The sequence below is a fragment of the Streptomyces sp. NPDC047085 genome (genome assembly GCF_040643735.1).
Taxonomy (GTDB): domain Bacteria; phylum Actinomycetota; class Actinomycetes; order Streptomycetales; family Streptomycetaceae; genus Streptomyces.
Window position 1 is genome coordinate 112,310 of sequence record NZ_JBEYUW010000002.1, and the last position, 54,906, is coordinate 167,215.

The 54,906-nt window shown below is 70.5% G+C and carries 55 protein-coding genes and 3 pseudogenes (2 of these 58 only partly in view); 15 read left to right on the top strand and 43 right to left on the bottom strand.

The genetic code is table 11. The annotated features are described in order from the left end of the window. A protein-coding gene (locus ABZ865_RS06205; protein ID WP_361224721.1) for an amidase family protein crosses the window boundary here: on the top strand, window positions 1–1,234 show its 3' portion. Its footprint begins 119 nt before the window's first position; only the last 1,234 of its 1,353 coding nucleotides appear in the window; its start codon lies off the left edge, out of view; it ends in the stop codon at window positions 1,232–1,234. Window positions 1,235–1,426: 192 nt separating this feature from the next. On the opposite strand, the gene ABZ865_RS06210 is transcribed toward ABZ865_RS06205, so the two are convergent. Continuing rightward, window positions 1,427–1,912, bottom strand: a complete 486-nt coding sequence (locus tag ABZ865_RS06210; RefSeq protein ID WP_361224724.1) for a GNAT family N-acetyltransferase — start codon at window positions 1,910–1,912, stop codon at window positions 1,427–1,429. Between the two features lie 56 nt (window positions 1,913–1,968). Then, a complete protein-coding gene (locus ABZ865_RS06215) occupies window positions 1,969–2,142 on the bottom strand; it encodes a hypothetical protein (RefSeq protein WP_361224727.1) in 174 nt (57 codons plus the stop codon). A 494-nt stretch (window positions 2,143–2,636) separates the two neighbouring features. Between ABZ865_RS06215 and ABZ865_RS06220 the strand changes: the two genes are divergently transcribed. Beyond that, the gene (locus ABZ865_RS06220; RefSeq protein WP_361224730.1) at window positions 2,637–3,032 is read left to right on the top strand and encodes a hypothetical protein; all 396 of its coding nucleotides are present in this window, start codon (window positions 2,637–2,639) and stop codon (window positions 3,030–3,032) included. A gap of 31 nt (window positions 3,033–3,063) precedes the next feature. Here the strand turns inward: ABZ865_RS06220 and ABZ865_RS06225 are convergent, their stop codons facing one another. The 6 genes from ABZ865_RS06225 to ABZ865_RS06250 form a co-directional block, all read right to left on the bottom strand. Then, a complete protein-coding gene (locus tag ABZ865_RS06225; protein ID WP_361224733.1) occupies window positions 3,064–4,557 on the bottom strand; it encodes an SDR family NAD(P)-dependent oxidoreductase in 1,494 nt (497 codons plus the stop codon). 200 nt (window positions 4,558–4,757) lie between these two features. Continuing rightward, on the bottom strand, window positions 4,758–6,089 hold the full coding sequence (locus ABZ865_RS06230) for a wax ester/triacylglycerol synthase family O-acyltransferase (protein ID WP_361224736.1): 1,332 nt from the start codon (window positions 6,087–6,089) through the stop codon (window positions 4,758–4,760). 148 nt (window positions 6,090–6,237) lie between these two features. Further along, entirely contained in the window at window positions 6,238–8,559 is a 2,322-nt protein-coding gene (locus ABZ865_RS06235) for a GH92 family glycosyl hydrolase (protein WP_361224739.1), read from the bottom strand. Between the two features lie 135 nt (window positions 8,560–8,694). Further along, on the bottom strand, window positions 8,695–9,915 hold the full coding sequence (glgC, locus tag ABZ865_RS06240) for a glucose-1-phosphate adenylyltransferase (protein ID WP_361224744.1): 1,221 nt from the start codon (window positions 9,913–9,915) through the stop codon (window positions 8,695–8,697). A 50-nt stretch (window positions 9,916–9,965) separates the two neighbouring features. Continuing rightward, window positions 9,966–11,111 carry a glycogen synthase gene (gene glgA, locus ABZ865_RS06245; protein WP_361227156.1) on the bottom strand — a complete coding sequence of 382 codons (1,146 nt, stop codon included), beginning with the start codon at window positions 11,109–11,111 and terminating at the stop codon, window positions 9,966–9,968. A gap of 46 nt (window positions 11,112–11,157) precedes the next feature. Beyond that, window positions 11,158–11,907, bottom strand: coding sequence for a (2Fe-2S)-binding protein (locus ABZ865_RS06250; RefSeq protein ID WP_361227159.1), 750 nt, complete (start codon window positions 11,905–11,907; stop codon window positions 11,158–11,160). A gap of 228 nt (window positions 11,908–12,135) precedes the next feature. On the opposite strand from ABZ865_RS06250, the gene ABZ865_RS06255 reads away from it, so the two are divergent. Then, complete coding sequence (locus tag ABZ865_RS06255; RefSeq protein WP_361224747.1) at window positions 12,136–13,464, top strand: DMT family transporter; 1,329 nt, start codon at window positions 12,136–12,138, stop codon at window positions 13,462–13,464. Here the strand turns inward: ABZ865_RS06255 and ABZ865_RS06260 are convergent. Then, window positions 13,434–14,738, bottom strand: coding sequence for a transglycosylase family protein (locus ABZ865_RS06260; RefSeq protein WP_361224750.1), 1,305 nt, complete (start codon window positions 14,736–14,738; stop codon window positions 13,434–13,436). The genes ABZ865_RS06255 and ABZ865_RS06260 overlap by 31 nt on opposite strands. A gap of 316 nt (window positions 14,739–15,054) precedes the next feature. Here ABZ865_RS06260 and gndA point away from each other — a divergent pair, with 316 nt between their 5' ends. Next, window positions 15,055–16,494: an NADP-dependent phosphogluconate dehydrogenase gene (gene gndA, locus ABZ865_RS06265; RefSeq protein ID WP_361224753.1), complete on the top strand. Its 1,440-nt coding sequence runs from the start codon at window positions 15,055–15,057 to the stop codon at window positions 16,492–16,494. 595 nt (window positions 16,495–17,089) lie between these two features. Here the strand turns inward: gndA and ABZ865_RS06270 are convergent. The 5 genes from ABZ865_RS06270 to ABZ865_RS06290 form a co-directional block, all read right to left on the bottom strand. After that, a complete protein-coding gene (locus ABZ865_RS06270) occupies window positions 17,090–17,725 on the bottom strand; it encodes an aspartate/glutamate racemase family protein (protein ID WP_361227162.1) in 636 nt (211 codons plus the stop codon). Window positions 17,726–17,749: 24 nt separating this feature from the next. Further along, window positions 17,750–18,094, bottom strand: coding sequence for a GNAT family N-acetyltransferase (locus tag ABZ865_RS06275; protein ID WP_361224756.1), 345 nt, complete (start codon window positions 18,092–18,094; stop codon window positions 17,750–17,752). Between the two features lie 32 nt (window positions 18,095–18,126). Then, window positions 18,127–18,546, bottom strand: a complete 420-nt coding sequence (gene panD / locus ABZ865_RS06280) for an aspartate 1-decarboxylase (protein WP_361224759.1) — start codon at window positions 18,544–18,546, stop codon at window positions 18,127–18,129. 643 nt (window positions 18,547–19,189) lie between these two features. Next, entirely contained in the window at window positions 19,190–19,366 is a 177-nt protein-coding gene (locus ABZ865_RS06285; RefSeq protein ID WP_361224763.1) for a hypothetical protein, read from the bottom strand. A 330-nt stretch (window positions 19,367–19,696) separates the two neighbouring features. Beyond that, window positions 19,697–20,191, bottom strand: a complete 495-nt coding sequence (locus tag ABZ865_RS06290; RefSeq protein WP_361224766.1) for a hypothetical protein — start codon at window positions 20,189–20,191, stop codon at window positions 19,697–19,699. A 520-nt stretch (window positions 20,192–20,711) separates the two neighbouring features. Between ABZ865_RS06290 and ABZ865_RS06295 the strand changes: the two genes are divergently transcribed. After that, window positions 20,712–21,047 carry a hypothetical protein gene (locus ABZ865_RS06295; RefSeq protein ID WP_361224769.1) on the top strand — a complete coding sequence of 112 codons (336 nt, stop codon included), beginning with the start codon at window positions 20,712–20,714 and terminating at the stop codon, window positions 21,045–21,047. A 372-nt stretch (window positions 21,048–21,419) separates the two neighbouring features. On the opposite strand, the pseudogene ABZ865_RS06300 reads toward ABZ865_RS06295, so the two are convergent. Beyond that, window positions 21,420–21,488: pseudogene (locus ABZ865_RS06300) on the bottom strand (transcriptional regulator); the annotation flags it as partial. A gap of 414 nt (window positions 21,489–21,902) precedes the next feature. On the opposite strand from ABZ865_RS06300, the gene ABZ865_RS06305 reads away from it, so the two are divergent. Beyond that, entirely contained in the window at window positions 21,903–23,477 is a 1,575-nt protein-coding gene (locus ABZ865_RS06305; RefSeq protein WP_361224772.1) for a S8 family peptidase, read from the top strand. Window positions 23,478–23,802: 325 nt separating this feature from the next. On the opposite strand, the gene ABZ865_RS06310 is transcribed toward ABZ865_RS06305, so the two are convergent. Next, entirely contained in the window at window positions 23,803–24,165 is a 363-nt protein-coding gene (locus ABZ865_RS06310) for a metalloregulator ArsR/SmtB family transcription factor (RefSeq protein WP_361224775.1), read from the bottom strand. A gap of 43 nt (window positions 24,166–24,208) precedes the next feature. Between ABZ865_RS06310 and rpmF the strand changes: the two genes are divergently transcribed. Next, window positions 24,209–24,379 carry a 50S ribosomal protein L32 gene (gene rpmF, locus ABZ865_RS06315; RefSeq protein WP_055709034.1) on the top strand — a complete coding sequence of 57 codons (171 nt, stop codon included), beginning with the start codon at window positions 24,209–24,211 and terminating at the stop codon, window positions 24,377–24,379. Between the two features lie 6 nt (window positions 24,380–24,385). Continuing rightward, on the top strand, window positions 24,386–25,567 hold the full coding sequence (locus tag ABZ865_RS06320) for a GTP-binding protein (protein WP_361224779.1): 1,182 nt from the start codon (window positions 24,386–24,388) through the stop codon (window positions 25,565–25,567). Between the two features lie 183 nt (window positions 25,568–25,750). Here the strand turns inward: ABZ865_RS06320 and rpsR are convergent, their stop codons facing one another. The 4 genes from rpsR to rpmG are packed head-to-tail and all read right to left on the bottom strand — an operon-like array spanning window position 25,751 to window position 27,607. Then, entirely contained in the window at window positions 25,751–25,993 is a 243-nt protein-coding gene (gene rpsR / locus ABZ865_RS06325; protein ID WP_361224782.1) for a 30S ribosomal protein S18, read from the bottom strand. A 20-nt stretch (window positions 25,994–26,013) separates the two neighbouring features. Then, window positions 26,014–27,183, bottom strand: coding sequence for a GTP-binding protein (locus tag ABZ865_RS06330; protein ID WP_361224785.1), 1,170 nt, complete (start codon window positions 27,181–27,183; stop codon window positions 26,014–26,016). Further along, complete coding sequence (locus ABZ865_RS06335; RefSeq protein ID WP_330337050.1) at window positions 27,180–27,437, bottom strand: type B 50S ribosomal protein L31; 258 nt, start codon at window positions 27,435–27,437, stop codon at window positions 27,180–27,182. Before ABZ865_RS06335 ends, ABZ865_RS06330 begins: the two co-directional genes overlap by 4 nt. 5 nt (window positions 27,438–27,442) lie before the next feature. Beyond that, the gene (gene rpmG, locus ABZ865_RS06340) at window positions 27,443–27,607 is read right to left on the bottom strand and encodes a 50S ribosomal protein L33 (protein ID WP_014150502.1); all 165 of its coding nucleotides are present in this window, start codon (window positions 27,605–27,607) and stop codon (window positions 27,443–27,445) included. 80 nt (window positions 27,608–27,687) lie between these two features. Between rpmG and rpmB the strand changes: the two genes are divergently transcribed. Together rpmB and rpsN are read left to right on the top strand one after the other, a co-directional pair. Then, on the top strand, window positions 27,688–27,924 hold the full coding sequence (rpmB, locus tag ABZ865_RS06345; RefSeq protein ID WP_361224790.1) for a 50S ribosomal protein L28: 237 nt from the start codon (window positions 27,688–27,690) through the stop codon (window positions 27,922–27,924). Further along, window positions 27,924–28,229: a 30S ribosomal protein S14 gene (gene rpsN, locus ABZ865_RS06350; RefSeq protein ID WP_361224794.1), complete on the top strand. Its 306-nt coding sequence runs from the start codon at window positions 27,924–27,926 to the stop codon at window positions 28,227–28,229. The genes rpmB and rpsN overlap by 1 nt, the downstream gene beginning before the upstream one ends. 204 nt (window positions 28,230–28,433) lie before the next feature. Here the strand turns inward: rpsN and ABZ865_RS06355 are convergent. Continuing rightward, window positions 28,434–28,661 (bottom strand): annotated as a pseudogene (locus ABZ865_RS06355) (hypothetical protein); the annotation flags it as partial. Window positions 28,662–29,071: 410 nt separating this feature from the next. On the opposite strand from ABZ865_RS06355, the gene ABZ865_RS06360 reads away from it, so the two are divergent. After that, window positions 29,072–30,517, top strand: a complete 1,446-nt coding sequence (locus ABZ865_RS06360; protein WP_361227165.1) for a YibE/F family protein — start codon at window positions 29,072–29,074, stop codon at window positions 30,515–30,517. Window positions 30,518–30,916: 399 nt separating this feature from the next. On the opposite strand, the gene ABZ865_RS06365 is transcribed toward ABZ865_RS06360, so the two are convergent. From ABZ865_RS06365 to ABZ865_RS06395, 7 genes are all read right to left on the bottom strand, one after another. Next, entirely contained in the window at window positions 30,917–31,375 is a 459-nt protein-coding gene (locus ABZ865_RS06365) for an Rrf2 family transcriptional regulator (protein ID WP_361224797.1), read from the bottom strand. 53 nt (window positions 31,376–31,428) lie between these two features. Then, complete coding sequence (locus ABZ865_RS06370; protein WP_361224800.1) at window positions 31,429–32,652, bottom strand: acyl-CoA dehydrogenase family protein; 1,224 nt, start codon at window positions 32,650–32,652, stop codon at window positions 31,429–31,431. 530 nt (window positions 32,653–33,182) lie between these two features. Further along, window positions 33,183–34,343 carry an LLM class flavin-dependent oxidoreductase gene (locus ABZ865_RS06375; protein WP_361224803.1) on the bottom strand — a complete coding sequence of 387 codons (1,161 nt, stop codon included), beginning with the start codon at window positions 34,341–34,343 and terminating at the stop codon, window positions 33,183–33,185. Window positions 34,344–34,376: 33 nt separating this feature from the next. Beyond that, window positions 34,377–35,573 (bottom strand): SfnB family sulfur acquisition oxidoreductase, encoded by a 1,197-nt coding sequence (locus ABZ865_RS06380; RefSeq protein WP_361224806.1) that lies wholly within the window; start codon window positions 35,571–35,573, stop codon window positions 34,377–34,379. Next, window positions 35,570–36,127 carry an NADPH-dependent FMN reductase gene (gene ssuE, locus ABZ865_RS06385; RefSeq protein ID WP_361224809.1) on the bottom strand — a complete coding sequence of 186 codons (558 nt, stop codon included), beginning with the start codon at window positions 36,125–36,127 and terminating at the stop codon, window positions 35,570–35,572. Before ssuE ends, ABZ865_RS06380 begins: the two co-directional genes overlap by 4 nt. A gap of 41 nt (window positions 36,128–36,168) precedes the next feature. Continuing rightward, a complete protein-coding gene (gene sfnG, locus ABZ865_RS06390; protein WP_361224812.1) occupies window positions 36,169–37,305 on the bottom strand; it encodes a dimethylsulfone monooxygenase SfnG in 1,137 nt (378 codons plus the stop codon). 175 nt (window positions 37,306–37,480) lie between these two features. Next, a complete protein-coding gene (locus ABZ865_RS06395) occupies window positions 37,481–37,561 on the bottom strand; it encodes a putative leader peptide (RefSeq protein ID WP_361227168.1) in 81 nt (26 codons plus the stop codon). A gap of 137 nt (window positions 37,562–37,698) precedes the next feature. Here ABZ865_RS06395 and ABZ865_RS06400 point away from each other — a divergent pair, with 137 nt between their 5' ends. Together ABZ865_RS06400 and ABZ865_RS06405 are read left to right on the top strand one after the other, a co-directional pair. Next, entirely contained in the window at window positions 37,699–38,625 is a 927-nt protein-coding gene (locus ABZ865_RS06400; protein WP_361224814.1) for a LysR family transcriptional regulator, read from the top strand. 4 nt (window positions 38,626–38,629) lie between these two features. Continuing rightward, a pseudogene (locus ABZ865_RS06405) lies at window positions 38,630–38,938 on the top strand (AAA family ATPase). Between the two features lie 76 nt (window positions 38,939–39,014). Here the strand turns inward: ABZ865_RS06405 and ABZ865_RS06410 are convergent. The 15 genes from ABZ865_RS06410 to ABZ865_RS06480 form a co-directional block, all read right to left on the bottom strand. After that, window positions 39,015–40,163: an LLM class flavin-dependent oxidoreductase gene (locus tag ABZ865_RS06410; RefSeq protein WP_361224817.1), complete on the bottom strand. Its 1,149-nt coding sequence runs from the start codon at window positions 40,161–40,163 to the stop codon at window positions 39,015–39,017. Then, complete coding sequence (locus tag ABZ865_RS06415; RefSeq protein WP_361224820.1) at window positions 40,156–41,247, bottom strand: LLM class flavin-dependent oxidoreductase; 1,092 nt, start codon at window positions 41,245–41,247, stop codon at window positions 40,156–40,158. Before ABZ865_RS06415 ends, ABZ865_RS06410 begins: the two co-directional genes overlap by 8 nt. Further along, on the bottom strand, window positions 41,244–42,617 hold the full coding sequence (locus ABZ865_RS06420; RefSeq protein ID WP_361224823.1) for an NtaA/DmoA family FMN-dependent monooxygenase: 1,374 nt from the start codon (window positions 42,615–42,617) through the stop codon (window positions 41,244–41,246). The genes ABZ865_RS06415 and ABZ865_RS06420 overlap by 4 nt, the downstream gene beginning before the upstream one ends. 20 nt (window positions 42,618–42,637) lie before the next feature. Continuing rightward, on the bottom strand, window positions 42,638–43,852 hold the full coding sequence (locus ABZ865_RS06425) for an LLM class flavin-dependent oxidoreductase (RefSeq protein ID WP_361224826.1): 1,215 nt from the start codon (window positions 43,850–43,852) through the stop codon (window positions 42,638–42,640). 119 nt (window positions 43,853–43,971) lie between these two features. Continuing rightward, on the bottom strand, window positions 43,972–44,067 hold the full coding sequence (locus ABZ865_RS06430) for a putative leader peptide (RefSeq protein WP_361224829.1): 96 nt from the start codon (window positions 44,065–44,067) through the stop codon (window positions 43,972–43,974). A 37-nt stretch (window positions 44,068–44,104) separates the two neighbouring features. Then, on the bottom strand, window positions 44,105–44,830 hold the full coding sequence (locus ABZ865_RS06435) for a GNAT family N-acetyltransferase (RefSeq protein ID WP_361224833.1): 726 nt from the start codon (window positions 44,828–44,830) through the stop codon (window positions 44,105–44,107). Window positions 44,831–44,919: 89 nt separating this feature from the next. Further along, the gene (locus tag ABZ865_RS06440) at window positions 44,920–45,945 is read right to left on the bottom strand and encodes an ABC transporter substrate-binding protein (protein WP_361224837.1); all 1,026 of its coding nucleotides are present in this window, start codon (window positions 45,943–45,945) and stop codon (window positions 44,920–44,922) included. 64 nt (window positions 45,946–46,009) lie between these two features. Continuing rightward, the gene (locus ABZ865_RS06445; RefSeq protein ID WP_361224840.1) at window positions 46,010–46,807 is read right to left on the bottom strand and encodes an amino acid ABC transporter ATP-binding protein; all 798 of its coding nucleotides are present in this window, start codon (window positions 46,805–46,807) and stop codon (window positions 46,010–46,012) included. Then, window positions 46,804–47,784, bottom strand: coding sequence for an amino acid ABC transporter permease (locus ABZ865_RS06450; RefSeq protein WP_361224843.1), 981 nt, complete (start codon window positions 47,782–47,784; stop codon window positions 46,804–46,806). The genes ABZ865_RS06445 and ABZ865_RS06450 overlap by 4 nt, the downstream gene beginning before the upstream one ends. 144 nt (window positions 47,785–47,928) lie before the next feature. Then, on the bottom strand, window positions 47,929–48,375 hold the full coding sequence (locus tag ABZ865_RS06455; RefSeq protein WP_361224846.1) for a hypothetical protein: 447 nt from the start codon (window positions 48,373–48,375) through the stop codon (window positions 47,929–47,931). Further along, window positions 48,368–49,693 (bottom strand): LLM class flavin-dependent oxidoreductase, encoded by a 1,326-nt coding sequence (locus tag ABZ865_RS06460; RefSeq protein ID WP_361224848.1) that lies wholly within the window; start codon window positions 49,691–49,693, stop codon window positions 48,368–48,370. The genes ABZ865_RS06455 and ABZ865_RS06460 overlap by 8 nt, the downstream gene beginning before the upstream one ends. Then, entirely contained in the window at window positions 49,690–50,748 is a 1,059-nt protein-coding gene (locus ABZ865_RS06465; RefSeq protein WP_361224851.1) for an aliphatic sulfonate ABC transporter substrate-binding protein, read from the bottom strand. Before ABZ865_RS06465 ends, ABZ865_RS06460 begins: the two co-directional genes overlap by 4 nt. Window positions 50,749–50,790: 42 nt before the next feature. Next, the gene (locus tag ABZ865_RS06470; protein ID WP_361224854.1) at window positions 50,791–51,522 is read right to left on the bottom strand and encodes an ABC transporter ATP-binding protein; all 732 of its coding nucleotides are present in this window, start codon (window positions 51,520–51,522) and stop codon (window positions 50,791–50,793) included. Further along, on the bottom strand, window positions 51,519–52,412 hold the full coding sequence (locus ABZ865_RS06475; RefSeq protein WP_361224857.1) for an ABC transporter permease: 894 nt from the start codon (window positions 52,410–52,412) through the stop codon (window positions 51,519–51,521). The genes ABZ865_RS06470 and ABZ865_RS06475 overlap by 4 nt, the downstream gene beginning before the upstream one ends. Next, entirely contained in the window at window positions 52,409–53,305 is an 897-nt protein-coding gene (locus tag ABZ865_RS06480; protein ID WP_361224860.1) for a TauD/TfdA family dioxygenase, read from the bottom strand. Before ABZ865_RS06480 ends, ABZ865_RS06475 begins: the two co-directional genes overlap by 4 nt. Window positions 53,306–54,162: 857 nt before the next feature. On the opposite strand from ABZ865_RS06480, the gene ABZ865_RS06485 reads away from it, so the two are divergent. Both ABZ865_RS06485 and ABZ865_RS06490 read left to right on the top strand, forming a co-directional pair. Continuing rightward, window positions 54,163–54,366, top strand: a complete 204-nt coding sequence (locus ABZ865_RS06485) for a helix-turn-helix domain-containing protein (RefSeq protein WP_361224863.1) — start codon at window positions 54,163–54,165, stop codon at window positions 54,364–54,366. Window positions 54,367–54,701: 335 nt separating this feature from the next. Further along, a protein-coding gene (locus ABZ865_RS06490) for an FKBP-type peptidyl-prolyl cis-trans isomerase (protein ID WP_094221596.1) crosses the window boundary here: on the top strand, window positions 54,702–54,906 show its 5' portion. 200 nt of this gene lie beyond the right edge of the window; only the first 205 of its 405 coding nucleotides appear in the window; the start codon lies at window positions 54,702–54,704; its stop codon lies beyond the right edge, outside the window.

The window sequence follows — 54,906 nt, forward strand, 5'->3', positions numbered from 1 at the left end:
GCTGGGGGCGTTCCGTACGGTCCGGGCCGAGGCCGCGCTCGCCGAGGCGGACGCGGTCGGGGCCAGGAGCGACCTGGCCGAACTGCCCCTCGCGGGCGTGCCGTTGGCGGTGAAGGACAACGTGGCGGTGCGCGGGGAGTCGCTGCGCATCGGCTCGGCCGCGACCCCGGACACCCCGGCGGGCGAGGACCACGTGACGGTAGCCCGGCTGCGGGCGGCCGGTGCGGTGGTCGTGGGCCTGACGAACGTGCCCGAGCTGTGCGTCTTCGGGACCACCGAGGGCGTCCACGGCACCGCCCGCAATCCGTGGGACACCTCCCGGACGGCGGGCGGCTCGTCCGGCGGCAGCGCGGCGGCGGTGGCGGCCGGCCTGGTGCCGCTGGCGCTCGGCAACGACGGCATGGGCTCGCTGCGCATCCCGGCGGCCAACTGCGGACTGGTCACCCTGAAGCCCGGGCACGGGGTGGTGCCGGCGGGGATCGGCAACGGCGACTGGTTCGGCATGGCGGAGAACGGCCCGCTGGCCACGACGGTCGAGGATCTGCGGCTGATGCTCTCGGTCCTCGCGGACTCCGCGTTCGTGGAGCGCAAGGAGCGGACCTCGCGGAAGATCGCCGTCGCCCTGCGCAGCCCGCTCGCCGGGGTGAGCGTCAGCAGGCCGTATACGACCGCGGTCCGGGAGGCGGCCGGGGTGCTGGCCGGTGCGGGACATCAGGTGCGGCGGGCCGAGCCGCCGTATCCCCTCTCCCTGGGCGTGACCGCGCTCCAGTACTGGACGGCGGGCACGGCGGTGGACGCGGTGGGTCTCGATCCGGCGCGGCTGGCCCGGCGCACCCGGGTGCACGCGGCCGTGGGCCGCCGGTTCCTGCGCTCCGTACGCACCGGCGACGGTCGCGAGCGGTTGCGCGCCCGGCTGACCCCGTTCTTCACCGAGCACGACGTGCTGCTCACCCCGGCCCTCGCCCGCCGCTCCCCCCAGGCCGGGCCCTGGCACGAGCGGGGCTGGGTGCGCAACGTCGCGGCGAACACGGCCTATTCGCCGTTCACCCCACCGTGGAACCTGACGGGCTGGCCCGCGATGGCGGTCCCCTTCGGCACCCTGCCGTCCGGCGCCCCCTGCGCCGTCCAGCTGGTGGGCCGCCCGGGCAGTGAGGCGGACCTGCTGGACCTGGCGGAGGAACTGGCGGAACTGCGCCCGTGGCGGCGGACGGCACCCCTGGCGGACCGGGACTGACCAGCGGGACCGGGGCCGACCGGACGGCCGGACCGGGACTGACCGGCGGAACCGGGACCGACCGGACGCCCGGACCGGGACTGACCGGCGGGACCGGGCCGGACGGGCCGACCAGGCCGGACTGCGCCGAGCTGGACGGGCCGACCGGGCCGGACTGCGCCGAGCTGGACGGGCCGACCGGGCCGACCGGGACTAGTCGAGTGACTTGTACATGATGTGCAGGCCCACCCTGCCGTGCCGGGGATGGTCGTAGGCGTCCGGGACCGTGCCGAGGATCGTGAAGCCGAGGGAGGTCCAGAGCCGGACGGCGGGATTGGTCTCGACGACGGCATTGAAGACCATCGCGTGGAACCCGTGCGCCGTGGCCTCGGCGAGGAGGTGTTCGGCGAGGGCGCGGCCGATGCCCTGGCCGGCGTGGTCCGGGTCGACCATGAAGCCGGCGTTCGCGACGCCCGCGGCGGGGCCGCCGTAGTTCGGGGTGAGGTAGGCCGAGCCGACCACGGCTCCGGTGGGGTCCTCGGCCACGTAGACCCGCTTGGGCGGGCTCGTCCACAGGGCGCGGGCCGCTTCCTCCGAGGTGTCGGGGTCCCAGGCGTAGGTCTCGGCGGCGGCGACGATCCGGTGCCAGAAGGGCCAGATCAGCGGCCAGTCCTCGGCCGCGGCTTCTCTGATCTGCATGGGCGTGAGTCTGCCACGCCCATGCTCGCGGCGATCGCGACGATCCGTCCCGTGGGTCAGTCCACGCTCGGCAGGATATGGGGCTCGGCGAGGTCGTCCTCGTAGCCCGCCAGGCGGATCGGGGCGGATCGGGCCCACACGTCCAGGCTGCCGAGCTCTCCGGGCCGGCGCCGCTTGGTCTCGGTGGGTTCGTCGGGGCCCTTTTCGCGATTCGTCTTCTCCGGTGTCACCGCGCACTCCTTATGTGTCGGTCACCCTCGGGGCCTGCCGGGCCGCTGCGCTCCGGCACTCGTCGCCCGCTCGGGTCTGGATGGGAGGCCAGTTCGGACGCGGTGGCGCCGGTACCTCGTGTCGGAGCAGGCCGTTGTCGACCGGCTCACCCCGGGACGGACGATGGGTGTGGGTGGAACCCCTTTGCTGCTGTCCGTCCCCTCCAGGGTAACCAAATGAGCGGGTGCCCGCTCGATAGGGAGTGCAAACAAGGTGTAACTATCGCGAGTCATTTGGCCCCTCAATGCCCCCTAATATGCTGCTATTTGTCATAAAGTGCATCACCTGGCCAGGGCGCGAATCACCCACTTGGCCTACGACTGCGAACACGTCTTCGACCTCGGCCCGAGCTGTTTCACCGGACGCGGCGCAGTTCAAGTGCCGTTGGCCGGGTCGCAAGCTCGCCATGATCTGGTGGCATGCGGCAACGGCTGTCTCGCGGAAGGACTGACGCATGGAGTTGCGCAGCGTCGAGGAGCTGATGGATCTGCTGTACGCCGGCCGGCACCAGCACGCGCTGCGGACCGCCGCGCTGCTGCGCCGCAGCCGCCCCGCCGACAAGGAGCTCCAGGTGGCCGGCCTGCTCCACGCACTCGGCCCGGTGCTGGACCCCGCCGACCACGCGGGCCCGGCCCGGGGCGCGGCCGAGGCGGTGCGGGCGCTGCTCGGGGAGCGGGTGTTCCGGCTGGTGCGCGGGGCCGGCGGCCCCGCCGACGACGATCTGCTGCGGCTGCGCCAGGCCGCGGAGGAGAGCCGCGCCGGGGGCTTCGACGCGGGCGTGCTGGAGGACTGGCGCACCGTCCTGGAACTGGTCGCGGCCCGCAACTCACGCCTCGGCGCGGTCGATTGAGAAGCGGGGCGGCACGGTGCCGCCCCACGGTTCACCACTTGCCCGGCGCGTAGTCCTTCATGAAGACGCCGTACAGGTCGTCGCCCTCCTCGCCGCGCACGATCGGGTCGTAGACGCGGGCGGCGCCGTCGACCAGGTCGAGCGGGGCGTGGAAGCCCTCCTCGGCGAGGCGGAGCTTGTCGAAGTGCGGGCGCTCGTCGGTGATCCAGCCGGTGTCGACGGAGGTCATGAGGATGCCGTCGGTCTGGAACATCTCCTCGGCGCTGGTCCGCGTGACCATGTTCATGGCCGCCTTCGCGGCGTTGGTGTTCGGGTGCCCGGCGCCCTTGTAGCCGCGGCCGAAGACGCCTTCCATCGCCGAGACGTTGACGACGTAGGCACGCCCGCTGGCCGCCTTCTTCGCGGCGTCGGCCATCGCCGGGCGGAGCTTGCTGATGAGGATGAAGGGCGCCGTGTAGTTGCACAGCTGGGTCTCGAGCAGCTCCACCGGGGAGATCTGCTCGATGGTCTGCACCCAGGTGTTGGTGTCGACGACGTCGGGGACGAGGCCGCCCGCGTCGATGGCGGTGCCCTCCAGGTGCCGGGCGACGCTGGCGTTGCCCGCGACGAGCGCGAGATCGGTGACCTTCTGCGCCTCCAGACCGCTGATGCCGACGGGCAGCGCGGCGATGCCGTCGACGGCGCCGGAGTTGAAGGCACCGATGACGTGATGGGCGGGGAGCTCACCCGCGGGCAGCGGGGCGTTCTCGCCCTCGACCAGGGCCGCGTACGCGGAGGGCAGGCGGCGCACGGTCTGCGTCGCGTTGTTGATCAGGATGTCGAGCGGACCGGCCTCGGTGACCTGGTCGGCCAGCGCCACGGCCTGCGCCGGGTCGCGCAGATCGATGCCGACGACCTCCAGCCGGTGCATCCAGTCCGCCGAGTCCTCCATCGCCTTGAACCGACGGATGGCGTCCTTGGGGAAGCGCGTGGTGATGGTGGTGTGCGCGCCGTCGCGCAGCAGGCGCAGCGCGATGTACATGCCGATCTTGGCGCGGCCGCCGGTGAGCAGGGCGCGCTTGCCGGTGAGGTCGGCACGGACGTCGCGCTTGGCCCGGTTCGTGCGGGCGCAGTCCGGACAGAGCTGGTGGTAGAAGTAGTCGACCTCGACGTAGCGGGTCTTGCAGGTGTAGCAGGAGCGCGGGCGCTGGAGTATCCCCGCGATCCGGCCCTCCTCGGTCGAGGAGGAGGGCAGGATGCCCTCGGTCTCGTCGTCGATGCGCTGGGCGGAGCCGGTCGCGGTGGCCTCGGTGACCGCCTTGTCGTGGGCGGTCTTGGCGGCCCGGCGCTCCTGGCGGCGGCGCTGCTTCACCACCCGGTAGATGTGCGAGGTGGCCCGGCGCACCTTGATCGCGTCGGGGTGGTCGACCTCCAGCTGGTCGAGCTCCTCGAGCACGCTGAGGCAGACGGCCAGGCGCTCCGGGTCGATGCCCGGCCCGTAGACCACCTCGTCCATGGGCATGGAGCCGCCCTCTGTCACCGTCATCGCGCTGCCGCTTCCCTGGTCACCCGCGCAGCGCTCCGACTCGCGCCCGCTTTCGAACAGGGAAGTTTACGGAGCGGGGGGCCACCGGCCAAACCGCCGAAAAGACGGTGGTGCAGGGAGTGCAGGTGGGGTGGATGGTACGAGTGGTGCGGGTGGGAAGCGAGCTACCCCACCCGCACCGTCAGCCTCGGACTCAGACCTCAAACCTCACACGCCGCGGTCAGCCCCTCCACCTCGTCCGTCACCGCACGCGCGAACACATCGAGGTCAGGCACCGCCTCCGCGTCGGCGACCAGCCCGTAGTGCACGCGCCCGCGGTACGTGGAGATCGCCACCGCCAGCGCCTGCCCCGGCGCCAGCGGCGCGAAGGGGTACACCTCGGTCAGCTGGTGCCCGCCGAGCCGCAGCCCCAGCCCCGGCAGCGGCACGCTGGTGACCAGGATGTCGAACCAGAGCCGCGCGGCCTGCCCGACCAGCGGCCCGCCGAGCCGGTGCCCGAGCGCCGGCACATGATCGGCGAGCAGGGCCACCGCCCCGGCGCCCCGGTTCGGCCCCGCGTCCTTGTTGCGGATCATGGCCGTACGGACGGTTTCGAGCCGGCGGAACGGGTCGGGATCGTCGACGGGAAGCCGTATCAGGTACCCGGAGAGCCGGTTGCCCTGTGGCTGGGCGGTGCGCGGCCGGCGCCGCGAGACGGGGATGAGGGCGCGGGGCGCGACCCCCTCGCTGCCGTCGCCGCGCTCGTCCAGCCAGCGCCGCAGCGCGCCGGCGACGACCGCGATGAGGACGTCGTTGACGGTGCCGCCGACGGACTTGCGGACCCGGTGCACGTCGTCGATGTCGATCACGACACCGGCGGTGCGGCGGGTGCCGCTGGGCGCGGAGGTCAGCGCCGACGAAGGACGCATGCCCAGGGTGGACCGGGCGAGCGAGGTGCCGATGTCCAGGGCCCGGCCCGCGTCGGACAGGGCTCCCCGGACCAGCCCGGGCACCCGGCCGGGCAGTCCGCGCACCTCGGACAGCAGACCGCGGGGCGGCTCGACGGCGCGCGGGCCGCGCTCGGGCAGGTCCACGGGGTCGAGGACACCGGCGGCGAGCTTGAGCGCGCGCAGTCCGTCGGCGAGGGCGTGGTGGAACTTGAACAGCACGGCGAAGGAGACACCGTCCTCGCCGGGCAGCACATGCGCCTCCCACGGCGGCCGGCCGCGCTCCAGCGGGCGTTCCATGAGCCGGCCCGCGACCGCCTGGAAGTCGGAGGTGGGGGCGTGCAGGCGTACGTGGTTGAGCGGGTCGAAGTCCGGGTCGGGCTCGCGGGCGGCGCCGCCGAACGCGAGCGGCTGCCACACGTCCCGGATGCGCATGCGCAGGCCGGGCACGGCCGCCGCGCGGGCGGCGAGCAGGTCGGCGGCGTGGGCACCCGCGGTCGGCGAGTGCGTGGTGAAGACGCCGAGCGCCCCGAGGTGCATCGGGTACCGGTCGGACTCCATGTTCCAGAAAGCCAGGTCGAGGGGAGCGAGCAGGTCGGAAGTCAAGGGCTTGCCTCGCGCGTCGACGACGGGGTGGACCAGCAGTCAATCCCCGATAAGCGATTACGGTCAAGTACGATCGTGCTACGCACAGTTAACGGCAGATTAAGTCCCGCCTCCGCTGAAAGGGGCGGGACTCAGGAGACTCCTGAGGTCACCTCAGGACGGGGGGCGCCGCCGAGGGTGACGTACCCCACTCTGACGGGCGCGGGCCGACCGTGAAGCCGAGCGTGCGCAGGGAGCGCAGCGCGGCCGTGGTCAGGTAGGTCCGGGTGTTCGGTGTCCCGTCCCTGCGGACGGTCTGGATGTAGCGGTCGGCGGCCGAGGTGCCGGGCGCGGTGACGGTCAGCCCGCCGCTCGGCCAGAAGTGGCGGTCCAGGGTGAGGTCGACGCGGTCGAAGACCGGGGTGGACAGGCCCCAGGTGTCGTAACCGGGCTGGATCGGGAAGAGGCCGATCGAGGACAGCACGTTCCAGGCGGACATGGTGCCGAGGTCGTCGTTTCCGGTCATGCCGGTGGGGCCGTCGGTGAAGAGGGTCAGCGCCGCGTGCACCACGTCCGTGGTCTTCCAGGGCTGGCCGGTGGCCAGGTAGGTGTAGGGCGCGATGAGGTCCGGCTCGTTCATCGGGTTGTACGTGGCGGCGTTGTAGTAGTCGTACGCGTCGCCGTGCACCCACACCTCGCGGGCGGTCCGCTCGGGGTCGGTGAGCAGCCGGTCGTAGGCGAAGAACGCGTCCAGGCGGTCGTTGGCCGCGCGGTTCCCGCCGATCAGGCCGACCATGCCGGGCAGGTCCTGCGGGACCAGCCACTGGTACTGCCAGGCGGTGCCCTCGTGGAAGCCGACGCCGCGGGCCGGGTCGGCCGAGCCGGTGAAGGCGCCGGAGGCGTCGCGGGCGCGGAAGAAGCCGGTCGAGGGGTCGAAGATCCGCCGGTAGTTCCGCGCCCGGGCGGCGTAGCGGGCGGCGTCCGCGGTGTGTCCGAGGCCGCGGGCCATCTGGGCGAGCATCGCGTCGGCGAGGGCGTACTCCAGGGTGACGGAGGCGCCGTGGTGGTAGTCGGAGTCGCCCATCTTCGCCAGGGGGCGGTCCTTGTCGTAGGGGGCGAACCCATGTGCGAGGTATTCGGCGTTGGCCTCGCGGCCGATGCCCGGGTAGTCGGCGGGCGGCACCCCGTCGGCGTTCTTCCGCAGCGCCCGGTAGGCGCGCTCCTCGAACCCCTTCAGCAGGCCCATCTGGTAGGCGGTGGTCAGGAAGGGGGTGACCGGGTCGCCGCTCATGACGTTCGTCTCGACCGGGCCGTAGCCCCACTTGGGCAGCCAGCCGCCGTCCTCGTCGACCTTGACCACCGACAGCGCCATGTCGCGGGCCTCGCGCGGCGCGAGCAGGGCGAGGAGCTGGGCCTGGGTGCGGTAGGTGTCCCACAGCGACCAGTTCTGGTAGTACGTGAACCCGGCCGCGTGGTGAATGCGGCGGTCCCAGCCGGTGTAGCGGCCGTCGGCGTCGCTGCCGATGTTGGGCGCGAGGAACGAACGGTAGAGCGACGAGTAGAAGGTGCGCCGCAGGACCGGGTCGCCGCCCTGGACGCGGACGCCGGCCAGCCGCCGCTCCCACAGCTCACGCGCCCGGTCCCGTACGGCGTCGAAGGACCGTCCGCCCTCGGTCCGCAGGTTGGTCTCGGCGCCGGCCGCGTCGACGTACGACAGCGCGGTGGTCGCCTCGACCGTACGGTCCTCGGTCGTGTCGAAGCGGACGTAGGCGCCGCCGCTTCCGGTGCGGGAGCCCGGGTGGAGGGTGGTGCCGTCCCAGGTGCCGTAGGCGGTGAAGGGCCGGCTGAAACGGGTGACCGTGTAGACCGTGTAGGGCCCGGTGTCCCGGCAGAAGCCGTGGCCGGTGATCCCGGTGCGCACGGTGTGGTCGTCGAGGATCTCGACCGAACTGGCGACCGGCTTGTGCAACGACTGGCCCGCGTTCAGCAGGACGTTGGCCTTGTCGGTGGCCGGGAAGGTGAAGCGCTGCACTCCGGTGCGCTCGCTCGCGGTCAGTTCGGCGCGGATGCCGGAGTCGAGGCCGACCCGGTAGTAGCCAGGGCTCGCCTGCTCGTCGGCGTGCGAGAACCCGGCGGCGTACCGGGCGTAGTCCGTCTGCGTGACCTCTCCGGTGGTGGGCAGCACGGGCAGGTCGCCGCCGATGCGGCAGCCGACGCCCGAGAGGTGGACCAGGGAGAAGCCGCGGATGCGTTTCTGCGTGTAGTCGTAGCCGGTGCTGTGCCCCGTGTCCGGGGAGAGTTGCACCATGCCGAAGGGCACGGCGGCGCCGGGGAAGGTGTTGCCCTCGTTCTGGCTCCCGATGAACGGGTTGACCAGGTCGGCGAGGTGGCGGTCGGTCCGCTCGGCCGCCCGTGCGGCGGGGGTGGCGACCAGCGCGGACGCTGCCATCACCCCGGCCAGGCACAGCCGTGTGCGCCGGGTCCCTCTCATGTCGGATGACCTCCGAAGGTTCGACATCGCTGCCTGCATCGTGAAGGGCGAACGACGTGAACTCGGGCATCCTGGGCGGAATGTGTCGGCGCGTCGCGGAAGCAGTCGCCCCCGGGAGGGAGGCGGCGGGGTTCGTCAGGTGACTCGTTGGCCCTTGCCGAGAGCGATCACTCCGCCCTCGGAGACGGTGTACAGCTCGCCGTCCCGCCCCGGGTTGACACCGATCGTGGCGCCGGGCGGGACCTCGACGTTCTTGTCGAGGATGGCGCCGCGGACGACGGCGCCGCGGCCGATGCGGACGTTGTCGTGCAGCACCGAACCCTGAACGACAGCGCCCGGATCGACCCGTACCCCCGGGGAGAGCACCGACCGGCTGACCTGACCGCGGATCAGGCAGCCCGCGCTGATGATGGACTCGCTGGCGATGCCGCCCGCGTTGAAGCGGGCCGGGGAAAGCTGGTTGGAGTGGGTGTAGACGGGCCACTGACGGTTGTAGAGGTTGAAGGCGGGGCGCTCGGCGATCAGGTCCATGTGGGCGTCGTAGTAGGCGTCCAGGGTGCCGACGTCCCGCCAGTAGCCCTGGTCGCGGCTGGTCTCGCCGGGCACGTGGTTGTCGCTGAAGTCGTACAGCTGTGCCTCGCCGCGGGCGGTGAGCTGGGGCAGGATCGAGCCGCCCATGTCGTGCACGGACTGCTCGTCCTCGGCGTCCCGTTGCAGCGACTCGACCAGGACCTTGGTGGTGAAGATGTAGTTGCCCATCGAGGCGAACACGCGCTCGGGGTCGTCCGGCAGCCCGGGCGGGTCGGCCGGTTTCTCCAGGAAGCGCCGGACGGTACGGCCGTCCGAACCGGGCGTGATCACCCCGAACGACGAGGACTCCGAGCGCGGCACGCGGATGCCGGCCACGGTGACGCCCGCGCCGTTCTCGATGTGCTGTTGGAGCATCTGCCGCGGGTCCATGCGGTACACGTGGTCGGCGCCGAACACCGCGACGTAGTCGGGCTGTTCGTCGTACACCAGGTTCAGGGACTGCAGGATCGCGTCGGCGCTGCCCAGATACCAGCGGGGGCCGAGGCGCTGCTGCGCCGGGACCGGGGTGACGTAGTTGCCGAGCAGGCTGGACATCCGCCAGGTGGTGGTGACGTGCCGGTCCAGCGAGTGCGACTTGTACTGGGTCAGCACGCAGATGCGCAGCACGTCGGCGTTGACGAGGTTGGACAGGACGAAGTCGACGAGCCGATAGGTGCCGCCGAAGGTGACGGCCGGTTTGGCGCGGTCCGTGGTCAGCGGCATCAGGCGCTTTCCCTCGCCGCCCGCCAGAACGATCCCGAGAACCGAAGGCCCTCCACGACGCATGGCCGCTCCCCTCACCCTGGTTGAACCATGGCTGCCCCGAGCAGGCCGGACTAAGCCTGCTTGAGGATCTCCTCGTAGAGCCCGGCCGTGCGCCGGGCCACCGCGTCCCAGCCGAACTCGCCGACGGCACGCCGCCGTCCGGCCTCCCCCATGCGCCGGGCCGCCTCCGGGTCGGCGAGGAGGGTGTCCAGGGCGCGGGCGAGGCCGGTCGTGAAGTCGTCGTCCACGTCGACCAGCAGACCGGTGCGGCCGTCCGCGACGACCTCGGGGATCCCGCCGACCCGGGAGGCCACCACCGGCGTGCCGCAGGCCATCGCCTCCAGGTTGACGATGCCCAGGGGTTCGTACACCGAGGGGCAGACGAACACGGCGGCGCGCGTGAGGAGTTGGATCACCTCCGTGCGCGGCAGCATCTGCGGGATCCAGAACACGCCCGCGCGCGCCCGGCTCAGCTCCTCGTACAGGTCCCGGAACTCCCGGTCGATCTCCGGGGTGTCGGGCGCGCCCGCGCACAGCACGACCTGGGTGCCCGGGTCGATGTCCCGTACCGCGCGCAGCAGATGGGGCACGCCCTTCTGGCGGGTGATCCGGCCGACGAACAGGACGTACGGGCGGGCCGGGTCGATGCCGTGCCGGGTGAGCGCGTCGATGCCGTGGTCGGGCCGGTAGAGGGTGGTGTCGATGCCGTTGTGCACGACGTGGACCCGCGCCGGGTCCAGGGCCGGATAGCAGGCGAGGATGTCCTCGCGCATGGCCCCCGACACGGCGATCACCGCGTCCGCGGCCTCGATCGCGGTGCGCTCGGCCCAGCTCGACAGCGCGTATCCGCCGCCGAGCTGCTCGGCCTTCCAGGGGCGCAGCGGCTCCAGCGAGTGGGCGGTCACCACGTGCGGGACGCCGTACAGGAGCTTGGCGAGATGGCCGGCGAGGCCCGCGTACCAGGTGTGGGAGTGGACGAGTTCGCGGTCCTCGAGGGCGGCCGCGATGGCGAGGTCCACGGAGAAGGTGCGCAACGCGTCGTTGGAGCCGTCCAGGACGGGCCAGGGGCGGTGGCGTACGACGCCGACGCCGCGGCCCTCGCCCCAGCAGTGCACCTCCAGGTCCACGAGGGAGGTCAGCTCCCGGGCGAGGAACTCGACATGGACACCGGCGCCGCCGTACACGTCCGGGGGGTACTCCCGGGTCAGCAGTCCCACTCGCACCCGACAACCCCCTTGTCCCGGCGGCAGGTTCCCCTCATGGTCACCCAGATGCGGCCCGCGGGGAAGAGTCCGGCGGCCGGGTGAAGCAGCAGTCGCCGCAGACTCCCCCGCCGGGCACGCGGTAGTACAGGCAGCAACTGCGGCGCCGGAACGCCGTGCCGGCGCGGGTGCCGGTGGCGCGCAGCAGGGGGTGGGCGAAGAGGTCGTCGGTGAGGGCGGCGGCCCGCTCGGCGGCGTCGGTACGGCCGTTCGCGCGCACCCAGCGGTCCAGTTCGCGGGCCGCGGCGGCGAGCGCCGAGCCGGCGTTGCCCCACAGCAGCCCGGACGCGACCCCGTACCGGGACGTCAGGGCTTCCCCTAGGGGCTGGAGATGGGCGTGGAGCACGGTGTCGAGGAGCGTGGCGGCGTCCCCGGGCAGCGGTCGCACCTCGGTCAGCCACAGGTCGTCGGGCACGGTCGCCGAGGCGTCCCAGCGCAGCAGGCGCGGATCGAGATCGGGCACGCCGCCGTACAGGACGGCGCAGCCCAGGGCGACCGACCACAGGCGTGCGGCCAGGGCCTGTTGGGCGAGCGAGGCGCACACCCGCGGTTCGGCGACGCGCAGCCGGTCCGCGACGACGGCGACGCGGAACGTCATGGCATTTCCGTCACCATCCGAACTGATCGTTTGATACGTCTCCGCGAAGTTCGGCAGTGCGCCGGGGCCGGGTCCGGCTGACGCTCCGGCCGTGCGGAGGGCGAAGAAGCCGCCGAGGGGGCGGAGGGCGGCGAGATCGGGGTCGAGGTCCACCAGCACACTGGTATCAGGCTCGATCGCCGTCCGGGACTCAGGGGTCTCCACCCCGGGTCACCCCTCTTGGGGATGATCGGAGGGCTTCCCTACTCCATCGGCAGTAGGACCCATTGCGTGCTCAGGTACGACGACGGGAAGGGTCCGAGCGGGCAGAGTGTTGACCATGGAAGCCGACCGTACGCCGCGCCGGGCCCCATGGGCCCGCCTCCCGCAGAGGAGACGCTCATGAGCGCCCTCGCGCTGTCCGTGCTGCTGTCGTTCGTCTCCGCCGTCGCCTACGCCGGCGGAGCGATCGTGCAGGAGCAGGTCGCGGTGTCCTGCCCCGACGAACGGTACGCGCCGCTGCGCCGGCCGAGCTGGTGGGCGGCGCTGGCGCTGAACGGACTCGGCGGGGTGCTGCACGTCGTGGCGCTCGCCTACGGCCCCCTCAGCCTGGTGCAGCCGCTGGGCGCGCTGACCATCGTCTTCGCCCTGCCCATGGCGGCGCTGTTCGTCGGCCGCAGGGCAGGGTCGGCCGCCTGGCGCGGCGCCATCATGGCCACAGCGGGCCTCGCGGGCCTGCTGTCCCTGGTCGGCTCCGCCGAGGGGCACTCCCTGGACACGGCCCAGCGGGTGGCCGTCGCGCTGGTCACCGGCGGGGCGGTCGTCGCGCTGATGGTCGCGGGCCGGGCCGCGCACCGGCACCCGGCGGTGCGCAGCGTGCTGCTCGCCACCGGCTCCGGCATCGCGTTCGGCATGTCGTCCGTGTTCACCAAGACCGTCGCCGTCGACTGGAGCAACGGGATCGACCTCGGCGACCTGCCCTCCCTGGCGGTGATCGGCGTGTTCGCGGTCGCCGGGGTCATGCTGTCCCAGGCCTCCTACCGGGGCGGCGGCCTGGCCGCACCCCTGGCCACCCTGACCGTGGTCAACCCGGTGCTGGCCGCCGCCGTCGGCATCCTGATGTTCGGCGAGACGTTCCGCTACGGCACCACGGGCACCGTACTCGCCCTCGGCTGCGGGGTCGTGGCGGCCGGCGGGCTGATCCTGCTGACGACGGAACGGCTGGAGAGCACCCCGGTCCCGGCCGCGGACGGCACGGCCGGGCAGGCCGTCACCGCGCACCACGAGCCGTCGCTCACCGTCGAGCCGCTCGCGGTCGTGCCCCGGCAGCGCGCGGCGGCGGAGACGGAGCTGGAGGAGGCCGTCCTGGAGGAGGCCGTCCTGGCGAAGGACGTCATCGCCAAGGACGTCGTCGCGAAGGACGTCCTGGCAAAGGTCGGGCAGATCCTGGACGGGCCGGACGGTGCGTCCGTGGAGGACCTGCTGTCGGCCGCTCCCTGCCACGGTTTCGGTCCCCGTCCCGGCTTCCATGCCGGTGCCCGTCTCAGGGGCGGCGTGCTCGTGCCCGACCGGCCGTTCCTGGACGGTGTGCCGCTGCCGGGAGGGCCCGCCGCCCCGTACGCCGACCCGGCGTCGTACGTCCCGCTGTCCGCGAGCATCCCGGTGCCGCCGGCCCTGCTGGGCCGGCAGCACACCGCACGTCAGATGCTGACGCCGCCGGCCCGGAGGTAGGCGATCGGGTCGATGTCCGAGCCGAAACCGGGCCCCGTCCGCACCTCGAAGTGCAGATGCGGGCCCGTGACGTTTCCGGTCGACCCGGACCGGCCGATGCGCTGGCCCGAGGACACGCTCTGCCCGGCCCGCACGGAGATCGCGGACAGGTGGGCGTACTGCGTGTAGCGGCCGTCGGCGTGCCGGATGACCACCTGGTAGCCGTACGACCCGCCCCAGCCGGCGGCCACCACGTGACCGGCCGCGGCCGCCCGGACGGAGGTGCCCGTCGGCACGAGGAAGTCGACGCCGGTGTGGTAGCCCTTCGACCAGTGCGAGCCGGCCACGTGGTAGCCGGTGCCGATCGAGGCGTGCACCGGGGCGACGAGCGCGTGGCCGCCGGTGGACGTCGAATGCGGCGAGGTCGTGTGCTCCGTGTGGCCCCTCGTCCGCTCGTGGCTCTTCGTCCGCTCGTGGCTCTTCTTCTCCGCCGGGGTCTTCTTCGGCGCGGGCGCCTTCCGCTGCGAAGGGGCCTTCTTCGCCGGGGACTTGGAGGGGGTGGTGTGCGTGCCGGGCGCCGGGGCGGCGGGGGTGCGCAGGTTCAGCCGCTGGCCGGGCAGGATCAGGTCGGGATCGGACCCGATCGTCGCCCGGTTGCCCGCGTACAGCCGCTGCCAGCCGCCCCGGACGTGATGCTCGTCGGCGATGCCGGAGAGGGTGTCGCCGTGCACCACGGTATACATCTCGGCCCGGCCCGCGCGGGACTGCGGGGTGGTCTGGGGCTGCACGTCCCGCACCGAGGCCGTCCTCGCCGGACGGGCCGCGGCGCCGTCCGTGTGGAGTGCCGGGGTGCCGCCCGGGTGGCCTTCGGGGCTCCCGCCGGTGGGGGTCCCCCCGCTCGAACGAAGCTGAGAGTGGGGGAGGGTCAGTCCGGCCCGCACCGAGCACACCGGCCAGGCGCCGGGCCCCTGCCCGTCCAGGACCCGCTCGGCGACGGCGATCTGCTGCTCCCGGGTGGCCAGATCGGCACGCGGCGCGTACCGGGTGCCGCCGTACGCCTCCCAGGTGGGCCGGGTGAACTGCAGCCCGCCGTAGTAGCCGTTGCCCGTGTTGATGCTCCAGTTTCCGCTGGACTCGCAGGCGGCGACCTTGTTCCAGGTGGACGCGTCGGCCGCGTCGGCACTGCCGACGGCGACCAGCGGGATCGCGAGGCCGGCGCCGCCCGCCGTGACGGTCAGCGAGGCGCGGTTGATCCTGGTCGGCTGGTACCGGCGATGCCGGCCGCGTACGGCCATGTCCGAAATCCCCTCGACATGCGTCAGGAGCGGCAAAAGTAAGCGCGGGGAACAGGCCATGACAAGATGGGAAACCGGCCGCATGCCGAGGCCAAGTGGCCGGGAACGGGCCGTCCTTGGCCGGTTCGCCCGCACGCACCCGCGAACTGAGGCGAGACGTGCCTTCCGTCCGTAGACAAGCGTGGCGGGTCGGATGTGCGCTCGCCGTAGCGGCACGTCAGGATGGGCCATGGGCCCGCAGCGACGGAGCCGTAGTCACACAGCAGCTGTATTCACGAGGCAGCTGTGGTCACGAGGCAGCTAGGGAGCAGGCGGTATGAGCACTTCAGCGCAGATCGGTGTCACGGGCCTCGCGGTCATGGGCCGCAACCTCGCCCGGAACTTCGCGCGCAACGGCTACGCGGTCGCCGTGCACAACCGTACGGTGTCGCGGACGAAGGCGCTGGTGGAAGAGTTCGGCGACGAGGGGGACTTCGTCCCGGCCGAGACCGCCGAGGAGTTCGTGGCGGCCCTGGAGCGGCCCCGCCGGCTGGTCATCATGGTCAAGGCCGGTGAGCCGACGGACGCGGTGATCGAGGAGTTCGCGCCGCTGCTGGAGGCCGGCGACATGATCATCGACGGTGGCAACGCGCACTTCGCGGACACCCGGCGCCGTGAGCGGGAGCTGCGCGAGCGGGGCATCCACTTCGTCGGCACGGGCATCTCCGGCGGCGAGGAGGGCGCGCTGCACGGGCCGAGCATCATGCCGGGCGGCTCGACGGAGTCGTACGCGTCGCTCGGCCCGATGCTGGAGAAGATCTCCGCGAAGGCGGCGGACGGCGCGCCCTGTGTCACGCACTGCGGCCCCGACGGTGCCGGGCACTTCGTGAAGATGGTCCACAACGGCATCGAGTACGCCGACATGCAGCTGATCGGCGAGGCCTACCAGCTGCTGCGCGACGTCGCCGGGTACTCCCCCGCCGAGATCGCGGACATCTTCCGCACCTGGAACCGGGGCCGCCTCGACTCCTACCTGATCGAGATCACGGCCGAGGTGCTGTCCCACGTGGACGCGGCGACCGGGAAGCCGTTCGTGGACGTGGTGGTGGACCAGGCCGAGCAGAAGGGCACCGGACGCTGGACGGTCCAGATCGCCCTCGACCTGGGCGTCCCGGTGTCGGGCATCGCGGAGGCCGTCTTCGCCCGCTCCCTGTCCGGGCACGCGGCCCTGCGGGAGGCCTCGCGCGGCCTGGCGGGCCCCACGCCGACCCCGCTGAGCAGGGAGGAGGCGGCCGCCTTCGCGGACCGCGTGGAGCAGGCGCTGTACGCCTCGAAGATCGTCTCCTACACGCAGGGCTTCCACGAGATCGCCGCCGGCAGCGCGGAGTACGGCTGGGACATCGACCTCGGCGCCGTCGCCTCGATCTGGCGGGGCGGCTGCATCATCCGCGCGGCCTTCCTCGACCGCATCCGCGCCGCGTACGACGCCCGGCCCGACCTGCCGAGCCTGCTGTCCGACGACACGTTCGCACAGGAGATCGCCGCCGCGCAGGACGACTGGCGCGAGGTGGTCATCGCGGGGGTGCGCCAGGGCGTGCCGACGCCGGGCTTCTCGGCGGCGCTGGCGTACTACGACGCGTTGCGTGCGTATCGCCTGCCGGCGGCTCTGACGCAGGGGCAGCGGGACTTCTTCGGGGCGCACACGTACCGGCGGGTGGACGGGGAGGGGTCGTTCCACACGCTGTGGGGCGGGGACCGGAGTGAGGTGTCCGCGTAAGGGCGGTTTGTACGCCTGGAGGGGCGGGGGGAATGGTCGTCCGGCGAGTGCGGCTCTGCCGTGGCTGGTCGCGCCCGCGCGGCGGAGCCGCATGTCGATACAGCCCCGCGCCCCTTTGGGGCGCTGGTTCCCCTCGGTGCCTTTTAGGTGAGAGGTGGGCCTGGTTCCGGGTTCGGTACGGGCTCGGGGCCCGGGGGGATCGGGGACGGTGGGGGTTCCGGCGGGGCCGGGGGCGGGGGCTCCGGGTGCGGGCCCGGCGGAGTGGGCGGGGGTCCCGGTGGGGGCCCCGGGGGCGGAGTGGGTTCCGGGCCGGGACCCGGTGGGGTGGGCTCAGGGCTCGGTTCGGGGGGTGGGACCGGGCTGGGGTACGGGTCCGGCGGAGTGGGGCCCGGGGTCGGGGGCGGGCCCGGGGAAGCGGGGTCTGGGTATGGGGTCGTCATGGGAGCCTCCGGGCAGTCGCCGGGCGGACGGCGTCGCCTCTGGACCAGGACCTGTCTTCCGGATCTTGCCGGAGCCAGGAAGCTCGGTCGGCCGGAGCCGGCCTGATCCGGAAGACAGGCCCTACTCCCCGACTACCCTGCGGCCGCGCCGCCACTCACATCGCTGCAGAGGCTGCCGCGGCGGCGAGGCCCGGGCGGGGGCTGGAGAGCACCGGGATCATGGTGGAGGTCAGCTGCTGGGCCGGGGTCATGGATGCCTGGGCCAGGACGATCACGTCGGCGTCGGTGATCTCGTCGGCCGCGGCCGCGATGTGCCGGGCGTACGCGTCGGTGTCGCCGGCCGCGAAATGGTCCCAGGCGCCGTCGACCAGCTGAGTACGTACGGACACGGTCCGGGCGGAGCGCCGGGCCTCCTCCTCGACGAGGTCGGCGGTCGGGCCGAGGGTGCTCCGCACCGTGCCGAGGACGACCACGCTCGGGCCCGTCGCCACGGCGGCCGCCGCCATGGGCCGGTCGACCCGCAGCACCGGTACGCCGACCGCGGCGGCCTGGGCCTCCGCGACGGCGCCGATGCTGGAGCAGGTGCAGAGCACGGCCCGCGCCCCGGTGCCGGCGGCCCGCACCAGCGCGTCCCGCACGTCCGCCGTGACCGCCTCGGGGCCTTCCCGCCGGGCCCGCTCCAACAGCTCCTCGGAGACGAAGTGCCGTAGCTCCAGGTCCGGGTGGTCCGCGTCGCGCAGGGCGTCGAAGACCGGGATGTGGGCGGGTGAGGTGTGCAGCAGAGCGAGCAGCATCCGAGCGCGTCCCCCGTCCGGTCAGAACCGGCCGGGGTGGGCCCGCAGCCAGTCCTTCGCGGCCGCGAGCAGGGCCGGGTCGGCCGGCGGGGCCGCCTCGGGGTGTCGTTCCGCCCACTTGACGACGTACGGGCACAGCGGGGCGACGGGAACGCCTTCGCGCTCGGCGACGGTGTACAGCTCCCGGGCCAGGGATCCGGCGATGCCCTTGCCCTCGTGGGCGGGCTCCACGATCGTGTGGACCGGGACCAGGGCGCGCGCGGGCGAGTCGAGCACGAAGTACTCGATGTGTCCCACGACTTCACCGTCACCGAGGGCCTCCAGGCGGCCCGCCGCCCGGTCGTCACGGATCTCGATGTCACTCATGGCCACGCACGCTCCTGGTCGTCGTCCGCCGGTCAGGCCGAAACGGCCTGCGGGCTGCGCTCCTGGTCCGAACCGGGCACCGGCTCGGACGGGTCGGCGCCGAGCGCCACGATGCGGTTGCCGGCGTCTACGTGCACGACCCGGGGCCGCAACTCCCGCGCCTCGGCGTCGGTGACCTGAGCGTAGCTGATGATGATCACCAGGTCACCGGGATGCACGAGATGGGCGGCCGCCCCGTTGATCCCGATCACACCCGAGCCGCGCTCGCCCTCGATGACGTACGTCTCCAGGCGGGCGCCGTTGGTGATGTCGACGATGTGTACCAGCTCACCGGGGAGCAGGTCGGCGGCGTCGAGAAGATCCGCATCGATCGTCACCGATCCCACATAGTGCAGGTCGGCCTGGGTGACGGTGGCTCGGTGGATCTTGGACTTGAACATTGTACGAAACACGAAGAAACTCCCGATTCGTCTGCTCCCTGCCTGCTTTTTGCAGGTCAAGGGCGATGTTCGGAGGCTACAACGTTTCGCATGTGCGGTCAGCTGCCGCCGGGTGTCTGAGGACTCACACTGACCTGTTGCTGACTTTTCTGACGGTGTGCCAGTCAGGTGTGCGGGCGTCACGGGCACATAGGTGCGGGAGGGGATGACCAACTTCTCGATCTAAAACTGACGATCATCGTTGCAGGCTTCTCTACCTCATCAAGCCCCGGCTGCGCTCCGCTCCGCCGGGCGCGCTCACGTGTGGATAGGGCCGGTGGACATGAGTCGATCACCGCATTGAGCGGCCCGCGGTCAAGGCAATGCCTCCGGCGGGGGATCGGCCGGCACCGGGATGGAGGGGCACCGTTCCCGCCCGCGGGTCCGTAGTGGCGTGCGCGGGGAGCTCCCACGCCGCTCCACGGTGTGTGGGTCGACGGCGTACGGGATGGAAGCTGGGGTGAGTGGTGGGCGGAGGAAGGGGTTCGGCTGCGTCCTGCGCGCTAAACGCCTGATCAGCCGTGGCATCCTCACCTGATCCGGAGCCGGGCAGTTCACCCAGCCCAGCCCATGACCCGGCAAGCGACTTGACAGCGTCATAGCCCCCGCACCAGTCTCACGACCCGAAGACCACTTGAAGAACGACGCCGATGAGTCCCAGTCCGGGGAGTGCGGCGACTGCCAGACACAACCAGGAAGCCGCCTTCGCAAGCCGCGTTCCGTGCTCCCGCAGGACCAGGAAAGCGATCAACGCGACGCCGACCACGACAGCGGAATAGAAAAGCGCGGCCATGGCTCACCTCCCCCAGTCCGCGAGACTCTACCCCGGCTGTTGCCCCTCCGCGCCAGCGCCTTTGCCCCGCCCTTCTTCGCCCTCCGACGGCTGGGCGATATGAAACAGCCCTTGTCAAGACCGCGTGCGGCGACTGACACCAGCCGCTGACACCAACAAGCATGAACAACCACGATCGACGCCGGACCTCAGTGCACGATCGGCCGATACCCAGGTGCTGTTGCTCGACGTTGGCGGACCCCGTGATCGACCTAGCGAAGATGAGGCCAGACCTCAAAGTATCTGTACCGCACGAGCGGCGCCCCTCAACCGGTAGACGTATAAAGGCGATCACGAAGAACCATCTGGGAGCGGCCTCACTGGCTTCAGCCCAAGGACCCGCCGCATGTCGTCACGCAGCCTCGCAAGCTGGGCCAGCAGCGTTGCGCGCGCATCCCGATACTCGGGCGCTTCCAGGCCCACGCCAGCAATCAGTAGATCGCGAGCACGCTCAAGTGCGATCAAGACGTCGTTGGCTTGAGCCACAACACTCTCTTCCGCCACGACGGCCAGGTTGTGGTACGCACTGTAGACGCGGCTCCTGACCAGAGACTCGTGAACTGCGGGACTCACGTCTTGGCCGGCAAGCTGGGCAACTCGCAACGCCTGTCGCATGGCGAGCGACGCCTCACTGACTGCTGTGAGGTAACGCCCGAAGGCATCTCGGTGTAGTTCCTGCCAGCGATCGTCTTGATCCCGGCGAGCACGCAATCGGTCGACGAACGCAGTGGACCCCACACCGATGAGTCCGCCGAGCAACGTCCCAAGCAGTGGTGCCACGTCCACGCGTGGATGCTATGGGCTGCGCGACAGGTTGTCAGCATCGGGAGCAACCCGTACATGGCAAGCTCATGATCAGCCACACTTCCAGAGCCCGCAGGGTTCTCCGAATCTGTTGCAGTACAGCAGCGACGTACAGCAACCCCACCAATCGGCGCCGACCGCCCGTGTCTCCTGCAGCTCCATTGACTTCAGAGGGGTAACTCCCGCCGGGAGCCAATGAGGCCGGAGAATCCGCAGGTCACGCCCACTCTCGCCTCACCTCGCTGAACCTGCCGAGGGCACCCGGCGAAAGACCCCGGACCGATCACGGCCCCGGGCCTTTTGCATCCGCTTCTCACGCCAACGGGGTCGCCTTCCAGTGGCCGTCACGGATCCCGACGCTGCTGTCAGGCAGCCAGTGCACTATATTGAACGCGTTCAAATATGGGGCTTGGGCATGGGGGCATGGATGGCGACAGAGATGGGACCCGCCGGCAGACTTGGGTACATCCTGGGGCGAATGGGGCGGTGTGTGCTTACATACGTGCTCCTCCACACCGCAGCGTGGCTGGCCATCTCTCAGACCGTCTGGTGGAAAGAAACCTTCCTGGAGATCATGACGTTGGGGATGGGCATGTTGCTGATCATCGGTATTCCCACCCTGGTCATCGCCATTTTCGCGGTCTGGGTCCACAGTCAGATGGAGACGGTCCGGTTCCGTGTGCTGCTTTCCCTCCCGCTGGTCGTCTGTGCTTGGCCCCTCCTGGCGAGCAGCGCCAGCGAACCTCTGGCGTTCCAGGTAATGGCTCAGATCGCATTCGCCGCATTGATCCCTACGCCGTTCTTCCCCGCGGGGTGGCTCGAAGAGACCACGCGGTGAATCCCAGCAGTGCAACAGTGAATTGCAGCAACCGCGCCAACCACAGGCAGCCGTCCTTGGTCGCCAACACCTCCGCGGCCTTCGCGCTCGTAGCTCGCATCGAAGGCCAGCCGTGCCCGTTTCGACGGCCTACGGAGGGGCGCCGCAACGGTTCGCGGGACAGCAAAGTGATCAGGCTCAGGCCACGAGCCTGTCGGGGTAGATTCACTCCAGGTCTCGTCCGTCGCCATGGAGTCAACGGCCTCACATGTTCGCAGAGTTCGATGCCGTCCCGTTCAGCCCCGTGGGTGAGCAACATGTGGTGCGCGGCGCCACCCCCGCCGGGTTCGGCGCGCCGGTATACGTCCAGAACCCGGACGCACAGCCGAACGACAGCGCATCGACGAGATCGGCTGGGCAGGCCGGAGCTTCGCGCAGGGCGAGCAGGATACGACAGCGGATCGGGTCGGCGAGCGCGCGGCCGAACCGGGCAGGCCCGAACGCCGGTGACGCACCGACGGGATCAGCAGTGGGCCGTGCCGGCGCACCTTCGCTTACGGCCTAGCGAGGTGGGAGGCGGGAGTGGAGACCGCGCCGACCGCAGTCATCAACAAGCGACCGTGACCAGCGCTTTCCCCACACACCCCAACCGATGGGGTGTCATGTCCGGTGTGACACGTCTGTTACGTCTACGCAGAGCCCTTGTGCGATTCCTTTAGAGGGCTCAATCTTTCGACTGACGCACAGGAGAAGCACAGGCGAGGGCCCGATGAAAGTCCCAGAACTTGACATGCTCACGACCGATTACCTCGCCGTGTCGTTTCGGTGCCCGCACTACCCCCACTAGCGCACCACCGATTGAGGAGGATCCCTCACATGGCAGTGATGCGTCATTCCAGGCGAAGACTGGCCGCGATCAGCGCGACGGCCACCGCGATGCTCGTCGCGGGCCTCGTCTCCGCCGCCCCCGCCGACGCGGCTCCAGCCGCTCCCGAAGGCCGCATCCAGTACGAGGGGGCGGCGAACTCCGTCGCCGGCAGCTACCTCGTGACCCTGAAGGCGAACGCGGCGAAGGCCGTCTCCGCCGAGGGCCGGGCCCTGGCCAAGCGCTACGGCGCCACGATCGAGCGCACGTACCGCAAGGCCCTGAACGGCTATGCGATCGAGGCGTCCAAGGCGGAGGCAAAACGATTCGCCGCCGACCCGGCCGTCGCGTCCGTCGTCCAGAACCGCACCTTCCACATCGACGCGACCCAGACCAACCCGCCCTCCTGGGGCCTGGACCGCATCGACCAGAAGAACCTCCCGCTGGACAGCAAGTACACCTACCCGGACTCGGCCGGCCAGGGCGTGACGGCGTACATCATCGACACCGGTGTCCGCATCACGCACACAGACTTCGGCGGACGCGCCTCCTACGGCTACGACGCCGTCGACAACGACAACACCGCCCAGGACGGCAACGGCCACGGCACACACGTCGCCGGCACCGTCGCCGGAAACTCCTACGGTGTCGCCAAGAAGGCGAAGATCGTCGCCGTGCGCGTGCTGGACAACTCCGGCTCCGGCACCACCGCCCAGGTCGTCGCGGGCATCGACTGGGTGGCCCAGAACCACTCGGGCCCGTCCGTCGCCAACATGTCCCTCGGCGGCGGCGCGGACAGCGCTCTCGACACCGCCGTCCGCAACGCCATCGCCTCCGGCGTGACCTTCGCGGTCGCGGCGGGCAACGACAGCGCCAACGCCTCCAACTACTCGCCCGCGAGGGTGAGCGAGGCCATCACGGTCGGCTCGACCACCTCCAGCGACGCTCGCTCCAGCTTCTCCAACTACGGCTCCATCCTGGACATCTTCGCGCCGGGCTCCTCGATCACCTCGGCCTGGAACAGCAGCGACACCGCCACCAACACCATCTCCGGTACGTCGATGGCGACACCGCACGTCACCGGCGCGGCGGCGGTATACCTGGCGGACCACCCCGGCTCCACCCCGGCGCAGGTCGCCTCGGGGCTCGTCGCCGCCGCCTCCACCGGCGTCGTCGGTAACCCCGGCACGGGCTCGCCCAACCGCCTGCTGAACGTGGGCGGCGGCACCACGACCCCGCCCGGCCCGCGCTTCGAGAACACGGCCGACTACGCGATCAACGACAACTCGACCGTGGAGTCCCCGGTCACGGTCAGCGGAGTGACCGGCAACGCGCCCGCAGCCCTCGCTGTCGAGGTCCACATCGTCCACACCTACATCGGCGACCTCCAGGTCCAGCTGATCGCTCCCGACGGCACGGCGTACACGCTCAAGTCGTACGGCACCGGCGGCAGTTCGGACGACATCAACACCACGTACTCGGTCAACGCCTCCTCCGAGGTGGCCAACGGCACGTGGAAGCTGAGGGTCAGCGACAACGCGGCCCTGGACACCGGGAAGATCGACTCCTGGGCGCTCCAGTTCTGACGTTCACCCCGTGAAAACCTCGTCCTCGCGTCGAACGGCACCGGGTCAGTGACCCAGCCCGCTGCGAGGACGAGGCGTGCCTCCCGCGCTGCGGTTGTGAGCCCGGTGGCCCTCCCTGCGCCGACGGTCGCCGGAAGCTCAACCGGTCCGCCTGGCCAACGGGCGGATGCGGGCGTCAGCAGCCGAGGGCGAGTCCCCGCCTCCTTGGCGATGCGCGTCACACGATGCGTCATTGGGGTATCGAAGGCGTGAGCGCCCGCGGGCGCCAGATACTCCAGCAGGCACCGGCCTCTCAGCCGAATTGTGCCGCCAGCCGCGCCTCTGATCAACGACTCACGCCGAGCGTGGCCTCGTCCGCCGGATCCGCGTCGGCATCGCTGAGTCCGAGCCGCAGGTGCTCGATGTGGTAGACGGCCTGATCGAGGAGTTCGGCGACGTGGTTGTCGTAGAGCGCGTAGATCACCGAGCGGCCCTGGCGCCGGCCGACGACCAGGCCGAGGTTGCGCAGCAGGCGCAGCTGGTGGGAGCAGGCGGACTGCTCCATGCCGACCTCGGTGGCGAGTTCGGTGGCGGGGCACGGACCTTCCCGCAGGCGGGAGAGGATCAGCAGCCGGGAAGGGGTGGCCAGGGCCTGGAGGGTGGCGGCCACCCGGACGGCGCAACTAAGCCAGTTCATAATGGTGTTCATTTTCATGTAGCCTCTATTCGCTACCCGATCCAGGAGGATTCCCATGGCCGTCCCCAAGCGGAAGATGTCCCGCAGCAACACCCGCCACCGCCGCGCCCAGTGGAAGGCGACAACGCCGGCGCTCGTACCGGTCATCGTCGACGGAGTGTCATACCTGGTACCGCAGCGGCTGGTGAAGGCGTACGAGCGCGGTCTGCTGCGCCCCGAGGGCTGAGCGTTGATGCCGTCCGGCCCCTCCGGCCGACTGCCCGTCACCGTCCTGTCCGGTTTCCTCGGCGCGGGCAAGACCAGCCTCCTCAATCATGTCCTCGGCAACCGCGAGGGCCTGCGCGTCGCGGTCATCGTCAACGACATGAGCGAGGTCAACATCGACGCCGCCCTGGTGCGGGGCGGCGAGGCGGCCCTGTCGCGCACCGAGGAACGCCTGGTCGAGATGACCAACGGCTGCATCTGCTGCACCCTGCGCGACGACCTGCTTCAGGAGGTCGACCGGCTGGCCCGCGAGGGCCGCTTCGACTACCTGCTCATCGAGTCGTCCGGAATCTCCGAACCCATGCCGGTCGCCGCGACGTTCGCCTTCGCCCGCGACGACGGCGCCACCCTCGGTGAGATCGCCCGCCTGGACACCATGGTCACGGTCGTGGACGCCGCGAACTTCCTGCCCGAGCTGGCAAGCGGCGACGAACTCGTCGAGCGCGGCCTGGACCAGTACGAGGACGACGAACGCACCGTCAGCGACCTGCTGATGGACCAGATCGAGTTCGCCGACATCATCGTCCTGAACAAGCTCGACCTGGTCGACGACACCGCCGCCGAGCGGCTGCGAGCGACCCTCATGCGCCTGAACCCGGTGGCCCGGATCGTTCCCGCCGTCCACGGACGCGTGGATCTCAAGGCCGTACTCGACACCCGGCTGTTCGACCTGGAGCGCGCCCAGCAGGCGCCCGGCTGGGTCATGGAGCTCAACGGCGACCGCGTCCCGGAGACCGAGGAGTACGGCATCGCCTCCACTGTCTTCCGCTCCGAACTGCCCTTCCATCCCGGAAGGTTGTGGCGGTTCGTCACCGAGGAGATGGACAGCGGCGCATACGGGCAGATCCTGCGCTCCAAGGGCTTCTTCACCCTCGCCAGCCGCCCGCGCGTGACGGGCCTGTGGTCACAGGCCGGCTCCGTCGCACGCTTCGAGCCCTCCGCCGCTCGCGACGCCGACAGCCCCGAGCGCCAGGAACTGGTCTTCATCGGCACACACCTGCACGCGGACGCACTGCACGCGGCATTGACCGACTGCCTCATGGCCGACGAGGAGAGCCTGCCGCTCACGGACCCGTTCCCCACCTGGGACACCTACGGCATCGACGACACCTGCGAGCACGAGCATCCCCCACGCGTGGCGGGCGTCTGAGGACCCCGGGCCGGGCGGCGAACGCAGCCACGGCGCCGCCCGGCCCGGTACACGTGCTCGGGGTGCAGCCCACCGAACGTGATGAGCACGCCGATCGCCTGGGCCGGTGTCACGCCCCAAGCGGTCACCCGCGGAGACCATTGCGACGCCCGGCAGGGCTGACTCCGGCGGGTGACCACCGCTCTATCGGGAGCTGTAGGGAAGGAGCGCCATCTCGCGCGCGCTCTTGACGGCCTGCGCTATCTGCCGCTGCTGCTGACGCGTCACGTGGGTCACCCGACGGCTGCGGATCTTCCCGCGGTCGGAGATGAACTTCCGCAGCAGATCGGTGTCCTTGTAGTCGATGTAGGTGATGCCGGCGGCGTCCAGCGGGTTGGTGCGCTGACGCTTGGCCGTCTGCCGCCGGATGCTTGTGCGTCGGGTCATGGTGAGGTCGGTCCTCTCTTTCAGGTCACTGGGTCGAGCAAGTCGTCGAAGGCGTGCGGGAGTTGCTTCCATCGGTTCCTGCCCGCCGCGTACTCGTCGTCGGTGAGCAGACAGGAATCGAGCAGGGCCGACAGGCCGTCGCGGTCCAGGCCGGGCGAGGTGAACGTGAGGTACTGGCAGCGGTCGCCGTGTTCCGGGTGCCAGTCCACGGAGGCGGCGAGGCGGCGCTCGGCGGTCACCATCTCCCAGGCGGCGTCGGGCAGAGCTGCCAGCCAAGGACCGGCCGACTCCACGCACAGCGCGCCGCCGGCGGCGTCCCACGACAGCAGTGTGTCGGGGCGGTCCGCCAGCCAGAACCGCCCCCGGCTGCGCGCGGCGGCGCAGGTGAGGTCCTCAAGCGCCGCGTACAGGCGCTGCGGATGGAAGGGCCGTTCGCGCCGCCAGACGAAGGTGCTCACGCCGTGCTCCTCGCACGACTGCGGCAACAGCGCGCACGCGGGATGCACACGGGCGGCGGCCGCTGCCACGTCGAAGCCCGCCAACAGCGCTGCCCCCAGGGCACCGTCGCTCTCCACCCGTACGCTTCGTGCGCCTGGTGTGAGCTGGGCGAGCAGCGCGTGGTCGGTGTCGTCGGCGACCTCGTCGCAAGAATCGTCCTCGCCGAGGGCGATCACCGTGGGGTACTCCAGCTGCCGGGCGAAGGTGTCGGCGACCGTGCGCTGGTCGGTCGGCGCGGCGGCGAGGCCGACGTCGGCCAGGTCGTCGCCGTTGGACAGGTACGGCAGGACGAGTGCCGGGTCGACCGCGGTGGCGACCCCGGTCAGCGCCAGCGGTGCGCCCGCGGCGGCGATGACTCCGGCCATGGCCTGGGGCTCGACGGCGTCCCACAGTTCCACGACGGCCAGCCGGTACGTTCCCTCCGCTGCGAGCCGCAGCAGTTCGGGGACGAGATCCTCGCGAAGTGCGCAGCACGCGCAGTCGTTCACCAGGGGCGCGTCGGCACTGCCCAGCAAACCGTCGGCGTCGCGCACCGTTCGGTGCACCGAGCTATCGGCGGCGGACGTCAGGTCGTGGTGCAGCGCGACCGAGCCGGGGACCGTACGCAGGATCTCCTCGACGGCGGCCCGGCGGGCGTCGGCGTGCAACCCGGCGACGATCGCGACCGGCAGCCGCGCCTCGTCCCCGTTCACCGCTCGCTCCGTCCGCGTCCGTACCGCCGCTCGAAGCGCTCGACCCGCCCCGCGGTGTCCAGGACCCGCTGGGTGCCGGTGTAGAAGGGGTGGCTCGCCGAGGAGATCTCGACGTCGATGACCGGGTAGGTGTTGCCGTCCTCCCATTCGATGGTCTTGTCGCTCGTGGCGGTCGACCGGGTGAGGAAGGCGTAGTCGGCGGCCCGGTCACGGAAGACGACCGGGCGGTACTCGGGGTGGATTCCGGGCTTCACGGCTCTCAGCGCTCCTCACGGAAGTCGACGTGGCGGCCGGCGACCGGGTCGTACTTGCGCAGGGTGAGCCGGTCGGGGTTGTTACGGCGGTTCTTGCGGGTCACGTAGGTGTAGCCAGTGCCAGCGGTGGACCTCAGCTTGATGATCGGGCGCAGTTCGTTACGGGCCATGGACAGACCATACATGGGATTGGTTTTCATTTTCATCAAGCGCTAATGTGCTGCTGCATCCACCCCAAGGAGGAACAGCCATGTCCGCCCACTGCCAACTCACCGGCCGACAGCCCGGCTTCGGCCATCGCATCTCCCACTCGCACCGGCGCAGCAAGCGCCGCTTCGATCCGAACATCCAGCGCAAGCGCTTCTGGCTACCGAGCGAAGGCCGCCACGTCCGGCTCACGCTCTCGGCCAAGGGCATCAAGACGGTCGACACGATCGGCATCGAGGCCGCGGTGGCCCGCATCCGCGCCCGCGGAGGGAAGGTCTGATGGCGAAGAAGAGCAAGATCGCGAAGAACGACCAGCGGCGCCTCGTCGTGGCCCGATACGCCGCGCGCCGCGCCGCGTTGAAGGCGATCATCGCGTTCCCCGGGAGCTCCGACGAGGACCGCACCGCCGCCCAGCGGGAACTACGCCGGCATCCCCGTGACGCCAGCGCCACCCGCCTGCGCAATCGCGACTCCGTGGACGGCCGCCCCCGCGGCTACCTGCGCGCCTTCGGCCTGTCCCGCATCCGCGTACGCGAGATGGCCCACGCGGGCGAGCTCCCTGGCGTGACCAACAGCAGTTGGTGAACCGGCACGCCAGGGGCTCACAACGGGCGCGCCGGCGACGCAGCCCGAATCTGTACCCGGTTTCGAACGCACCTTCCGCCACTCTGAACGACGGGCGGGCGGGCGGCGACACCGGCTCGTGGCGTTCCGCCACGACCAGGTGGGTACGGCGTACCCCGCACGCGGACGGCTTCCACGTGCGGGACCCGGGGCCGTACCGGAAGATCAGCCGGTCGTCAGGGCGGTGTCGTCCACGACGAAGCTGGTCTGCAGCGAGGAGTCCTCCACGCCGTTGAACTTCAGGGTGACCGTCCGGCCCGCCAGCGAGGACAGGTAGAAGGTCTTCTGCGCGTACCCGGAGTTGTGGTTGAGGTTCGAGTAGGTCGCCAGGGTGGTCGAACCGGCGGTCACCGTCAGCTTGTCGTACGCGGTGCTGCTCGTGGTCTCCGCGCTCGGCGAGCCGGACGACATCCGCCGCCCGAGGGCATCGTGCCGATAGCGCCGGGGAGCGTCGCGGCACACGCGCGCCGGGAGGGCGGCCGGTGAAGAGGCTCATGAGCCGGCCATGGTGAGCCGCGGTCCCGATCTTCTGGCGATGCTCGGGCTGAGACCACGACACGGCCTTCCCGTACTCTTCCTCAGAGCCGCCGCGCAGGACCGGCTTCGGAGGGGGCACGGACAACCGCGAGGGAGACGGCATGGGAGCCGCTGACCGGCAGAGTGCCGACGACTGGAACCGGGTCGGCGACCCGCCCCGCCCCAGGGGTGGTCGTGCGAGCGAGGACGGCCACAACTACGAGTACGGGATTCCTCCCGAGTCGATACCTCACCCCGGCTCCGGACCCGGTGCCGGCGCGGGCCACATGCCCTCCCCGGCGACGGGCCACCGGCACGCCCCCGCGCTGGGCGACGGGCGCGCCGCAGCGACCAGCACCGGACATGGTCCCGACCACGGCCCGGACGCGGCCGGTCACGGACGCCCGCACGCCCACGGCCACAGCCACAGCCACAGCCACAGCCATGGACCCGCCGCACCGGTCTCCCGGCACCTGCGCAAGGTCATCGCGGCGATCCTGATCCCCTTCACCGCCGCAGTCGTGGTGGGCCTGGTGGTGCTGTGGCCGGGCGGAGCCCCGCCACACAAACGCACCGGCGTGGGCTTCGACCAGCAGACCCAGCAGGCCACGGTCACCAAAGTCGTCGAGGTGAGCTGCAAGTCGGTGAACGCCTCCGGCGAGACCCCCACCGGCGACACCTCCACCGCCGAGGGCAGCTCCGCGGTGCAGGAGGCGAACGGCACCTGCCACAAGGCCACAATCCGAGTCGACACCGGCAAGGACAAGGGCCGTACCTTCACCGAGATCGTGCAGCCCGACCAGGCACGGCAGCTCCACCAGGGCGAGCAGGTCGTGACCGCCTACGAACCCTCCGCGCCCAAGGACCTGCAGTACTCGGTCACCGACGTCAACCGTCGATTCCCCATGGGCCTGCTGGCCGGGATCTTCGCGCTCGCCGTCGTGGTGGTGGGCCGACTGCGCGGCGTGATGGCGCTCGTCGCGCTGGCTATCAGCTTCATGGTGCTGAACTTCTTCATCCTGCCCGCGATCCTGCACGGCTCGAACCCACTGCTCGTGGCAGTGATCGGGTCGAGCGCCATCATGCTGATCGCCCTCTACACGTGCCACGGCCTGTCGGCCCGAACATCGGTGGCAGTGCTCGGCACGCTGGCCTCGCTGGCACTGATCGGCATCCTCGGCTCACAGTTCATCGACTGGGCCGCGCTCACCGGCAACACCGACGACCAGACCGGCCTGATCCATGGCCTCTTCCCGAAGATCGACATGAGCGGTCTCCTGCTCGCCGGCGTCATCATCGGCTCCCTCGGCGTCCTGGACGATGTCACAGTGACCCAGACATCGGCCGTCTGGGAACTGCACGAGGCCAACCCGGCGATGGGCTGGCGCGGACTGTACCGAGCAGGCATCCGCATCGGCCGCGACCACATCGCCTCCGTGGTCAACACCCTCGTCCTCGCCTACGCGGGTGCCGCGCTGCCGCTGCTCCTGCTCTTCTCCATCGCCCAGAGCGGCGTCAGCACGGTCGCCAACAGCGAGCTGGTCGCCGAAGAGATCGTACGCACGCTGGTCGGATCCATCGGCCTGGTGGCCTCGGTGCCGGTCACCACGCTCCTCGCCGCCCTGGTCGTTTCGGCCGACCGCCCCGGTTCACAGGCTGGATCGACGACTGCAGGCGAAGTGGCGGCCGGCCGAGCGGCTGCGGGCCGGGGCGGTCGCCGACGGAAGCGTTGAGAGTCGCCCCTTCAAGTCAGGCCCAGGCCATGTCATCCATTGCCTGGTCCGCGCACGACGCCGCACCTGGGCGAACGGGTCGGCGCGGCGGCTTGCCAGAGCGGGTCAGGCAGCACCGTGTGTGCCGGGCCAGTGGTCTCCATGGCCGGATCAAAAGCGCACCCAGGAAGGTGCGTCCATCATGCGTTCCAGCCGGTGAGACGACTGTGTTGCGCTGGTGCGCGACTACCCCCATGTGGTTTCCGGCTTCCGCCGGCTACACCCCTGAGGAGCCGTCCGCCGGGCCCGACACCTCGGCCTGGTCGTTCGAGACCAAGCAGATCCATGCCAGGGCGGCGCCCGCGTCTCGATGAGCTTGTCCCTCTCGGAGTTCTGCTCGTTTCATTCACCGAACGTCGGTCAGGGATTCGTCCAGGCCTCGGGGTCCGATGTGAGGCTCAGGACCTCGTCGGGCAGCTTGGCCACGGCGACGTGGGCCAGGGTGACCTCGCCGAGGATCTTGCGGACGTTGGCGCGTACGGCGATCCACAGGGGCAGCAGCGACTCCGCGGGACCGCAGTAGGAGAGTTCGGGTGGGCGCACTCCCCGCACCGAGACCAAGGGGCCGTCCGCCACGCGGATGACGTCGGCGATGGTGATCGACTCCGCCGGGCGGGCGAGCCGGTAGCCGCCCTTGCCGCCCCGCTGGCTGACCACAAGACCGCCCCGGCGCAGGTCGCCGAGGATGCCCTCCAGGAATTTGTGCGGGATGCCCTGCGCCGCGGCGATCGCCTCGGCCTTGAGCGAGGCGTCGCTCCCTGCTGCGGCCAGCTCCAGCGCCGCCCGCACCGCATAGTCCGCCCGCGCCGAGATCCGCATGCCGCGATTATCCATCACTGTGGTGTCGGCCCCCGCACCGGTCGCCCTCCCGGTCAGGCTGGAAGGGCGAAGGGTGGGTGCGCGCCGTTGAGAAAGTAGTCGCCCACCTCGCGCAGTCTGTGGGCGACCGGCTCGCGCAGGGTGTGTGTCCGGGCGTTGCGCCAGAAACGGTCGAAGCCGTGCCGCGCCGAGGCGGCGTCGGCGCCGAGGACGTCGAGGGCGCGGGTGGTGATCTCCTGCGCGGCCCGGGAGGCGGCAGACTCGGCCACGCTCGCGAGGACGGCGATCTCCGCGCACTCCTCGTCGTCGAGTTCCTCGCCCTGTACGAGGCCGCGCACCAGGGCATCCACCGCCTGCTCGGCGAGGGCGGACGCGGCACGTGCGACGACGGTGAGCTCGCCGTACACGGTCAGCGCGTACGGATCTTGCGGCGGGCTGTCCGGCCAGGGCTCAGGCGAGACGGGCTGCCAGAGGGACCTCATGCCCCTTCCGCACTCGCGGACCTCGGCCAGCAGGCCCTCTGCCACGCCAAGACAGAACTGGACGGAGACCAGACGCGCGGTCGGCGCGGCCAGAGAGGCGAAGGGTGACAGGACGCCCTCGTCCGTCGAGAGGGAGCCGAGCACATCGTCGGCCGCGACCGGCACGGAATCGAACTCCACGCCGCCACCGGCAGCCAGCCGCTGGCCGAAGGCATCCCCGCTGCTGCCGCTCACGACGCCCGAGCGGGCCGGGTCGACCAGGACGGCCAACGGCTCACCGGTGCCGTACTCGGCGGCTCGAACCACCAGCCGGTCGGCGATCCCGACTCCAGTGGCATACCTCTGGTAGCCGTTGAGCAGATACCCGCCCGACGTGGGGGTCAGGGTGAGTGGTGGTTCATGTGAGGCGATACCGCCTCCCCAGCACCACTGCCCCGCCGTCGACTCCCGCTCGATGCGGACGGCACGGGTGCGGTCGGCGAAGAACCGGGCGCTGCAGGACAGGAAGTAGTGGTTGCCCAGCAGGTGGCCGATGGCCCCGTCGGCCGCGGCGACGGTCCGGATGACCGCGTAGGCCGTGCGCCAGTCCCCACCGCCTCCCCCGAGTTCGGCCGGTGCCGGCAGTGTCAGCAGTCCCGACTCGCGCAACCGCGCCACCTCGTCGAGCGGTGCCTTGCCGGCCTGTTCGCGCTCGACCGCGTCCGTGGCCAGGTCGTCCGCCATCTCACGGGCTATGTGCAGCCAGTCGGTCTGCCCGGCTCCGGCGTCGGTCAGCTCGTCCGCCGTCACCGTCATATCCTCACCCGCTTCATGCGGCTGCGGCTGTCGCTACAGCTCGGTGCTGTGGTCATCGCGTCTTCCTTCAGGGGACCGAGGACGACGCGGTGCCCGGCGAGGTGGCGTGGGAGTGCGGCAGTGCGCAGTGACGCGTCGGCTTCTTCATCCTCACTCTCCTCTTCGACCACCGTCAACGCTTTCCTAGTAATTCGATAGGAAAACTAGGGAATCTGATGTGCTCCGGCTGATTCACGCTCCCGGATGGCGAGTTCGCGATGGCGGGCGGCCGGGTGGTCGTCCCCTACGCGGGGCTGCCGGCCGCGCCGTGAAGCCGTTCGCGGAGCATGGCGCCGCCGGACGGGGCCGGGATCCTGCCGCGGCTGCACAGTTCCGGGATCTGTGCGCGGCAGGATGCGTTCAGCGTCGGCACCGCGCGGGGGCCGAGGCCGACCGGGCGCGGCGGCGCCTGGCGCAGGGCGGCCTCGCGGGCGACTTGGCGGCCGGCTCGGCAGCGGCGACCGCCTCGGCGTTGTCGGCGATCACATGGGTCATCGCACGCCCCCGGTACCGGCGAAGGGGACCTGGGCGGCGGGGGCCACCTGCTGCCCGTCCGGGTGCCGCCACAGACCCTGGGCCTGAAGCTTCGGCAGCACGCCCTCGCCGAACCAGTACGCCTCCTCCAGATGCGGATACCCGGAGAAGATGAACTCCTCGATCCCCAGCGCGGCGTACTCCTTGATCCGATCGGCGACCTCGGTGTGACTGCCGACCAGGGCGGTCCCCGCCCCACCCCGCACGAGCCCGATGCCCGCCCACAGATTGGGATGGATCTCCAGCCCGTCCCGATTCCCGCCCCCGTGCAGGGCCAGCATCCGCTGCTGTCCTTCCGACTCGCTGCGGGCAAGCCCGGCCTGAACCTGCCGCACGGTTTCCGCATCGAAGCCCGCCAGCAGCCGCTCCGCCTCGGCCCAGGCCTGCCCGGAGGTGTCGCGCGTGATGACGTGCAGCCGGATCCCGAACCGGATATTGCGGCCCTCCTTGGCGGCCAACCCCCGGATCCAGGCGATCTTCTCGGCGACGCCGGTGGGCGGCTCACCCCAGGTGAGGTAGACGTCGACATGCCTGGCGGCGACTTCTCCGGCGATCGGCGAGGAGCCCCCGAAGTACACCTCGGGCACCGGATCGGGCACCCGGGCCAGCCTGGCGTCCTCGACCTGGAGGTGCTCGCCGGCGAGGTCGACGGTCTTGCCCTCCCACAACCCCCGGACGATTTCGAGGAATTCGCCGGTACGGCGGTACCGCGCGTCCTTGTCGAGGAAGTCCCCGTAGGCCCGCTGCTCGTGGCTCTCGCCGCCGGTGACGACGTTGAGCAGGAGCCGTCCGCCGGTCTGCCTCTGGAAGGTGGAGGCCATCTGCGCCGCGAGCGTCGGCGAGACGAAGCCGGGGCGGAAGGCGACGAGGAACTTCAGACGCTCGGTGTTCTGGCTGACCATGGCGGTGGTCAGCCACGCGTCCTCGCACCACGCGCCGGTCGGCGTGAGAGCGCCGACGAAGCCGAGGTCCTCGGCGGCGCGGGCGATCTGGCTCAGGTAGGCGACCGTCGGTGGCCGGTCGCGCCCGGACTGCGTGGCGGGGGTGCCGTGGCCGCCGCCGACGACGTGGCGGCTGTCGCCGTTGGTGGGCAGGAACCAGTGGAAGGTGAGGGACACGTGGGGGCTCCGATCGGTGTTCGTCAGCGTTCGTCACAGGAGGCCGTGCCGGGGCGGCTTGGTGCCGTTGAGCACGTAACGGCCGATGTGCTGGACCTTCCAGCGGGCCGGGTCGTGCAGGGTGTGGGTGCGCGCGTCGCGCCAATGGCGGTGCAGGCCCAGGGAGTCGAGGGCCGAGCGGGTGCCCGAGACCTCGAAGAGGGCGCTTGCGACCTCCACGGCGGCCTCGGCCGCCGTCACTTTTGCGGTGGCCACCGCGATCGAGGCCTCGGCGGCGCTGTCGTCGGTCAGGTCGGCGCGGGCGTCGTCGACCGCGCGGGCGGCCTCGCGGAGCAACGCTTCGGCAGCCCGTTCTCTGATCGCCAGTTCGCCGAACCGCTGGATCAACAGCGGATCCTCCGCGGCGGTCGCGTGTCCCTCGGCGGCGCTCTCGAACAAGGGGCGGCTCTTCGTACGGACGAACTCCACCGCCTCGCCCAGCGCCCCGGAGGCGATGCCGGCATCGATGGCCGCGTGCAGCAACTGAGCTACCGCACCATGGAGTTGGGGGGCTTGGAAGGTGAGGTGGTGCGGCACGACGCGGTCGGCGGGCACGGGCACCGACTCCAGGCGGACGGTTCCGCTGGCGGTGGTGCGCTGTCCCATGCCGTCCCAGTCGTCCACGACCGTGAGGCCGGGCGCGTCGCGCGGGACGTACGCCACGTGCAGGGTGTCGTCCTCGGTGCGGGCGAGGACGGGGATCCAGTGGGCGAACAGCGCGCCGGTGGAGTAGTGCTTGACGCCGTCGAGGACGTACGACCCGTCCGGGAGCCGGGCGAGGCGGGTGCGGATGTCCTGGACGTGCCGGCTGCCCGCCTCGGACTGGGCGTTGCCGAACCGCTTGCCTGCCAGTACCTCGCCGAAGAAGAACTCCTGCTGCTCGTCGGTCCCGTGCCGGCGCAGCACGTTGACGTACACGAAGTGGCTCTGCGGGATCTGGGCCAGGCTGGCGTCGGCGGCGGCCAGCAGTCGGAAGATCTCGGCGAGCGTGTCCGCACGGACGTCCGCGCCGCCGAACCGGGCGGGCACGGTCACGGCGAGCAGCCCGGAGGCGGACAGCCGCTCCAGCTCCGCGTGGGGGAGCCTACGCCGCGCGTCCCGATCGGCGGCGCCCTTGCGGAAGTCCCCGGCCAGCTTCGCGGCCACGGCGAGGGCCTCGGCGTCGTCCGCGATGACGTGCGCGGCGCTCATCCGGCGGCCGCCAGCAGCGTCGTACGGCCGCCCAGCGCGGCCGAGAACTGGTCCGTGACCTGCGCCAGAGCCTCGGCCGATCCCGGCGCGACTTTCAGCGTGCCGTCCTCGCCCACCGTGATGTCCTTGTCGAGCGTGAACCAGCCCGGCGTGATGTGCGCGGGGCCCATGGAGGCCAGCACCGGGCGCAGGGCGTAGTCGATGGCCAGGACGTGGGCGGTGGTGCCGCCGGTGGCCAGCGGGAGGACCGTCTTGCCCGCCAGGGCGTACTGCGGGAGCAGGTCGAGCAGGGACTTCAGCAGTCCGGAGTAGGCGGCCTTGTAGACGGGGGTACCGATCACCACCCCGTCCGCCTGCTCGAACAGGGCGGTGGCCCGGACGATCGCCGGGTGACCGAAGTCGGCCCCGAGCAGCGCCTCGGCAGGCAGGGTACGAACGTCCAGCGCAATCACCTCGTGCCCCTGCGCGATGAGCCGCTCGTCCAGGTGGCGCAGCAGCCGAGCGGTGCGGGAGGTGGCGGAGGGGCTTCCGGAGACGGACAGGACAGTGGCCATGGGAGGACCTTTCGGTTCGTCGTTTCGTGTGCGGGCCGCGGTCAGGCGTGGGCGGCGGCGGGCTCGGACGCGGCTTCCTGTGCCTCCAGTTCGCGCACCAGGGGCAGCACCCGCTTGCCGAAGTACTCGACCTCCTCCAGGTAGTGCAGGAAGCCGAGGAGGAAGAGGTCGACGCCGAGCCGCTTGTAGGCGACGATCCGCTCCGCGATCTGCTCGGGGGTGCCGATCAGACCCGTGCGGAAGCCGTCGTTGTACTGGACGAGGTCCTCGAACGTCGAGTCCTGCCACATGCCCTTGCCGTCGCCGGTGGACGGACCGGCCTGCTGGACGGCGTCGCGGAAGCCGTGCACGGCCTGCGTGTCGGCCTTGGCGACGATCTCGCGGAGCGTGTCGCGGGCTTCGGCCTCGGTGTCGCGGGCGATGAGGAACCCGTTGAGGCCGAACTTCGGAGCCCTCCGGCCCGCTTGGGCGGCGGAGGCGCGGACGTCATTGATCTGCTCGGTGACGCCGTCGAAGTCCTTGCCGTTGGAGAAGTACCAGTCGGAGACGCGGCCGGCCATGGCGCGCGCGGCGGTGGAGTTGCCGCCCTGGAAGATCTCCGGGTGCGGACGCTCGGGGGTGTTCAGCGGCTTGGGCTTGAGGGAGAAGTCGCGCAGCCGGTAGAAGTCACCGGCGAGCTCGGCGTGGTCCTCGGTCCAGATCTTCCGCAGGGCGCGGATGAACTCCTCGGAGCGCCGGTAGCGTTCGTCGTGCTCCAGCCAGGGCTCGCCCAGCGCGGTGAACTCGCCCTTGAACCAGCCGCTGACGACGTTGACGGCGAAGCGGCCGTTCGACAGGTGGTCGGCGGTGGCGCCGAGTTTGGCGAGGACGCCCGGGTGCCACAGGCCGGGGTGGACGGCGGCGATGACCTTCAGCCGCTGGGTGGCGAGCAGCAGGGCGAGGCTGAAGCTGGTGGACTCGTGCTGGTACTTGGCGCCGTAGCTGGCCATGTAGCGGACCTGGCTGAGCGCGTAGTCGAAGCCGTTGTTCTCGGCGAGGACGGCGAGTTCGCGGTTGTAGTCGTACCCCCAGTCGGTGCGCTGCTCGACGGTGCTGGTGACCAGACCGCCACTGACGTTCGGCACCCAGTAGGCGAAGCGGACGGAATCGGATCCGGGGTATGCGGAGGATGCGGGCATGGGAACTCCTGGCAGGAGAATGCTGCGCGGGCAGGACGAATGAGCTCCGCGGAATTCAGGCACGCTGGAGCGGCGTTTCCGGGAAAGCTGTCGTCACGACAGAAATGAGCCGGGACCGGAATTCACGGAAGGAAGTCACAGAGGGAGCGGGTGGGAGGGTTTCCCTCGGGTGCGCTCAGTCCCGACAGCGACAGAAGGCGCTGGAAACACGCGCAAGGTCGACGTGGAGTCGCCGCGTGAGGTCCTGTCGCTTCATGCCACCGATCGAACCAGGAGGGAGTCCGGCCGGTCAAGAATGCCCGGATGTGATTCCACATGGTGAGAGTCGGTATTCACGAGGCTGTGACAGGGATTCCCTTGAACCCGGTCCCGGGAGGGCGCAGTCTCCTGTTCGTGCGTATCGAACAGCTCGAATACATCGCTGCCGTCACACGGCTCGGTTCACTGCGGCGCGCTGCCGAGGAACTGCACCTGTCCCAGCCGGCGCTCAGCGAGACCGTACGCAATCTGGAGCGCGAGCTCGGCGTGGACCTGCTGGAGCGCAAGCGGTCCGGGGCGAAGATCAGCGACGAGGGACGCGAGCTGCTGCCGCACATCATGAGCGTGCTGGACGCGGTCGACCGGCTGCGCGGCGCGGCCGGAGACCAGCACCGCGTCAGCCGCATGGTCCGACTCGGCACGGTGAACACGGCTACCGTGCCGCTGGTCATCCCGACCGTGCGCGAGTTCCGGGCCTCGCACCCCGTCACCCAGGTGGAGTTGGTCGGCGCGCAGCAGGCCGACATCCACCGCGGCCTGTTGGAGGGCGCCTTCGACCTGGAACTGGTGAACTACCTCCGGGGCGACGACATTCCGCCCGGCTTCGAGACGACGGAGTTGCTCTGCGGCCGGCCGGTGGTGTGCGTGCGTCCGGACAGTCCGCTGGCGGCCCTGGAGGCGGTGGACGCGGACAGTCTTCTGGCCGAGCCGCTGGTCGTGATGCGGTCCGGCTATGTGATGCACCGTTTCGTGCACCGGCTGCTCCGTGGCCGGACTCCGTCCTTCTCGTACTCCACCGACGGCGCGGAGATGGGCAAGCTGATGGTGGCCGAGGGGCTGGGGGCCACGGTGCTGCCGGACTTCAGCGTCGTCGGCGACCCCCTGGAGCGACGGGGCGCGATCACTGTGCGGCCGCTCGCGGGGGATGCCACCGACGTGCTGCTGGTACTGCAGCGCCGCCACTCCGGCTCCGTTCCGCGGGCGGTCCGCGACCTGCACGAGCTCTTCGTGCGCAACGCCCAGGCGTGCGGCACTTCTTCGCGACGGCTGACGGAGGGATGACCCTGTGCTCATCGTCATGGGCGGCCTGCCCGGCACCGGCAAGACCACGCTCGCCCGTCTCCTGGCGGCCCGGATCGGTGCGGTCCATCTGCGGGTCGACACCATCGAGCAGGCGATCGTCCGTTCCGGGGTGGCCGGGCGCCCGGTTGGTCCCGTGGGCTACGCCGTTCCAGATCTGCCGCTGCCCGACTGGTAGCAGGTCGTCGACCGGGAGTACGAGCCGTGGGACCGCGAGCGCGTCGTCGTCGACACCGCGGGACAGAGCCCGCAACAGTCACTGGCTCTGCTCCTCCAGGGCCTGGCATCGGGCTGACCGGTACCGGGCGGCTGGCAAGCACCCGGCTCGGCCAAGTCGTCGTGCGCGTCCGGCGGTTCGGTACTCCCGAACTTCAGCTCGACTGGAAGGAGTGACCCCGTCGGCGCCATTCCTCCGCGAGCAGTTCGTATGAACGGACCCGGTCCGTGTGGTTGTGGGTCATGGTCGTGATGAGCAGCTCGTCCGCGCCCGTGGCCTCCTGGAGTTGTTCCAACTGGTCGGCCACCCGGCCCGGTGAGCCGACGAACTGGGTGTCGAGGCGGTCCTGGACGAGGGCCCGGTCCTCGTCGGTCCATGGGTGGGCGCGCGCTTCCTCCGGCGTCGGGTACTCGATGGCGCCCTCGGCCGTGCGGATGCTGCGGACCCACGGGCCGTAGCCGGTGGCGAGTGCGCGGGCGGTGGCGTCGTCCTCGGCGACGACGACGTCCGCCGAGACGCTGACGTACGGCTTCTCGAGGAACTCGGAAGGCTGGAAGAAGGACCGGTAACCTTCTACCGCCTCCAGGACCGTGGCCGGGCTGACGTGGTAGTTCGCCGCGAACCGCAGACCGCCCCGACCCGCGACAGCGGCGCTCTGACCACCGCTGCTGCCCAGGATCCACACCTCCACGTCGGCGCCCTCCCCCGGCACGACGTGCGCCTCGACGCCCTCCGGGGAGCGGTAGGTGCCGGCGAGCAGGGCGAGGATGTCGTCGATCTGCTCGGCGTAGTCCTGTGACTCGGCGCCCGGCAGCAGAAGCAGCCTGCGCTGCAGCGCGACGCGGGGTGATCCGAGCACATGCTCGAAGGAGAAGCGGGGCGGGATCAACAGGCCGTTCGGGGTGCGGCCGTCGACGACCGGGGTCGCCGTCGGCAACGGTGCGGCCGGCTGTCCCGGCGGCCGGCCGCCCGAGCGGCCCAGGCCCAGATCGAAGCGGCCCGGGTGCAGCGCGTCGAGCAGGCCGAACTCCTCCACCGTGGACAGCGCCGTGCGGTGCCCGAGCTGCACGGCCCCGGAACCGAGCCTGATGGTGGAGGTGGCGGATGCGGTCAGGGCCAGGACGACCGCGGGGGACGTGCCGGCCACGCCCGGATTGAGGTGGTGCTCGGCGAACCAGTAGCGGGCATATCCGAAGCGCTCGGCCTGCTGTGCGAGGTCGATGGAGTTGCGCAGGGCATCGGCTGCCGTCGAGCCTGAGGGGATCGGGACGAGGTCGAGAACGCCGAGGGCAATATCAGACATGGACGGACTCCTGGGTGAGCGGTGGCGCCGGAAACACCGGTCCCCACACGAACGGCGGGTCCGGGATCCCGCGGCGCAGCACGGGGGCGACCTTGGACTCGAACAGTTCGAGGGAGGCACGGTGCTGGGACTCCGTCAGCCCGCTCGCGTCGGCGTGCAGGTGGAGCACGGTGTGCCCGAACTGCTCGTGGTAGCGGTGCACCTTGTCGATGACCTGTTGCGGGCTGCCGATCAGAGCGGAGCTGCGTTCGGCGAAGTCCTCCAGGGTCTCGAAGACGACTGGCAGGCCGGCCTTCTTGAAGAACGCCAGGTTGGACTCGAAGACCGGCCGGTACGCGGCCATCGCCTCCTGCGAGGTGGGGGCGACGCAGATGCCCGCCGTGCCCGCGCCGACGGTGATCTGCGCCGGGTCGTGGCCGTAGTGCTCCCACCGCTCGCGGTAGTGGCGGATCAACTCGGCATAGGGCTCGATGGGGTTGGTGACGTTCGCCGAGAACAGCGGGTCGCCGTAGCGGGCAGCCAGGTCGACCGACTCCTTGCTGGTCGCGCTGCCGTGCCAGACGCGGACCGGCCGCTGATACGGGCGCGGCCACACCTCGGCGTCCGTCAGCGGGGGACGGAAGCGGGTCTCGGCGGTGACCTTGTCCTGGCGCCAGATCTTCCGGAAGACCTCGTAACTCTCGGCGTTGCGGTCCCACTGGTCCTCGGGCGTGACATGGAACAGGTCGCGCTGGGCGGCGCCGTTGCCCTTGCCGATGATCAGGTCGAGGCGCCCGTTGGACAGGTGGTCGAGGGTGGCGTAGTCCTCGTATGCCCGGACCGGGTCGAGGAGGCTGAGCGTGGTCACGGCGGTGAACAGCCGGATCCGCTTGGTCAGCGCGGCGACGTGGCTCAGTACGACCGGCGGCGAGGAGGAGATGAACGGCCGCTCGTGCCGCTCCCCCACGCCGAAGCCGTCGAAGCCCAACTCCTCGGCGAGCAGGGCGTTGTCGAGGACCTCGCGGAAGCGGTGGTGCGTCGACTTCTGCACGCCGGTGACAGGGTCCGGGCGGTGCACGATCAGGGTGATCGCGAGGAACTTCACGAGGCCACCCGCTCGTGGGACACCTCGTCGGGATGGGCGAGGCCGAGGTGGTGGCGGAGGGTCGGGCCCTGGTAGTCGGTGCGGAAGACGCCCTGTTCCTGCAGGAGCGGGACGACCCTGTCGGCGAAGTCGTCGAGGCCGGTGGGGGTGATGTGCGGGACGAGGATGAAGCCGTCGCTTGCGTCGGCCTGGACGTAGTCGTTGATGGTCTTCGCGACGGTGGCCGGGGAGCCGATGAAGTTCTGGCGGTTGCCGGTGTTGATGACCAGGTCGCGGATGGACCAGTTGTTCGCGGCGGCGAGTTCGCGCCATTCGCGGGCGGTGGCCAGCGGGTCGCGGTACATGCGGACCTGGGCGCGGCCCTTGGCGATGTGGTTGTCGCTGACGTCCGGGGCGATGTCGGGCAGCGGGCCTTCGGGGTCGTAGGAGGACAGGTCCCGGTTCCAGACGAACTCCAGGTGCTTGAGGGCGGTGGCGCCGCTGACCTGCTGTCGGCGTACCTCCTTCGCCAGATCCTCCGCCTCGGCATCGGTATCGGCGAGGACGAAGGTGGCGGCGGGCAGGATCAGCAACTGGTCGTGGCGCCGGCCGTACTTGGCGAGGCGGTTCTTGACGTCCGTGTAGAAGGCCTGGCCGCCCTCGAGGGTGGCGTGGCGGCTGAAGATGGCGTCGGCGGAGGAGGCGGCGAACTCGCGGCCCTCCTCCGAGTCACCGGCCTGGAAGATGACGGGGCGGCGCTGCGGGGAGCGCGGGACGTTGAACTGGCCGTGGATGTCGAAGTGTTGCCCGCTGTGGACGAAGGAGCCGGCCTTCGCGTCCCGGAGGAAGACGCCCGTCGCCTGGTCGGCGATGATCTCGTCGCCGTGCCAGGAGTCGAAGAGTTCGTGCGCGGTGGCGAGGAACTCCTTGGCGCGGGAGTAGCGCTCCGACTGGGGCAGGAAGCCGCCGCGGCGGAAGTTCTCTCCGGTGAAGGCGTCCCAGGAGGTGACCACGTTCCAGGCGGAGCGGCCGCCGGAGAGGTGGTCGAGGCTGGCGAACTGACGCGCCACCTCGTACGGCTCGTTGAAGGTGGAGTTGATGGTGCCGGTCAGGCCGAGGTGTTCGGTGACCGCGGCGAGCGCGGAGAGGACTGTGAAGGTGTCGGGGCGGCCGACGACGTCCAAGTCGTAGATTTCCCCGCCCTGTTCGCGCAGCCGCAGGCCCTCGGCGAGGAACAGGAAGTCGAACTTGGCGCGTTCGGCGGTCCGCGCGAAGTGCGCGAAGGAGCTGAACTCGATGTGGCTGCCGGCCTGCGGGTCGCTCCACACGGTGGTGTTGTTGACGCCCGGGAAGTGCGCGGCCAGATGGATCTGCTTCAGCGGCTTGCTCATGTCGGTGCGGTCCTTCCGGCTCAGGCGGCGGCGGTGGCGTAGCGGTTGGCGGGGCGGGGCAGGCCCAGCAGGCCGCGCAGGGTGTCGGCTTCGTAGGCGGTGCGGAAGGCGCCTCGGCGCTGGAGTTCGGGGACCAGGCCCTGGGTGATGGCAGGCAGGTCGTGCCCGGCGACGGCGGGACGCAGCCGAAAGCCGCTCAGGCCTTCCTGCGCCAACTCCTGTAGCAGGCTGGCGAGCTGGACGGGCGTACCGGCGAAGATGAGTGCGTCGCTCGTGTATGGCTCCCCCGCGAGGGCGTCGAGCCGGGCGCGCCGGTCCTCGGCAGCGGCCTGATCGTCGTCCAGGAAGACCACCAAGTCCCCGAAGATGCGCAGGGTTTCGTCGCCACGTCCGGCCGCCTCCTGCTCGGCACGGATTTCGGCGACGATCGCACGGGCCTGCTCGGCGTCGTGAGGGGTGACGTAGCCGACGTCGGTCTGGCGGGCGACCAGCCGGTACGGGACGGTCTGGTGGGCGAGGGCGGTGACGAGGGGCTGGCCCTGCGGTGGGCGCGGGGTGATGGAAGGGCCCTTGACCCTGAAGTGCTTGCCCTCGAAGTCGATGTAGTGCAGCTTGTCGCGGTCGATGAAGCGGCCGGTGGCGACGTCGCGGATCTCCGCATCGTCCTCCCAGCTGTCCCAGAGCCGGCGCACCACCTCGACGTAGTCGGCGGCCTCGTCGAACAGATCGGTGAGCCGCTCCTGTCCGGCCGGCGTCCGCAGTTCCTCCAGGTTGATCGGCGGGAAGGCGCGGCGGCCGAAGTGATCGGCCTCGTGCGGGCGAGCGGAGATCTGCACGCGCAGGCCCGCGCGGCCGCTGCTGACGTAGTCGAGGGTGGCGATCGCCTTGGAGATGTGGAAGGGCTCCGTGTGGGTGGCGATCACCGTCGGCACCAGGCCGATGTGCCGGGTGAGCGGGGCGATGCGGGAGGCGATCAGGACGGCGTCGAGGCGGCCGCGGACCTGGTCGGTGCGACCATCCGGCTCGCCGTAGTGCGAGGACTGCAGGCCGAGACCGTCCTCCAGGGTGACGAAGTCGAGCAGGCCACGCTCGGCCTCGGCGACCAGATCGGCCCAGTATCCGGCGGTGAACAGGTCCCGGGGGCGGGCGGTTTGCTCGCGCCAGGAGGCGGGGTGCCAGCCGGTGCCGTCCAGGGCGACGGCAAGGTGCAGGTGGGAAGAAGGAGTTGAGGACACGAGGGTGCCTTCCTGGAGGTCCGTATGAGATCGCCGGCCCGCGGGAATCGGGGCGCACGGCGGTGGGCGACCACAGGGAGATGGGGATGGGGGTCCCCCGGCCGAAGACTGGGGGAGGGTCAGGAACAACAGAGGGCGCCGGCCACGCGCTGGAGGTCGATGTGGGGCCGGCTGTGGAGGCGGACGGCACGCGGTGCACGTGTCACGCGGCCCACCTCCGAGTCATCGCCTTCGACAAGGACAACGGCACGGCTATGCCGTTTCTTCCAGTACGGCGGATTCGGTCTGCCGTACAAGTGAGAAGACCGTACGGCGGCGCAGGGTGAAGCCGATCGACTCGTACAACCGGATCGCGTTCGCGTTGTCGGCCCTGGCGTGCAGAAAGGGCTGCTCGCCACGCTCCTTGATGCCGGCCGCGACGGCGCGGACCAGGCGGGTGGCCAGACCCCGGCCGCGATACGCCGGGTCCGTGCACACGGCGCTGATCTCGGTCCAGCCGGGTGGATGGAGGCGTTCGCCGGCCAGGGCGATCAGGCGGCCGCGGTGGCGGATGCCCAGGTAGGTGCCCATCTCGACGGTGCGGGGCAGATAGGGGCCGGGTTCGGTGCGGGCGACCAGGTCGAGGATCTCGGGCACGTCGGCCGGGCCGAGCCGTACGGCCTCGGGGTCGGCCTCCGCGCGCAGGCCGGTGTCCACGAGCTGGACGCCGTGCCCGGTGCCGACGACCTCCCAGCCCTGCGGCGCCTCGGTGACGCCCCGCACCGAGGCGGTGCCACCGGGGCCGACGAGCGCGGCGAGGTCGACCCAGGCGCGCGGGTCGTTCTCGTCGGAGACGGCGTGGAAGGGAGCGACGTCCTGGTGATAGCGGGCGGCGTGGCCGATGCGTTCGGCGAGGTGGGCGTGGGGTCCGGTGAGCGCGGCCCAGGCGGGGTTGTCCAGGATGTGCGGGAAGCCGGCGTCGAGGGTGGTGACGGACATGGTGTGGCGGTCTCCGGGGTGCGGCTCGGGGTGTCCGGCGCGCGGGGACTCCATCGCGGGGCGGCGGTGGAGTCCCCGGCACGGGGTGGTCAGGAGTTGTCGAGCGGCAGGCCCGGCGGGTTGACCTCGGACTTGGCGACGGCCTCGTTGGAGAGGTTGTAGGCCTTGAGCCACCCGGCGTACTGACCGTTCTTGATCAGGTAGTTGATGGCGTCGGCGAGGGGCTTGGCGAGGCCGCTGTCCTTCTTCGCCGTTGCCGCGATCAGGCCCTGGAGGCTCGCGCCCGCGCCGGAGTAGGTGCCCGCGGTGCGGGTGGCGTTGGGCGTGTTCGCCGTCTGCTTGTTGTGGTAGGCGAAGCCGGGGTTGGGACCGAAGGACGCGTCGATCTTGCCGCTGTTCAGCGCGAGGTAGGTGCTGGGGCTGTCCTGGAAGTACTTGACGGTGAGCTTCTTGCCCTCCTTGGCCAGCTTGTCCTTCCACTCCAGGAGGATCTTCTCCTGGTTGGTGCCGGAGCCGACGGCGATCGTCTTGCCGGCGAGGTTCTCGTAGTTGCCGTCGAAGTTCCAGGTGCTCTTCTTCGGCACTATGAAGGCGAGGTTGTCCTGCCGGTAGGAGGCGAACTCGTATTTCTTCTTGCGCTCCTCGGTGTCGGTGACGTTGGAGAAGGCCACGTCGACCTTGCCGCTGTCGATGCCGACGAAGAGGTTCTCCCACGTGGAGTTCTTCACCTCGGGCTTGAGTCCGAAGACCGCGGCGACCAGGCGGCCGAGGTCGGGTTCGGAGCCGGTGAGGGTCTTCTGGTCGTCGCCGACGTAGGCCAGCGGCGGGAATCCGGCGGGCAGGGCGCCGATGCCGATCTCCAGCTTGCCGCTCTTCTTGATGGCGGCGGGCAGTTCGGCGCTGATGGACTTGACCTCGGAGACCTTGATGGTGGTCTGGGTGGCGGCGCCGTTGGAGACACGTCCGACGACGACCTCGCCGGACTTGGCGGCTTCGGTGGTGGTGGCCGCGTCGCTGTTGCCACCGCAGGCGGCGAGCCCGGTGGCCAGGGAGGCGACCGCGGTCGCCGCGGTGATGCCGCGTATCAGGCTGCGTCGGGTGAAGTCGGTGGGCATGGCCGTTCCTTGTCGCTGAAGGTGATGAGGGTGGCGTGGGGGGAGGTCTTGGGGGTGCGGCGGGTCAGAGGACCTTGCTGAGGAAGTCCCTGGTCCGCTCGTGCCGCGGCTGGTCGAGGACCTCGGAGGGCGGGCCCTGCTCGATGATCTTGCCGCCGTCGATGAAGACGACCCGGTCGGCGATCTCGCGGGCGAAGCCGATCTCGTGGGTGACGATGACCAGGGTGGTGCCGCTGGTCGCCAGGTCCTTGATGACGGCGAGGACTTCACCGACCAGTTCGGGATCGAGGGCGGAGGTGGGCTCGTCGAAGAGGATGACGCCGGGGCGCAGTGCGAGGGCGCGGGCGATGGCGACGCGCTGCTGCTGGCCGCCGGACAGTTGCCGCGGGTAGGCGCCGACGCGTTCACCGAGGCCGACCCGTTCGAGGAGTTCCTTGGCCAGCTGGCGCGCCTCGGGCTTGCCGAGCCTTCCGGTGGCCACGGGGGCGGCGGCCACGTTGTCCAGCACGGTCAGGTGCGGGAAGAGGTTGAAGTTCTGGAAGACGAACCCGATCCGCCCGCGTTGGGTGAGGATGGCCCGCTCGCTCAGCTCCTTCAGGCGGTCGCCGTGCCGCTTCACGCCGATCAGCTCGCCGTTGATGCTGACGTAGCCGATCTCGGGCTTCTCCAGGTGGTTGATGACCCGCAGCAGGGTGGACTTGCCGGAGCCGGAGGGGCCCAGGATGACGGTGACCTCGCCAGGGCGGACGGTCAGGTCGACGCCGTCCAGTACCCGGTGGGTGCCGTACCACTTGTGCACGTCGTGGACCTCGACGGTGGCGGCCTCGACGTCCTCCACGGCTTCGAGCGTCTCGGCGGTCATACGGCGGCCTCCCGGCGGATGCGGGCCCGCAGGTCCGAAAGACCGGTGCGGAGCTTCTGCAGTGGCGTCGGCGGCAGGCCCCGGGTGGCTCCGCGGGCGTAGTGCCGCTCGACGTAGAACTGGACGACGGAAACGATGCTGGTCAGGATCAGGTACCAGACGGTGACGACCAGCAGCAGCGGCACGATGTCGCCGGGGTAGGTGGAGCCCATGGTCTGCGCGGAGCCGAACAGGTCGAGCAGGGAGACGTAGAAGACCAGGGAGGTGCCCTTGATCAGGCCGATGAGCTGGTTGACGTAGTTCGGGATGATCGAGCGCAGCGCCTGCGGGAGGACGATCTTCCGGAACTGGTAGCTCTTGGGCAGGCCGAGCGCGGCGGCAGCCTCGTGCTGGCCCTGGTCGACAGAGAGGATGCCGCCGCGTACGACCTCGGCCGCGTAGGCGGCCTCGTTGAGGCTGAGGCCGACGACGGCGACGACCGTGTCGGTGGCGAGTCTCGACTCGTCGAAGGAGAAGAAGGCCGGCCCGAAGGGGATGCCGACGCTCACCGTCTTGTACAGGGCACTGAAGTTGTAGAGGAAGATCAGCACCACGATGAGCGGGATGGAGCGCAGCGCCCAGACGTAGGTCCAGCTGACCGCGCGCAGCACCGGGCTCTTCGAGAGCCGGCCCAGTGCGAGCACGATGCCGCCGACAAGGCCCAGCACCGCACTGTAGGCGGTGACTTCGAGGGTGATCAGCAGGCCGTCGAGGATGGTGGGGCGCAGGAACCAGTAGCTCCAGCGGCCCCACTGGTAGAAGGGGTTGGTCACCAGTCCGTGCACGAACTGGGCGACCAGGACGAGCACGACCGCGGTGAGGATCCAGCGGCCTGGCCGCCGCAGCGGAAGAACACGCTGAGCGGTGAGGGCTTTTGACGATTCCTCGGCGGTCGGCGCCTCGGCGAGGGTAACGGTGGCACCAGGGGGTTCACTCATGGTGGGCTCCGGCTGGGTGGGAACACCCCGGAAGCACGGCGGCATGCAACGGCGCACACGACGGCGAGGTACCGGGGGCGGGGAGGGCAACGGCACACCGCGGGCGCGGTGTTCGTCAGGGAATGCGAGGGCTGCGGGGAGGTGTCAGCCTCGACACCGGGCGCGGCCGCCCGGTGCGGTACACAGTGCGCTGTTCACGCGGAGCAGATCGACGGCACGATCGGCGACGAGCAGGGTCAGCAGGCTCGCGTACGGCTGTGCGCAGCCCTGGGGGCGGCGCGGGCGGCGTGCGCCGGCCTTGTCGTCAAGGCGGAACAAGGCGAGCAGTTCGTCAGCTCGCCGGGCGGCCGCCTTCCGGCCGATGCCGTGGTATCCGGCGATCAGTGTGGTCTTCCCGGCGCCGTTCGGGCCGAGCAGCCCGAAGAAGGCGCCGTCCGGTATCTCCAGGTCGAGCCCGGCCACCGCGGTGAAGCCGTCTTCGTAGGTCTTGCGAAGGCCCTCGACCCGCCGTGCGGGCGGACTCCCGCCGCTCCGGGAAGTGGAAGCGGCGGGAGTCGCGAGCGGACCGCCCACGGAAAGCGGTTCAGCCATGGAACTGGTTCGCCGGGACCGGGAGCCCGTAGTGCTCGCGCAGGGTCGTACCCTCGTACTCCTCGCGGAACAGGCCCTTGCCCCGCAGGATCGGCAGCACATGCTCCACGAAGGCCGCGAGGCCGGACGGCAGGGCGGGCGCCATGATGTTGAACCCGTCCGCAGCACCGCCCTCGAACCAGGCGATGATCGTGTCCGCGATCTGCTCGGGCGTGCCGACGAACTCGAAGTGGCCGCGCCCGCCGCCGAGCCGGGAGATGATCTGCCGGACCGTCAGCCGCTCACGCACCGCGAGATCGATGATCAGGTCGGAACGGCTCTGCGAGCCCTCCAGCTTCGGCTTGGCGAGGACGAAGTCCGGCAGCGGCTCGTCGAGTGCGAAGACCGATGGCTCGGTCTCGAACACGGCGGCCAACTGGCGCAGCCCGTACTCCGGAATGCGCAGCTCGTCGAACTGCCGCGCGAGCGCCCGGGCCTCCTCCTCGGTCGACCCGATGTACGGGACGATCCCGGGCAAGACGATCACTCCGTTCGGGTCGCGGCCCGCTGCCCGGGTCCGCACCTTGATGTCGGCGTAGAAGGCGGCCGCGCGCTCGTACGTCGTGTGCGCGGTGAAGATCGCCTCTGCGTGGCGGGCCGCGAAGTCCTTGCCGTCCTCCGAGGAGCCGGCCTGGACGAGGAGCGGGTAGCCCTGCGGGGGACGCTCGACATTGAGGGGGCCGGCCACCTTGAAGTACCGGCCCCGGTGGTCGAGGCGGTGCAGACGCGCGGGGTCGGCGTAGCGTCCGGTGGCCCTGTCCGCGAGGACGGCATCGGCGTCCCAGCTGTCCCACAGCGCCTTGGCGACCTTCAGGAACTCGTCGGCGCGGGCGTAGCGTTCGGCGTGGCCGGGACGGTCGTCGAGGCCGAAGTTGGCGGCCTCGTCGGCTCCGGCGGAGGTGACGATGTTCCAGCCGGCGCGTCCGCCGCTGACGTGGTCGACGGACGCGAGCCGACGGGCGAGGTTGTAGGGCTCGTTGTAGGTCGACGACACGGTCGCGATGAGGCCGATCCTGCTGGTCGCCTGGGACAGCGCGGTCAGCAGGGTCAGCGGTTCGAGCTGGCCCGGCGGCCGGAACTCGCCGGTTCCGATGAGGGCCGGGCCGTCCGCGAGGAACAGCGAGTCGAACTTGGCGCTCTCGGCCAGCTGCGCCAGTTCGATCCAGTGCCGCAGGTCGAAGTCCGCCCGGGGGTTGCTGTCCGGGAGCCGCCACGCCGCCTCGTGGTGGCCCGCCTCCATGAGGAAGGCGTTGAGGTGGAGCCGCCGCCTCGCGCTCATGAGGTGACCTTCAGCTTGGAGCTGTCGTAGCCGGCCGGGAGGAGGTTGTCGGTGATCGACTTGACGTCGACCTTCTTGGTGATCTGGCCCGCCTCCAGGAAGGCGTCGGCGAGCTTCTGCTCCAGCTCGACGTCCGACTGCTCCACCGGGGTCACCCGGTTCGAGTAGGCGGCCAGGGACGCCTTGGCGTCGTCCAGCGGGATGCCCTGCTCCTTCGAGAGCGCCTGCGCGTACTTGTCAGGATTCTTGACGGCCCAGGCGAACTCTCGCGAAAGCCTCTTCAGGACGTCCGTGAGAGCAGCGCGTTTGGTCTTGTCCTTCAGCGACGTGTCACTGGCGACATAGTAGCTGCTCGTCTGGTCGATCGGCGGGAGACCCTTCACCAGGATCCGCGCCCCGTTCTTGACCGCGATCGCGGACTGGGGGTTCCAGATCGACCAGGCGTCCACCTTGCCTGTGTTGAACGCCGTCGCGCCGGCTGCCGGGTCGAGGAAGGTCAGCTTCACGTCCTTGGGGGTGAGGCCGGCGCTCTTCAGCGCGTTCAGGGCCAGACCGTGGGCCGAACTGCCCTGCGGAACAGCGATCTTCTTGCCCTTGAGGTCGGCTGCCGTCTTCAGCTTCGAGCCCTTCGGCACGATGATGTTCTCCCCCGCCTGGTCGGGCCTGAGCGAGCGGTTGACGGCGACGACCTTGAAGCCGTACTCCTTCGCGGCACCCGTGATCGGTGGCACGTCGCCGACGCTGCCGAGGTCGATGTCGCCCGAGGCCGCGGCCTGCACGAGCGGTGGGCCGTAGGTGAACCGGGCGAACTTCACCTTGTACGGCGCGTTGTCGAACACGCCGGTGATCTTCGCCAGCTCCTGGCTGCCATCACCGCCGTTGTCGCCGATGGTGAAGGTGTACTTGCTCCACTCGGGGTGCTTGGCGTCACTCGTGTCGGCGGCGTTGCTCAGCGGCGCGTCGGTGTCCGACGACGACGATCCGCAGGCGACCAGGGTGCCCGCCAGGGCGAGCGAGCCGACGGCGCCGATGAGTCTGGTGGTTCTCGTTCGCATGGTTGTCGTGCTTTCTGTGCTGGGTGAGGGTATTCGGGGAAGTCAGTGCTGGCCGGCGAGGCCGAGGTCTGCCAGGAGCCGGGCGCGGAGTTCCTCGCGTGCGACGCTCGCCTCACGGTCTGCGGCAGAGAGGTGCACGTCGTGCGAGGTGCCGATGCGGCCGTTGCTCATGACGACGATGCGGTCCGCCAGGGCGATCGCCTCGTCGACGTCGTGGGTGACGAGCAGCATGGCGGCGTGGTGCTTGGTCCGCAGCGCTCGTACGAGGTCGTGCATGCGCAGCCGTGTGATGGCGTCGAGGGCCGCGAACGGCTCGTCGAGCAGGACGAGTTCCGGTTCCGAGACCAGTGCCCGCGCGAGCGACACCCGCTGGGCCTCGCCGCCGGAGAGCTCCTTGGGCCATGCCTTCTCACGGCCCGAGAGTCCGACCTCGGCGAGCACGTCGCGGGCCCGCTGTTCCGCCTCGGGTCCGTGCAGGCCGAGCGTGACGTTGCGCAGGACCCGCTGCCACGGCAGCAGCCGGTCGGCCTGGAAGACGATCGCACGCCGTGCGGGGACCTCCACGCGCCCTCCGTCGGGACGGTCCAGTCCGGCGAGCAGCCGCAGAAGGGTGCTCTTGCCGCAGCCCGACGGGCCGAGCAGGATCACCAACTCCCCGTCGGCGATGGTGAGGTCGAGGTGGTCGAGCACCACCCGGTCACCGAACTGACGGACCACCTGCTCGACGGCGACCCCGGTCTGCCGACGGGGCTCGGTCGCGACTGTGCTGCTCATGACGCCTCATAACTGGGTCGCCACCGCAGCAGCACCCGCTCGAGAGCCCGGACGAACTGGTCGGCGAGCAGACCGAGCAGCGAGTAGATCACCAGCCCCACGAAGACCTGGTTGGTCTGGAGATAGGTCTGCCCCTGAGTGATGAGGAAGCCGAGTCCCTTGTCGGCGTTGACCGTTTCGGCGGCGACGAGGCCCAGGACGCTGTATGCGAGGGAGAAACGGAGTCCGACCAGGAACCCCGGCAGGGCTCCGGGCACCAGCACCCGCGTCACCAGGCGCCAGGTGCTCGCGCCCGTCGTGCGTGCCATCTCGATCAGGCGCTGGTCGACGCCCCTGATCGCGGCGAACAGGTTGAGATACATCGGGACGCCGGCGCCGAAGGAGATCAGCAGCACCTTCGTGAGTTCGTCGATGCCGAACCACACGATCATCAGCGGCAGCACCGCCAGCAGCGGAATCGTGTTGAGCACCTGCACGACACCGTTGAACAGGTACTCACCGCTGCGCAGCAGTCCGCCGAGCACCCCGGTGACGATGCCCACCGTCAGCCCGATCGCGAGACCGATGCCGGCTCGCTGCAGCGAGATGGCCAGGTCCGGCCCGAGCACACCTTGCTGCCACAGATCGGCGGCGGACTTCACGATGGAGCTCGGTGCCGGCGCGTAGGTCTTCGCCGGCACTCCGGCCCGGGCGAGCACCTCCCAGGCGATGAGGATCACGACGGGAGTCGTGTAGATGCCCAGCGGCCAGCGCAGGCGCTCGCGGAGTATGGTGAGCGGCGTTCGACGGCGGGCGTCGCGCGGCAGGAACACCTCGCGTTCCCGCGCGCTCGGCGTCTCGGTGTCCGGGCTCTCGGTGACCGCGGGCGCCTTGAGGCTGAGCTCGGTCATGCCGCCACCTCCAGCACGCTGCTGTAGTGCGAGGCGTCGCCGACGAGTTGCTCGCTGTGGCGTCCGTCGACGCCGACCGGAACGTCTCCGGCGATCGTCACCCGGTTGAGGCGGCGCGGGTGGTCGTCGTAGTTGTCCACCCCGTAGTGCTGGGTGATCCGGTTGTCGAAGATCAGCAGCTGGTTGGGCGCCCAGGTCCAGCGCAGGATGTTCTCCGGACGCGTCACGTACGACTGGAGGATGCGCAGCAGATCGGCCGACTCGCTGCCCGACAGGCCGACGATGCGCTTGGCGAACCCGCCGATGAACAGTCCGCGTTCGCCGGTCAGCGGATGCAGCCGCACTACCGGATGCTCAGCCTCGTAGGGCGTCGAGACGAAGGCGCGGTCGTACTCCTGCCGCTGCGCCGTCGTGGCCGAAGGGCGGGCGTAGTCGTACTGGTTGGTGTGCACGACGCGCAGCGAGTCCGCGAGGGCCCGCAGCGGTTCGGGCAGATCGCGGTAGGCCGCGGCGGCGTTCGCGATGAGCGTCTCGCCGCCGTACGGCGTGGTCACGACCGACCGCAGCGTGGTGGCCTGCGGCGGGTTGACCACGAAGGAGACGTCTGTGTGCCACTCGTTGGCCTTGGACGTCTCACTGTCGACGGCGAGCACGTTCGTCGTACCGTCGACGGCCGGCACGTTCGGGTGAGCGGTGGTGAGGTCTCCGAACCACCCGGCCACACGCTCCTGACCGGCATTGTCGAGGTTCACCTCGTCGAACACGATCGCCTTGTGCTCGTTGAGGGCGTCACGGAGCGCCGTGACCGTCAGGGGGTCGGGCGGCGCGGCGAGGTCGACGCCCTCGACGACCGCGCCGATGCGGCCAGTGAGTTTGCGGATGGACGGAGGCATGAGGGGGTCCCTCCCGGACAGATGGGGCACGCCAAGGGGTGCTGGAGATCGGGCGTTGGGTAAATGGGCTGGTACTGCACAGGACTGATCGGCCACACGCGGAACGCGGCGCTGGGCGGACCGGAGAGAAGAACACGTGGCCGCGGGACCGCTACAGCCGCGTTCTCAGCGACCGCGTCGGCGTGGCGAACAGGTACCCGGCTCACACGAGAAGGAGAGGAGACGGGGAGCCCTCAGGAGGTGGAGACGACGATCCCGCGGGGAGGCATCGCAGTGTGGGCGGCTTCGCACCGCCGCTGCCAGGCACGCGCCATGGACGCACACCGGCCGCCGCCGGGGAGCACTTCCCGGGTCAGCGACAACAAAACGCGCTGGAGACGTGCGCCAGATCGATGTGGCGCCGCCGGGTCAGGTCCACGCGCGGGTTCATGGTTCGGGAGTTCAGCAGATGTCCACCAGGCTGGTCAAGAACTTCCCGGGCAGGTCTTGCATTGCGGACACGGAGAACGTCTCAACCTCTTCGGGACACGCTCACGCCACCTTCCGGCAGCAACGAACGGGAGGGCACGCCCACGGGGTCGGGTATGATCGCCCCGCACGTCGCCGGTCTCCTGGCCGCTGTACCAACGGCATGGCGTCTTCCGCCACACCGGCACCCTCCGCTCGGTCACCTACCGCCCGGGCGCACCGGGACCGCACTTCCCGCGGCTTTGGCCGAGGCCCTGCGTGACGCGGCGGCGGCGTTCGAGGGGTCCCCGCGACCGGAGTGGACGGATTCCGCGTCAGCCACCAGGAGACCCTGCGGGCCTACCGGATCGCCGCGGAGACCGACGCCGCGCCGGTCACCCTGCACCGCGATGTCGAACTCGTCAGCTGTCTGGCCGCCGACATCGCCGCGGGCCAAGGCCGCCGAATCACTGAGCGTGCACAAGAACACGGTGCTCTATCGAATGCAGCAGGTCGAGGAATCGCTGCCGCAGCCGCTCGACGAACGCAAGATGCCCCTCGAGGTCGCTCTCCGAGTGGTGGCCACGCTCGGTGACCGAGTTCTTCCGGAGTGAACACCGAACGGACGCCACACGAAAAGCCGCCCACGCACGGGTCGGTCAAGCGGGGGCGCCCATGGCGAATCATCGTAGATCGCTCCGTGCGCCACTTTCACCCATTTTCTGCAGCGTTCCGGTGCCCACTGGGTCGAGACCGAGGCATCGCCGTTGTCCACACCGTCTTTGACGACTTCGTGCCGTCACCCGATGCCGGCGGCGACGCGTGCCGCTGGCGTACATCGGCTGTGCGAAAGATCATCACGTGTTGTCGCTGGATCTGGTGTGCTCCGGGGACCGGCATTCTCGGTAGCGTGATCTGCTGGCTTCCGACGGAGAGTGATGAGGCTGCAATGAGTGAACTGACGAAGCCCGAGGTCGACGTTCCGGAGGGTGACGCTCCTACCGAGCTGACCATCCGGGACCTGATCGTCGGGGACGGGGCTGAGGTAAAGCCGGGCATGGTGGTCAGGGTCCACTATGTCGGGGTGACCTTCGAGTCCGGGAAGGAGTTCGATGCCTCCTGGGACCGGGGCCAGCCGTTCAAGTTCGCCCTGG

Bases quoted from the DNA above. Each gene is read 5' to 3' on its own strand.
- ABZ865_RS06260 (WP_361224750.1), bottom strand. From the start codon at position 14,738: ATGGCCGTACGCGGCCGGCATCGCCGGTACCAGCCGACCAGGATCAAC.
- ABZ865_RS06360 (WP_361227165.1), top strand. From the start codon at position 29,072: ATGCCCTCCCCGGCGACGGGCCACCGGCACGCCCCCGCGCTGGGCGAC.
- ABZ865_RS06285 (WP_361224763.1), bottom strand. From the start codon at position 19,366: ATGGCCGCGCTTTTCTATTCCGCTGTCGTGGTCGGCGTCGCGTTGATC.
- ABZ865_RS06310 (WP_361224775.1), bottom strand. From the start codon at position 24,165: ATGAACACCATTATGAACTGGCTTAGTTGCGCCGTCCGGGTGGCCGCC.
- ABZ865_RS06255 (WP_361224747.1), top strand. From the start codon at position 12,136: ATGAGCGCCCTCGCGCTGTCCGTGCTGCTGTCGTTCGTCTCCGCCGTC.
- ABZ865_RS06475 (WP_361224857.1), bottom strand. From the start codon at position 52,412: ATGACCGAGCTCAGCCTCAAGGCGCCCGCGGTCACCGAGAGCCCGGAC.
- ABZ865_RS06440 (WP_361224837.1), bottom strand. From the start codon at position 45,945: ATGCCCACCGACTTCACCCGACGCAGCCTGATACGCGGCATCACCGCG.
- ABZ865_RS06410 (WP_361224817.1), bottom strand. From the start codon at position 40,163: ATGTCTGATATTGCCCTCGGCGTTCTCGACCTCGTCCCGATCCCCTCA.
- sfnG (WP_361224812.1), bottom strand. From the start codon at position 37,305: ATGCCCGCATCCTCCGCATACCCCGGATCCGATTCCGTCCGCTTCGCC.
- ABZ865_RS06320 (WP_361224779.1), top strand. From the start codon at position 24,386: ATGCCGTCCGGCCCCTCCGGCCGACTGCCCGTCACCGTCCTGTCCGGT.
- ABZ865_RS06450 (WP_361224843.1), bottom strand. From the start codon at position 47,784: ATGAGTGAACCCCCTGGTGCCACCGTTACCCTCGCCGAGGCGCCGACC.
- ABZ865_RS06445 (WP_361224840.1), bottom strand. From the start codon at position 46,807: ATGACCGCCGAGACGCTCGAAGCCGTGGAGGACGTCGAGGCCGCCACC.
- ABZ865_RS06435 (WP_361224833.1), bottom strand. From the start codon at position 44,830: ATGTCCGTCACCACCCTCGACGCCGGCTTCCCGCACATCCTGGACAAC.
- glgC (WP_361224744.1), bottom strand. From the start codon at position 9,915: ATGCGTCGTGGAGGGCCTTCGGTTCTCGGGATCGTTCTGGCGGGCGGC.
- ABZ865_RS06395 (WP_361227168.1), bottom strand. From the start codon at position 37,561: ATGAAGCGACAGGACCTCACGCGGCGACTCCACGTCGACCTTGCGCGT.
- ABZ865_RS06305 (WP_361224772.1), top strand. From the start codon at position 21,903: ATGGCAGTGATGCGTCATTCCAGGCGAAGACTGGCCGCGATCAGCGCG.
- rpmB (WP_361224790.1), top strand. From the start codon at position 27,688: ATGTCCGCCCACTGCCAACTCACCGGCCGACAGCCCGGCTTCGGCCAT.
- ABZ865_RS06275 (WP_361224756.1), bottom strand. From the start codon at position 18,094: ATGAGTGACATCGAGATCCGTGACGACCGGGCGGCGGGCCGCCTGGAG.
- ABZ865_RS06225 (WP_361224733.1), bottom strand. From the start codon at position 4,557: ATGACGGTGACAGAGGGCGGCTCCATGCCCATGGACGAGGTGGTCTAC.
- ABZ865_RS06220 (WP_361224730.1), top strand. From the start codon at position 2,637: ATGGAGTTGCGCAGCGTCGAGGAGCTGATGGATCTGCTGTACGCCGGC.
- ABZ865_RS06210 (WP_361224724.1), bottom strand. From the start codon at position 1,912: ATGCAGATCAGAGAAGCCGCGGCCGAGGACTGGCCGCTGATCTGGCCC.
- ABZ865_RS06370 (WP_361224800.1), bottom strand. From the start codon at position 32,652: ATGACGGTGACGGCGGACGAGCTGACCGACGCCGGAGCCGGGCAGACC.
- ABZ865_RS06470 (WP_361224854.1), bottom strand. From the start codon at position 51,522: ATGAGCAGCACAGTCGCGACCGAGCCCCGTCGGCAGACCGGGGTCGCC.
- ABZ865_RS06380 (WP_361224806.1), bottom strand. From the start codon at position 35,573: ATGAGCGCCGCGCACGTCATCGCGGACGACGCCGAGGCCCTCGCCGTG.
- rpsN (WP_361224794.1), top strand. From the start codon at position 27,924: ATGGCGAAGAAGAGCAAGATCGCGAAGAACGACCAGCGGCGCCTCGTC.
- ssuE (WP_361224809.1), bottom strand. From the start codon at position 36,127: ATGGCCACTGTCCTGTCCGTCTCCGGAAGCCCCTCCGCCACCTCCCGC.
- rpsR (WP_361224782.1), bottom strand. From the start codon at position 25,993: ATGACCCGACGCACAAGCATCCGGCGGCAGACGGCCAAGCGTCAGCGC.
- ABZ865_RS06485 (WP_361224863.1), top strand. From the start codon at position 54,163: ATGTCGAACTCGTCAGCTGTCTGGCCGCCGACATCGCCGCGGGCCAAG.
- ABZ865_RS06420 (WP_361224823.1), bottom strand. From the start codon at position 42,617: ATGAGCAAGCCGCTGAAGCAGATCCATCTGGCCGCGCACTTCCCGGGC.
- gndA (WP_361224753.1), top strand. From the start codon at position 15,055: ATGAGCACTTCAGCGCAGATCGGTGTCACGGGCCTCGCGGTCATGGGC.
- ABZ865_RS06235 (WP_361224739.1), bottom strand. From the start codon at position 8,559: ATGAGAGGGACCCGGCGCACACGGCTGTGCCTGGCCGGGGTGATGGCA.
- rpmG (WP_014150502.1), bottom strand. From the start codon at position 27,607: ATGGCCCGTAACGAACTGCGCCCGATCATCAAGCTGAGGTCCACCGCT.
- ABZ865_RS06465 (WP_361224851.1), bottom strand. From the start codon at position 50,748: ATGCGAACGAGAACCACCAGACTCATCGGCGCCGTCGGCTCGCTCGCC.
- ABZ865_RS06455 (WP_361224846.1), bottom strand. From the start codon at position 48,375: ATGGCTGAACCGCTTTCCGTGGGCGGTCCGCTCGCGACTCCCGCCGCT.
- rpmF (WP_055709034.1), top strand. From the start codon at position 24,209: ATGGCCGTCCCCAAGCGGAAGATGTCCCGCAGCAACACCCGCCACCGC.
- ABZ865_RS06480 (WP_361224860.1), bottom strand. From the start codon at position 53,305: ATGCCTCCGTCCATCCGCAAACTCACTGGCCGCATCGGCGCGGTCGTC.
- ABZ865_RS06365 (WP_361224797.1), bottom strand. From the start codon at position 31,375: ATGCGGATCTCGGCGCGGGCGGACTATGCGGTGCGGGCGGCGCTGGAG.
- ABZ865_RS06460 (WP_361224848.1), bottom strand. From the start codon at position 49,693: ATGAGCGCGAGGCGGCGGCTCCACCTCAACGCCTTCCTCATGGAGGCG.